This is a genomic window from Methylomonas subterranea, assembly GCF_024505185.1.
GTDB classification, from domain to species: Bacteria; Pseudomonadota; Gammaproteobacteria; order Methylococcales; family Methylomonadaceae; genus Methylomonas; species Methylomonas subterranea.
In genome coordinates this window covers 1-57303 of record NZ_JANIBJ010000021.1, presented here as the reverse complement: position 1 = coordinate 57303, position 57303 = coordinate 1, and the positions used below count along the sequence as shown (strand labels likewise).

At 53.9% G+C, this 57303-nt stretch carries 51 protein-coding genes, 1 tRNA gene, 1 CRISPR repeat array and 1 riboswitch (1 of these 54 only partly in view); of the genes, 24 read left to right on the top strand and 28 right to left on the bottom strand.

Going from position 1 to position 57303, the window contains the following annotated elements; genetic code table 11:
* The 9 genes from arsB to NP590_RS12290 all read left to right on the top strand — a co-directional run.
* Positions 1 to 146, top strand: partial view of an ACR3 family arsenite efflux transporter gene (gene arsB, locus NP590_RS12330; RefSeq protein ID WP_256602722.1) — the final stretch only. Its footprint begins 1027 nt before the window's first position; 146 of the gene's 1173 nt are visible here — the last part of the coding sequence; its start codon lies off the left edge, out of view; the stop codon is at positions 144 to 146.
* A 260-nt stretch (positions 147 to 406) separates the two neighbouring features.
* Positions 407 to 1963, top strand: a complete 1557-nt coding sequence (locus NP590_RS12325) for a type I restriction-modification system subunit M (RefSeq protein WP_256602721.1) — start codon at positions 407 to 409, stop codon at positions 1961 to 1963.
* A complete protein-coding gene (locus NP590_RS12320) occupies positions 1960 to 3489 on the top strand; it encodes a restriction endonuclease subunit S (protein ID WP_256602720.1) in 1530 nt (509 codons plus the stop codon). Before NP590_RS12325 ends, NP590_RS12320 begins: the two co-directional genes overlap by 4 nt.
* 10 nt (positions 3490 to 3499) lie before the next feature.
* Positions 3500 to 4066: an endonuclease domain-containing protein gene (locus NP590_RS12315; RefSeq protein WP_256602718.1), complete on the top strand. Its 567-nt coding sequence runs from the start codon at positions 3500 to 3502 to the stop codon at positions 4064 to 4066.
* Positions 4059 to 4412 (top strand): virulence RhuM family protein, encoded by a 354-nt coding sequence (locus tag NP590_RS12310; RefSeq protein ID WP_256602717.1) that lies wholly within the window; start codon positions 4059 to 4061, stop codon positions 4410 to 4412. The genes NP590_RS12315 and NP590_RS12310 overlap by 8 nt, the downstream gene beginning before the upstream one ends.
* 81 nt (positions 4413 to 4493) lie before the next feature.
* On the top strand, positions 4494 to 5531 hold the full coding sequence (locus NP590_RS12305; RefSeq protein WP_256602716.1) for a PDDEXK nuclease domain-containing protein: 1038 nt from the start codon (positions 4494 to 4496) through the stop codon (positions 5529 to 5531).
* On the top strand, positions 5528 to 8662 hold the full coding sequence (locus NP590_RS12300) for an HsdR family type I site-specific deoxyribonuclease (RefSeq protein WP_256602713.1): 3135 nt from the start codon (positions 5528 to 5530) through the stop codon (positions 8660 to 8662). Before NP590_RS12305 ends, NP590_RS12300 begins: the two co-directional genes overlap by 4 nt.
* Before the next feature lie 130 nt (positions 8663 to 8792).
* A complete protein-coding gene (nhaD, locus tag NP590_RS12295) occupies positions 8793 to 9434 on the top strand; it encodes a sodium:proton antiporter NhaD (RefSeq protein ID WP_256602711.1) in 642 nt (213 codons plus the stop codon).
* Complete coding sequence (locus NP590_RS12290) at positions 9413 to 9613, top strand: hypothetical protein (RefSeq protein WP_256602707.1); 201 nt, start codon at positions 9413 to 9415, stop codon at positions 9611 to 9613. Before nhaD ends, NP590_RS12290 begins: the two co-directional genes overlap by 22 nt.
* Before the next feature lie 115 nt (positions 9614 to 9728).
* Here the strand turns inward: NP590_RS12290 and NP590_RS12285 are convergent, their stop codons facing one another.
* Both NP590_RS12285 and NP590_RS12280 read right to left on the bottom strand, forming a co-directional pair.
* Positions 9729 to 11135, bottom strand: a complete 1407-nt coding sequence (locus tag NP590_RS12285; RefSeq protein WP_256602706.1) for a sensor histidine kinase — start codon at positions 11133 to 11135, stop codon at positions 9729 to 9731.
* Entirely contained in the window at positions 11128 to 11799 is a 672-nt protein-coding gene (locus NP590_RS12280; RefSeq protein ID WP_256602705.1) for a response regulator, read from the bottom strand. The genes NP590_RS12285 and NP590_RS12280 overlap by 8 nt, the downstream gene beginning before the upstream one ends.
* Positions 11800 to 11983: 184 nt before the next feature.
* Here NP590_RS12280 and NP590_RS12275 point away from each other — a divergent pair, with 184 nt between their 5' ends.
* The gene (locus NP590_RS12275) at positions 11984 to 12418 is read left to right on the top strand and encodes a hypothetical protein (RefSeq protein WP_256602704.1); all 435 of its coding nucleotides are present in this window, start codon (positions 11984 to 11986) and stop codon (positions 12416 to 12418) included.
* 116 nt (positions 12419 to 12534) lie between these two features.
* Here NP590_RS12275 and NP590_RS12270 read toward each other — a convergent pair whose 3' ends face one another.
* The 9 genes from NP590_RS12270 to NP590_RS12230 form a co-directional block, all read right to left on the bottom strand.
* Positions 12535 to 13224, bottom strand: a complete 690-nt coding sequence (locus NP590_RS12270) for a response regulator (protein WP_256602702.1) — start codon at positions 13222 to 13224, stop codon at positions 12535 to 12537.
* 431 nt (positions 13225 to 13655) lie between these two features.
* Positions 13656 to 14297: a carbonic anhydrase family protein gene (locus NP590_RS12265; RefSeq protein ID WP_256602701.1), complete on the bottom strand. Its 642-nt coding sequence runs from the start codon at positions 14295 to 14297 to the stop codon at positions 13656 to 13658.
* A gap of 124 nt (positions 14298 to 14421) precedes the next feature.
* Positions 14422 to 16800 (bottom strand): SulP family inorganic anion transporter, encoded by a 2379-nt coding sequence (locus NP590_RS12260; protein WP_256602700.1) that lies wholly within the window; start codon positions 16798 to 16800, stop codon positions 14422 to 14424.
* A 22-nt stretch (positions 16801 to 16822) separates the two neighbouring features.
* On the bottom strand, positions 16823 to 17269 hold the full coding sequence (locus NP590_RS12255) for a putative universal stress family protein (protein ID WP_256602699.1): 447 nt from the start codon (positions 17267 to 17269) through the stop codon (positions 16823 to 16825).
* A 568-nt stretch (positions 17270 to 17837) separates the two neighbouring features.
* Entirely contained in the window at positions 17838 to 18770 is a 933-nt protein-coding gene (locus tag NP590_RS12250) for an SDR family NAD(P)-dependent oxidoreductase (protein WP_256602698.1), read from the bottom strand.
* Positions 18771 to 19638: 868 nt separating this feature from the next.
* Positions 19639 to 19714 (bottom strand) — tRNA-Phe (locus NP590_RS12245).
* Between the two features lie 118 nt (positions 19715 to 19832).
* Entirely contained in the window at positions 19833 to 20240 is a 408-nt protein-coding gene (locus NP590_RS12240) for a VanZ family protein (RefSeq protein WP_256602697.1), read from the bottom strand.
* A 32-nt stretch (positions 20241 to 20272) separates the two neighbouring features.
* Complete coding sequence (locus tag NP590_RS12235) at positions 20273 to 20821, bottom strand: response regulator transcription factor (protein ID WP_256602696.1); 549 nt, start codon at positions 20819 to 20821, stop codon at positions 20273 to 20275.
* Positions 20799 to 22172, bottom strand: a complete 1374-nt coding sequence (locus NP590_RS12230; RefSeq protein ID WP_256602695.1) for an ATP-binding protein — start codon at positions 22170 to 22172, stop codon at positions 20799 to 20801. Before NP590_RS12230 ends, NP590_RS12235 begins: the two co-directional genes overlap by 23 nt.
* Before the next feature lie 120 nt (positions 22173 to 22292).
* Between NP590_RS12230 and NP590_RS12225 the strand changes: the two genes are divergently transcribed.
* Positions 22293 to 22781, top strand: coding sequence for a hypothetical protein (locus tag NP590_RS12225; protein WP_256602694.1), 489 nt, complete (start codon positions 22293 to 22295; stop codon positions 22779 to 22781).
* On the opposite strand, the gene NP590_RS12220 is transcribed toward NP590_RS12225, so the two are convergent.
* From NP590_RS12220 to pta, 5 genes are read right to left on the bottom strand one after another with little or no spacing between them, the layout of a single operon-like run.
* Positions 22778 to 23761, bottom strand: a complete 984-nt coding sequence (locus NP590_RS12220; protein ID WP_256602693.1) for a CobW family GTP-binding protein — start codon at positions 23759 to 23761, stop codon at positions 22778 to 22780. The genes NP590_RS12225 and NP590_RS12220 overlap by 4 nt on opposite strands.
* A 21-nt stretch (positions 23762 to 23782) precedes the next feature.
* Entirely contained in the window at positions 23783 to 24643 is an 861-nt protein-coding gene (locus NP590_RS12215; RefSeq protein WP_256602692.1) for an HDOD domain-containing protein, read from the bottom strand.
* A gap of 32 nt (positions 24644 to 24675) precedes the next feature.
* Entirely contained in the window at positions 24676 to 25869 is a 1194-nt protein-coding gene (locus NP590_RS12210; RefSeq protein WP_256602691.1) for an acetate/propionate family kinase, read from the bottom strand.
* A gap of 36 nt (positions 25870 to 25905) precedes the next feature.
* Entirely contained in the window at positions 25906 to 26433 is a 528-nt protein-coding gene (locus tag NP590_RS12205) for a DUF2380 domain-containing protein (protein WP_256602688.1), read from the bottom strand.
* Positions 26430 to 28559: a phosphate acetyltransferase gene (gene pta, locus NP590_RS12200; protein ID WP_256602686.1), complete on the bottom strand. Its 2130-nt coding sequence runs from the start codon at positions 28557 to 28559 to the stop codon at positions 26430 to 26432. The genes NP590_RS12205 and pta overlap by 4 nt, the downstream gene beginning before the upstream one ends.
* Positions 28560 to 28779: 220 nt before the next feature.
* Here pta and NP590_RS12195 point away from each other — a divergent pair, with 220 nt between their 5' ends.
* Together NP590_RS12195 and NP590_RS12190 are read left to right on the top strand one after the other, a co-directional pair.
* Entirely contained in the window at positions 28780 to 29427 is a 648-nt protein-coding gene (locus NP590_RS12195) for an FHA domain-containing protein (protein WP_256602685.1), read from the top strand.
* Between the two features lie 6 nt (positions 29428 to 29433).
* Positions 29434 to 29811 carry a PilZ domain-containing protein gene (locus NP590_RS12190; RefSeq protein ID WP_256602684.1) on the top strand — a complete coding sequence of 126 codons (378 nt, stop codon included), beginning with the start codon at positions 29434 to 29436 and terminating at the stop codon, positions 29809 to 29811.
* 33 nt (positions 29812 to 29844) lie between these two features.
* Here the strand turns inward: NP590_RS12190 and NP590_RS12185 are convergent, their stop codons facing one another.
* A complete protein-coding gene (locus tag NP590_RS12185) occupies positions 29845 to 30144 on the bottom strand; it encodes a hypothetical protein (RefSeq protein ID WP_256602683.1) in 300 nt (99 codons plus the stop codon).
* Positions 30145 to 30598: 454 nt separating this feature from the next.
* Positions 30599 to 30680: riboswitch (cyclic di-GMP riboswitch) on the top strand.
* A 104-nt stretch (positions 30681 to 30784) separates the two neighbouring features.
* Here NP590_RS12185 and NP590_RS12180 point away from each other — a divergent pair.
* Together NP590_RS12180 and NP590_RS12175 are read left to right on the top strand one after the other, a co-directional pair.
* Positions 30785 to 31561, top strand: a complete 777-nt coding sequence (locus NP590_RS12180) for a peptidase M10 (RefSeq protein ID WP_256602682.1) — start codon at positions 30785 to 30787, stop codon at positions 31559 to 31561.
* A 172-nt stretch (positions 31562 to 31733) separates the two neighbouring features.
* The gene (locus NP590_RS12175) at positions 31734 to 33281 is read left to right on the top strand and encodes a fused MFS/spermidine synthase (protein WP_256602681.1); all 1548 of its coding nucleotides are present in this window, start codon (positions 31734 to 31736) and stop codon (positions 33279 to 33281) included.
* Here NP590_RS12175 and radA read toward each other — a convergent pair.
* The 9 genes from radA to NP590_RS12130 form a co-directional block, all read right to left on the bottom strand.
* On the bottom strand, positions 33276 to 34646 hold the full coding sequence (gene radA, locus NP590_RS12170; RefSeq protein WP_256602760.1) for a DNA repair protein RadA: 1371 nt from the start codon (positions 34644 to 34646) through the stop codon (positions 33276 to 33278). The genes NP590_RS12175 and radA overlap by 6 nt on opposite strands.
* 17 nt (positions 34647 to 34663) lie before the next feature.
* Positions 34664 to 35014: a type II toxin-antitoxin system RelE/ParE family toxin gene (locus tag NP590_RS12165; protein ID WP_256602680.1), complete on the bottom strand. Its 351-nt coding sequence runs from the start codon at positions 35012 to 35014 to the stop codon at positions 34664 to 34666.
* 8 nt (positions 35015 to 35022) lie between these two features.
* Positions 35023 to 35322, bottom strand: coding sequence for a type II toxin-antitoxin system Phd/YefM family antitoxin (locus NP590_RS12160; RefSeq protein WP_256602677.1), 300 nt, complete (start codon positions 35320 to 35322; stop codon positions 35023 to 35025).
* A gap of 285 nt (positions 35323 to 35607) precedes the next feature.
* The gene (locus NP590_RS12155; protein WP_256602676.1) at positions 35608 to 35955 is read right to left on the bottom strand and encodes a hypothetical protein; all 348 of its coding nucleotides are present in this window, start codon (positions 35953 to 35955) and stop codon (positions 35608 to 35610) included.
* 99 nt (positions 35956 to 36054) lie between these two features.
* Positions 36055 to 36573, bottom strand: a complete 519-nt coding sequence (locus NP590_RS12150; RefSeq protein WP_256602675.1) for a DUF4145 domain-containing protein — start codon at positions 36571 to 36573, stop codon at positions 36055 to 36057.
* 280 nt (positions 36574 to 36853) lie between these two features.
* Positions 36854 to 37936, bottom strand: a complete 1083-nt coding sequence (alr, locus tag NP590_RS12145) for an alanine racemase (RefSeq protein ID WP_256602674.1) — start codon at positions 37934 to 37936, stop codon at positions 36854 to 36856.
* Entirely contained in the window at positions 37933 to 39327 is a 1395-nt protein-coding gene (dnaB, locus tag NP590_RS12140; protein ID WP_256602673.1) for a replicative DNA helicase, read from the bottom strand. The genes alr and dnaB overlap by 4 nt, the downstream gene beginning before the upstream one ends.
* A gap of 78 nt (positions 39328 to 39405) precedes the next feature.
* Positions 39406 to 40632 carry an HD-GYP domain-containing protein gene (locus NP590_RS12135; protein ID WP_256602672.1) on the bottom strand — a complete coding sequence of 409 codons (1227 nt, stop codon included), beginning with the start codon at positions 40630 to 40632 and terminating at the stop codon, positions 39406 to 39408.
* 86 nt (positions 40633 to 40718) lie between these two features.
* Positions 40719 to 42314, bottom strand: coding sequence for a tetratricopeptide repeat protein (locus tag NP590_RS12130; protein WP_256602671.1), 1596 nt, complete (start codon positions 42312 to 42314; stop codon positions 40719 to 40721).
* 160 nt (positions 42315 to 42474) lie between these two features.
* Here NP590_RS12130 and NP590_RS12125 point away from each other — a divergent pair, with 160 nt between their 5' ends.
* The 3 genes from NP590_RS12125 (at position 42475) to NP590_RS12115 (ending at position 47963) form a co-directional block, all read left to right on the top strand.
* Positions 42475 to 45579 (top strand): efflux RND transporter permease subunit, encoded by a 3105-nt coding sequence (locus tag NP590_RS12125; RefSeq protein ID WP_256602670.1) that lies wholly within the window; start codon positions 42475 to 42477, stop codon positions 45577 to 45579.
* 268 nt (positions 45580 to 45847) lie between these two features.
* Positions 45848 to 46303, top strand: coding sequence for a hypothetical protein (locus NP590_RS12120; protein ID WP_256602669.1), 456 nt, complete (start codon positions 45848 to 45850; stop codon positions 46301 to 46303).
* Positions 46304 to 46745: 442 nt separating this feature from the next.
* The gene (locus NP590_RS12115; RefSeq protein WP_256602668.1) at positions 46746 to 47963 is read left to right on the top strand and encodes an MFS transporter; all 1218 of its coding nucleotides are present in this window, start codon (positions 46746 to 46748) and stop codon (positions 47961 to 47963) included.
* Between the two features lie 90 nt (positions 47964 to 48053).
* Here NP590_RS12115 and cas3f read toward each other — a convergent pair whose 3' ends face one another.
* Positions 48054 to 51014 carry a type I-F CRISPR-associated helicase Cas3f gene (cas3f, locus tag NP590_RS12110; RefSeq protein ID WP_256602667.1) on the bottom strand — a complete coding sequence of 987 codons (2961 nt, stop codon included), beginning with the start codon at positions 51012 to 51014 and terminating at the stop codon, positions 48054 to 48056.
* Positions 51014 to 51823, bottom strand: coding sequence for a WYL domain-containing protein (locus tag NP590_RS12105; RefSeq protein WP_256602666.1), 810 nt, complete (start codon positions 51821 to 51823; stop codon positions 51014 to 51016). The genes cas3f and NP590_RS12105 overlap by 1 nt, the downstream gene beginning before the upstream one ends.
* A 113-nt stretch (positions 51824 to 51936) precedes the next feature.
* On the opposite strand from NP590_RS12105, the gene NP590_RS12100 reads away from it, so the two are divergent.
* From NP590_RS12100 to cas1f, 6 genes are read left to right on the top strand one after another with little or no spacing between them, the layout of a single operon-like run.
* Positions 51937 to 52236, top strand: a complete 300-nt coding sequence (locus tag NP590_RS12100) for a hypothetical protein (protein WP_256602665.1) — start codon at positions 51937 to 51939, stop codon at positions 52234 to 52236.
* On the top strand, positions 52199 to 53059 hold the full coding sequence (locus NP590_RS12095; RefSeq protein ID WP_256602664.1) for a hypothetical protein: 861 nt from the start codon (positions 52199 to 52201) through the stop codon (positions 53057 to 53059). The genes NP590_RS12100 and NP590_RS12095 overlap by 38 nt, the downstream gene beginning before the upstream one ends.
* Positions 53056 to 53871, top strand: a complete 816-nt coding sequence (locus NP590_RS12090; RefSeq protein ID WP_256602663.1) for a type I-F CRISPR-associated protein Csy2 — start codon at positions 53056 to 53058, stop codon at positions 53869 to 53871. The genes NP590_RS12095 and NP590_RS12090 overlap by 4 nt, the downstream gene beginning before the upstream one ends.
* Complete coding sequence (gene csy3, locus NP590_RS12085; RefSeq protein ID WP_256602662.1) at positions 53868 to 54962, top strand: type I-F CRISPR-associated protein Csy3; 1095 nt, start codon at positions 53868 to 53870, stop codon at positions 54960 to 54962. The genes NP590_RS12090 and csy3 overlap by 4 nt, the downstream gene beginning before the upstream one ends.
* The gene (locus tag NP590_RS12080; RefSeq protein WP_256602661.1) at positions 54959 to 55534 is read left to right on the top strand and encodes a type I-F CRISPR-associated endoribonuclease Cas6/Csy4; all 576 of its coding nucleotides are present in this window, start codon (positions 54959 to 54961) and stop codon (positions 55532 to 55534) included. Before csy3 ends, NP590_RS12080 begins: the two co-directional genes overlap by 4 nt.
* The gene (cas1f, locus tag NP590_RS12075) at positions 55531 to 56472 is read left to right on the top strand and encodes a type I-F CRISPR-associated endonuclease Cas1f (RefSeq protein WP_256602660.1); all 942 of its coding nucleotides are present in this window, start codon (positions 55531 to 55533) and stop codon (positions 56470 to 56472) included. The genes NP590_RS12080 and cas1f overlap by 4 nt, the downstream gene beginning before the upstream one ends.
* Positions 56473 to 56579: 107 nt before the next feature.
* Positions 56580 to 57267: direct repeats of the CRISPR family, unit length 28 nt; unit sequence GTTCGCCGCCGCGCAGGCGGCTTAGAAA.
* Between the last annotated feature and the right edge of the window lie 36 nt (positions 57268 to 57303).

The following is a 57303-nucleotide window of genomic DNA, read 5'->3' as shown; positions in this document are numbered from 1 at the left end:
CCATCGCCACCGCCGTGATGCTGTTCGGCCTGTCGTCCGGCGCCGCGCTGGCTACCGTGGTCGGCGTATTGATAGAGGTGCCGCTGATGTTGGCCCTGGTCGGGTTTTGCAAGCGCACTCAGCATTGGTTCGGCGAGGCGCGCTGATAGCGTTTCGCCAGTCTGTTGGATAAAGTTAGATAGTCCTGTCCTACACCCGAGCCGCCGTCAAAATCCCGCTCGGCATAGGTTTATTTTGCCCGCGGTTTTTCCTAAGGTCCATGAAGGCACTGCATCGCTCCCTCCATGAATTTCACTGGAACGCTGGTTTAACAAGGTATCGATTTGGCGTAACTTACCGCGTTCGTTAAAATGGCAAGTTGCTTAAAAGCCGCTGACGAATCAAAACGTATTTAAACAGGAAACACATGACCAGCACTCAACAACGCGCCGCCCTGCAACGCCAAATCTGGCAAATCGCCAACGATGTGCGCGGTGCGGTGGACGGCTGGGATTTCAAGCAATACGTACTCGGCACCCTGTTTTATCGCTTTATCAGCGAAAACTTTGCCGGCTATATCGAAGGCGGTGACGACAGCATCCACTATGCGGAGCTACCCGATAGCGTCATTACCCCGGAAATCAAAGACGATGCCATTAAAACCAAGGGCTTTTTTCTCTACCCCAGCCAGTTGTTTAGCAAGGTCGCTGCCAGCGCGAATACCAACGACAGCCTGAATACCGATCTGGCAGCCATCTTTGCCGCCATCGAAAGTTCCGCCAACGGCTACCCTTCGGAGCGCGATATCAAAGGCCTGTTCGCCGATTTCGATACCACCAGCAACCGCCTCGGCAACACCGTGGCCGACAAAAACAGCCGTTTGGCCGCCGTACTCAAAGGCGTGGCCGGTTTGGACTTTGGCGATTTTGATGACAGCCGCATCGACCTGTTCGGCGATGCTTACGAGTTCCTCATCTCCAACTACGCCGCCAATGCCGGCAAATCGGGCGGTGAGTTTTTTACCCCGCAGCATGTGTCCAGGCTGATCGCGCAGCTCGCCATGCACAAGCAAACCAGCGTCAACAAGATTTACGACCCGGCCTGTGGTTCCGGCTCCTTGCTGCTGCAAGCCAAAAAGCACTTTGACGCCCACATCATCGAAGACGGTTTTTTCGGGCAGGAGATCAACCACACCACCTACAACTTGGCGCGGATGAACATGTTCTTGCACAACGTCAATTACGACAAGTTCAACATTCAGCTGGGCAACACACTGGAAGAACCGCACTTCGCTGAAGACCGACCTTTTGACGCCATCGTCTCCAACCCGCCCTACTCGGTGAAATGGATAGGCAGCGACGATCCCACCCTGATCAACGACGAACGCTTTGCACCAGCGGGCGTGCTGGCGCCCAAATCCAAAGCCGACTTTGCCTTTGTTCTGCACGCGCTCAACTACCTCTCCAGCAAAGGCCGCGCCGCCATTGTCTGCTTCCCCGGTATTTTTTACCGGGGCGGTGCCGAGCAGAAAATCCGCCAATATCTGGTGGATAACAACTACGTCGAAACCGTAATTTCGCTCGCGCCCAATCTGTTTTACGGCACCACCATTGCCGTGAATATTCTGGTGCTGTCCAAGCGCAAAACCGACACCAACACCCAGTTTATTGATGCCAGCGGTCTGTTTAAAAAAGAAACCAATAACAACATCCTTACCGACGAGCACATCGAAAAAATTATGGCTGTGTTCGATAGCAAAGCGGACGTTGAACACTTTGCCAAATCGGTAAGCTTTGATGCCATCACCGGCAACGACTACAACCTGTCGGTGAGCAGCTATGTCGAAGCCAGGGACAACCGAGAAGTAGTGGACATTGCCCAGCTCAATGCCGAGCTGCTTATCACCGTGGCCAAAATCGATAAGCTGCGGTCGGAGATTGACGCCATTGTGAGGGAAATTGAAGGCGAGGAGCTGGAGGCATGAGCAGCCTGAACTTTTTGGGGAAGCTGGTGGATGGCGTTTCGGTAAAGTGGAAACCAATCGGGGATGCGCTTGTTAGAACTAAGGGCACAAAGATCACCGCTGGCCAGATGAAAGAAATTCATAAAGATGGTGCCCCGGTGAAAATTTTCGCTGGCGGTAAAACTGTTGCATTCGTTGATTTTGAAGATATACCCGCAAAAGACTTAAATAACGAGCCTTCAATTATCGTCAAATCTCGTGGTGTTATAGAATTCGAGTATTACGACAAACCGTTTTCTCATAAAAATGAAATGTGGTCATACCATTCAAAAAACGACGGAATCCATATCAAGTATGTTTACCATTTTCTGAAACTGAATGAACCCCACTTTCAGAACATTGGCAGTAAGATGCAAATGCCGCAAATTGCAACGCCAGATACTGATAAGTTCGAAATTCCCATCCCTTGCCCTGAAAATCCCAAAAAATCGCTTGAGATCCAAGCCGAAATCGTCCGCATTCTGGACGCCTTTACCGAGCTGACCGCCGAGCTGACCGCCGAGCTTAGCATGCGAAAAAAACAATACAACTACTATCGCGACCAGTTGTTGAGTTTTGAATTCCCCTCCTCTGGAGGGGTGCCCGAAGGGCGGGGTGGTCGGGATGTGGAGTGGAAGACGTTGGGCGAAATTGGGGAATTCATTCGCGGAAAACGCTTTACTAAAGCCGATTATGTTGAAGACGGCATCAGCGTTATCCATTACGGTGAGATATACACTCGGTATGGCGTTTTTACGACTCGTGCGCTTTCTCAGGTCAGAAGCGATATGGCTGGGTCTCTACGCTATGCAAAACCGGGAGACGTAGTGCTAACCGACGTTGGAGAGACGGTCGACGATGTTGGTAAGGCCGTGGCATGGCTCGGAGATGAAAAAGTTGCCATTCACGACCACTGCTACGCTTTCCGGCATTCATTGAATCCGAAATTTGTGTCCTATTGCATGCAAACGGCATCATTCATTGCAGAGAAAGCAAAGTATGTGGCAAGAACCAAAGTCAATACATTGCTGATTAACGGCTTTTCAAAAATAGCCATCCCGATTCCCTATCCAAACGATCCTGAAAAGTCACTCGCCGAACAAGCCCGCATCGTCGCCATCCTCGATAAATTCGACGCCCTGACCAATTCCATCAGCGAAGGCTTGCCCCGCGAAATTGCCTTGCGCCAAAAGCAGTATGAGTATTACCGCGATTTGCTGTTGAGCTTCCACCACCCCGCCCTGACGGGCACCCCTCCAGAGGAGGGGAATAACCCCGCCCCGGCACCTTCAGAGGTGGGGAATAACCCCGCTCCGCCACCTTCAGAGGAGGGGAATAACTTCGCCCCGGCACCTTCAGAGGTGGGGAATAACCTAACCCTGATGGGTATACATCCAGAGGCGGAGAATGACTTCGCCGCACCCCATGGATCAAAGGTACAGCGCACCCAATTCCCCTCCTTTGGAGGGGTGCCCGAAGGGCGGGGTGGTACCGAAGGCTTAGCCTAACGAGGCCACCATGCGCAAAACCAAAGCTTACCAATCCCTCCCTTATAACCCTGCTTTGCGCGATAAGGCCAAAGCTTTGCGCAAAGCGGGAATACTGCACGAAGCGTTACTTTGGCTTGAATTAAAATCAGACAAACTGAATGGCTTGGATTTCGATCGCCAAAAAATTATTGGCAACTACATCGTCGATTTTTACTGTGCGGAAAAGGCGGTTGTGATTGAAGTGGATGGCAGTTCTCACGACAGCAAGCAGCTTGAAGATGCCCAGAGAGATGAATGGCTGTGTAGTTTGGGGTTAACGGTGATTCGCCTGTTGGCGAAAGATGTTTTGCAGAATTTGGACGGGGTTGTGGCGTTTTTGAAGAACCACCCCGCCCTGACGGGCACCCCTCCGGAGGAGGGGAATACCCCCGCCTGTCTTCCAGATGAAATGAATAACCCAGCACTAACCGGGAGACCTCCGGAGGAAGGGAATAAACTCCCGGCGTTTGCAGAGTGCGTAACCGAGCAACTGAAGCTCGCCCCTTCAGAGGAAGAGAATAATTTCCAGCGCATCAGGAAGGAACCCTATGCCTAACCTAAGCCTGCAAGACCAAACCACGGAATTCTTGCTCTACACCGCGCCCAATGGCGCAATCAAAGTAGAGGTGCTGCTCAGTAATGAAACTATCTGGCTGACGCAGGAGCGCATGGCTGAGTTGTTTGGCGTGCAGCGCCCAGCTATTACCAAGCACCTGAAAAACATTTTCGAAAGCCATGAGCTGCAAGAAGATGTGGTGTGTTCCATTTTGGAACATACCACTGCCCATGGGGCGATTGAGGGCAAAACCCAAACCAGCAAGACCAAGTATTACAATCTGGATGCGGTGATTTCGGTCGGTTACAGTGTCAATTCGACACAGGCAAGCTATTGCGGAATATGAAAAGTTTAACAAGCAACAACGCGTCGAATTCGATTTCGACCGTGAAGTGAAAGAGCTGCTGCAAAACAGGGACACATAGGAATGAGCGAGATTACTCACCACACCGATTACCGTCAGGCGCTGGCAGTCATTAAGCAGCGTATTCAAACATCGCAAACCCGTGCGGTGTTGGCGGTGAATGCTGAGTTGTTGAATCTGTATTGGGACATTGGCAGCCAGTTGGATGCGTGGCAACGCGAGCGTGCTTGGGGCTCGGCGGTGGTGGAGCAAATGGCGCTGGATTTGCAGGCCACTTACCCCGGCATGAAGGGGTTCTCTCGTACCAGCCTGTTTGCCATGCGGCAGTTTTATGCCTTTTTCAGCCCGCAATTTGAATTTGTCCCGCAGCCTGTGGGACAAATGCCATGGGGACACGTGCGCACCTTGTTGGCTAAGGTCAAATCGGTGGAGCTGGTTTTGCTGTACGCGCAGGCCTGCATCGAGCATGGCTGGAGCCGCACGGTGCTAGCGTGGCAAATTGAGCAGCGTTTTCATGAGCGTGTGGGCAAGGCGGTCGGTAATTTTGCTCAAACTTTACCGGCGCCCCAATCGGAGCTGGTGCAACAGAGCCTGAAAGATCCTTATGTGTTCGATTTTTTGACCCTCGCACCGCAGGCGGTTGAACGCGATATCGAAAACCAGCTGGTGGCACAGATCACCCGTTTTTTGCTGGAGCTAGGCAAGGGCTTTGCGTTCCTTGGGCGCCAATACCCCTTGGTCGTGAATGGCAAGGATTACTTTCTGGATTTGTTGTTTTATCACGCCCGATTGAAGTGCTACGTGGCGATCGAATTAAAGGCGGGCGAATTCAAGCCCGAGTACATTGGCAAACTCAATTTTTACTTGTCGGCAGTAGACGACCAACTACGTGCTGAGGATGACCAGCCCACGATTGGCCTGATCTTGTGTAAGGACAAAGACAAGCTGGATGTGGAATACGCCCTGCGCGACATCAACAAACCCATGGGGGTGAGTTCGTTCATCACCAAAGATATTCCCTTGTCGGTGCAGTCACAGTTGCCAACAGTGCAAGAGATTGAAAACGAGCTAGCACAGGGATATGGAGAATCAAACCAGTGACAGAGTATAAAACGATTGCCGAATCCACTAATTTTATCGTTCTGGATAAATACACCAAGGACTATAAAGTTAGCGAAAGCTACCAAAGCGAATACGATTTGGAGCGGGAATTTATTCAGGATTTGCAAAATCAGGGCTATGAATATGCGCCCGAGTTAAACACGCCCGATAAGCTGCTGGCCAATGTGCGCGTGGCTTTACAGGCGCTGAACAACATGCAGTTTTCCGATGGTGAATGGCTGCGTTTTGTGGAGACTTGGCTGGATAGGCCCAACGATAGCATCGTCGATAAAACTCGCAAGATTCATGATGACTTTATCCACGACTTTGTGTTTGACGATGGCCGTATCCAGAACATCTACCTGTTGGATAAAAAGAACATTGCCCGCAATAAGCTGCAAGTCATCAATCAGTTTGAAACCACCCCGGCGCTTTGCGCCACCCCTGCAAAGGAGGGGAGTAAACAGTACGCCAATCGCTACGATGTGACGATTTTGGTGAATGGTTTGCCGCTGGTGCAGGTGGAGCTGAAAAAACGGGGCGTGGCGATACGCGAGGCGTTTAATCAGGTGCATCGCTACAGCAAAGAGAGCTTTAACAGCGAGCATTCCTTGTTTAAGTATTTGCAGCTGTTTGTGATTACCAACGGCACCGATAGCCGTTATTTTGCCAACACCACCCAGCGCAACAAAAACAGCTTCGATTTCACCATGAACTGGGCGAAATCCGATAATGGGCTGATTAAGGACTTAAAAGACTTTACCGCAACCTTCTTCCAGAAAAACACCCTGCTCAATGTGCTGTTGCATTATTCGGTGTTTGATGTCAGCGATACCTTGCTGGTAATGCGCCCTTACCAGATTGCCGCCACCGAACGGATTCTGTGGAAAATCAACAGCGCCTATCAAGCCAAAAACTGGAGCAACACCGAAAGCGGCGGTTATATCTGGCACACCACCGGCTCGGGCAAGACCTTAACCAGTTTTAAAGCGGCGCGTTTGGCGACGGGGCTGGACTTTATCGATAAGGTGTTTTTTGTGGTGGATAGGAAAGACCTCGATTACCAGACCATGAAGGAATACCAGCGCTTTTCACCGGATAGCGTCAATGGCTCGGACAGCACTGCCGGGCTGAAACGCAACTTGGATAAGGACGACAACAAGATCATTGTCACCACCATCCAGAAGCTTAACAACCTGATGAAAAGTGAAAATGACTTGGCCATCTACAGCAAGCAAGTGGTGTTTATTTTTGACGAGTGCCACCGCAGCCAGTTTGGCGAAGCGCAGAAAAACCTGAAGAAGAAATTCAAGAAGTTCTATCAGTTCGGTTTTACCGGCACGCCGATCTTCCCGCAAAACGCCTTGGGTGCCGACACCACCGCCAGCGTGTTTGGCCGTGAATTGCATGCTTACGTCATCACCGATGCCATCCGCGATGAAAAAGTACTGAAGTTCAAAGTGGACTACAACGATGTGCGCCCGCAGTTCAAAGCCATCGAAACCGAGCAGGATGAGCTTAAGCTCAGCGCGGCAGAAAACAAGCAAGCCTTGTTGCACCCCGAGCGTATTCGGGAAATTTCACAGTACATCTTGAATAACTTCCGGCAAAAAACTCATCGCTTACAGGCTGGGGCCAAAGGCTTTAATGCGATGTTTGCCGTGAGTGGTGTGGATGCCGCCAAGCTGTATTACGAGTCGTTGAAGGATTTGCAAAAAGCCAGCGACAAGCCGCTGAAAGTGGCCACCATCTTCTCGTTTGCGGCCAATGAAGAACAGGATGCGGTGGGCGAAATTCAGGATGAGAGTTTTGATGTTTCAGCCATGAACAGCAGTGCCAAGGAGTTTTTAAGCGCGGCCATTGCGGACTACAACGCGCTGTTCAAAACCAATTTTGGCGTGGATGGCAACGGATTCCAGAACTATTACCGCGATCTTGCCAAGCAAGTGAAAGCCAAAGAAATCGACTTGCTGATTGTGGTAGGTATGTTCTTGACCGGCTTTGACGCCCCCACGCTGAATACCTTGTTCGTCGATAAGAACTTGCGCTACCACGGTTTGATGCAGGCTTATTCGCGAACCAACCGTATTTATGACGCCACCAAAACCTTCGGCAATATCGTCACCTTCCGCGACCTGGAGCAGGCGACCATAGCCGCTATCACCTTGTTCGGTGATAAGAACACCAAGAACGTGGTGCTGGAAAAGAGCTACAAGGAATACATGGAAGGCTTTACCGATGTGGCGACCGGCGAGGCGCGGCGCGGCTTTGTGGATGTGGTCGCTGAGTTGGGGCAGCGCTTTCCTGATCCAACTGCCATTGAAAAAGAGTCCGACAAAAAAGCTTTTGCGAAACTGTTTGGCGAATATTTGCGCGTTGAGAACGTGCTGCAAAACTACGATGAATTTGCCAGTCTGAAAGCCTTGCAGAGCGTCGACATGAACGACCAGGAGGCGGTTGAGACATTCAAAGCCCAACATTATCTGAGCGATGACGACCTGATTGCGCTGCAAGCCATCAAAGTCCCCGCCGAGCGGAAAATTCAGGATTACCGCTCCACCTATAACGACATCCGCGACTGGCTGCGGCGGGAAAAATCCGCCGTCGAAAAGGAAAATTCCACCATCGATTGGGATGACGTGGTATTTGAGGTGGACCTGCTGAAATCTCAAGAAATCAATCTGGATTACATTCTGGAATTGATTTTTGAGAACAATAAAAAAGTCAAAGACAAAGCAGCGCTGGTTGAAGACGTGCGTCGGGTGATTCGCGCCAGCTTGGGCAACCGTGCCAAGGAGAGCTTGCTGGTTGATTTTATTAACCAAACCGACCTGGATCAGATTGGCGATAAGGCCAGTGTGATTGATGCCTTCTTTATTTTTGCGCAAGCGGAGCAACAGCGCGAAGCGCATGAGCTGATTAGTGCCGAGAACCTGAATGCCGAGGCCGCGAGGCGCTATATCGCTACTTCGCTGAAGCGGGAGTTTGCCAGTGACAACGGCACCGAGCTGAATGCCATTCTGCCCAAGATGAGCCCGTTAAACCCGCAATACCTCAGTAAAAAGCACAGCGTTTTCCAAAAAATTGCCGCTTTTGTCGAGAAGTTTAAAGGCGTGGGTGGGGATGTTTAATCCCGGTGTTTTTGTAGAGTTCATGGTTGGACGTTCCGCCGCCGGCGCCGCTGGGCTTGGCGGATAGGGTTAAACTCGACGCGGCAAACCGCTGCCGTTGTTGTTCTTGGATACTATTTTTTCAATCGAGATGTTAAACATTCCCGTCATTTTATGCGCAATCGCCTGTCTTTTGCCCCTCCCAGTATTGGCCGCGGCCGGCGAGCACGCTTATCTCAATCTAACCCAGCAAACCGTCGGCTATCTGGCATTGTTGGTTTTTTTGGCCGCTTACGTTTTGGTGATCCTCGAGGAAAAATTAGCCTTGCGTAAATCCAAACCGGTATTGCTGGCCGCCGGCATCATTTGGGCGATGATAGGCTTTGCCTATGCCGCGCGGGGCGTCACCGACACCACTGCGGCGATCTTGAAGGACAATTTTCTGGAATATAGCGAACTGTTTTTCTTTTTGTTGGTGGCGATGACTTACATCAACGCCATGATAGAGCGAGATGTTTTTCAATCACTGCATTATTGGTTGGTTTCCAAGGGCTTGAGCTATCGGCGGATGTTTTGGCTGATCGGTATTCTGACGTTTTTTATTTCGTCGGTGGCCGACAACCTGACTTCCGCCTTGGTCATGTGCACCGTGGCGATGACGCTGGGCGACCAACAGCCGAGATTCGTAACCCCGGCCTGCGTTGCTATAGTGGTTGCGGCCAATGCCGGAGGGGCCTTCAGCCCTTTCGGCGACATCAGCACGTTGATGGTTTGGCAAAAGGGCGTTATCTGAATATCGTTTTCGAATTCATTTACGGCGAGTTGGGCGCGACGGCCGCCAATATCATCGTCGGCCTGATGTCGGCGCTGGTCGACAACATTCCTATTATGTTTGCGGTGTTGACGATGAACCCCGACATGCCGGAACCCTCTTCCACAAGGAGAGGGGGCTTTTACGACAGCCTCCGGTGAGAGAGCAAATGGAATGCGGAAGGTATTGTGGGAGTCATCCTAAGCCGCAATTTTGTCGGTTTCAATCCGACTCGTTCCTCGAATCGGGGGTGGCGCGGTGTCCATTCTGGAGGCCTCATACCACCGGCGAAAAACCGCTCCCGCTCACGGCCGTTGCGGGCGGGAACGTTAGAATGACCCGGGTGCCGGAAGTTTGGCTTACGTGGCTCAATTCCAGCTTGATACCGTGCAGGTTGGCGATTTCCTTCACAATTGCCAGACCCAATCCGCAACCGTTGCCGACACTGCCCGGCACCCGATGGAAGCGCTCGAATACTTTTTCAATCTCCTGCTCCGGAATGCCGGGACCATCATCTTCGATTATCACGGTGGGGTAGGGATGCGGCTTCACTTCGACCGCGATACGTCCCATCGGCCCGCCGTAGGCAATGGCGTTGTCGAGCAAATTATTCAGCATTTCGCCCAGCAGGGTTTCGTCTCCTTCAATCGATATGTTTTCCCGAGCGCTTTCGAATCCCAGCTCCATTTGCCGGGCCGCGGCCTTGGAGGCCCATTCCATGCAATTGTTGCGGACCAGCTCGCATAAGTTCAGGGTTTGAAAATGGTTTATACCGTCAACGGGTTCCGCCCGCGCCAATACCAATAACTGGTTGACGGTATGGGACAGGCGTTCGGCGCTTTTTCGCATCTGGATCAGGGCCGGTTTGATGTCTGCCATATGCTCTTCCCGTAATGCCCGCTCGACCTGCAGGGAGAATCCGGCCAGCGGCGTTCGCAGTTGATGGGCGGCATTGGCGACAAACCTTTGCTGGCCCTCTATGGCTGCGGATAGTTGAGTCAGCAGACCGTTGATGGTGTCGGTCAAGGCCTTGACCTCGATCACAACGTTGGTATCGGCGATCAGGCTCAAATCGTGGGGGGAGCGTTTCGAGATTTCGTCGGCCAGTACCTTTAATGGCTTCAAGCCCCGGCTTAAGCCGCTTAACAGGAAGCCGCTGGCAAACAGCACCATGGCCAATTGAGGAATCAAATCCGCCAACAATATATCCATCATCATGGTGTGACGTTTTTTCAGGGTTTCGGCGACGTGCACATAAAATGTGTCCTGTATGTCCGCCCGCTGCACGCGCAACACAACGACTCTGACCGGCTCCCGGTCGATATCGGCCGAAAAAAACACCGGCCCGGCAAAATCCAGGTCGGCCTTGGGTTCCGGCACGAAGCTGTCGCCGGCCAGCAAACCCTTGCTCTCGGAAAAAATTTTGAAGAAGGTTTTGTCGCGTTCGTCCCAGCGGACGATCTCCAGCGCGGACTCGGATAATTCGACCAGCACCTTGGCGTCCCTGATCTTGATCTCCTGGGCCAGCGAACTGGCGGAGTCCAACAGCCAGCGGTCGTAGGTTTCGTTGACGTAATGCAAGGTCACATAGTAGGACAGCACGGTTTCGCAGCTGATAAACAAGATCAGCGGCACCAGTAGACGTTGCAGAATGGCTTTTCTGAGGCTTTTGCTTTTAGGCATCGATGGTTTCCAACAAATAACCCAGGCCGCGTATCGTTTTGATGGTAATGCCGTAACTTTCCACGCGCTTTCTGACCCGGTGAATATAAACTTCTATGGCGTTGTCGGGCAGGGCGCCCGCTTTCGGCGATAGCCGTTGACCCAGGCGACTCTTGCTCACGACTTTACCGGCTTCCAGCAGTAAAAGTTCCATGACGGCGTACTCGCGCGGCAATAGCGGCAAGGGCAAGCCGTCCAGCAGCACTTGGTTGTCGCGGGTATTTAAGGCTAATCGGCCGACGACGATATCGCATTGAAAGCCGCCGTAGCAGCGTCGAATCAAGGCGTGAATGCGTGCTTCCAATTCCGTCAGCTCGAAGGGTTTGGTTAGGTAGTCGTCGGCACCTTTTTCCATGCCCCGGGCTTTATCGTTCGGACTGTCCCGAGCGGTCAGGATCAAGACGGGAAGAGGCTGTTTACGTTGCCTGATGCCTTGCAAAAGTTCCAAGCCATCCGCATCCGGCAGGCCCAAGTCCAGTACCACCAGTTCGAAGTCTTGCGTGGTCAATAGATGTTCGGCGCGGGCGCCGGTCATGGCGCAGTTCACCTCGTAACCGGCTTTGCCCAACGTGTGAATCAAACCGTCCACCAAGACGGCGTCATCTTCGACCAGCAAAATTTTCATGAATTGGCGTCTGTTGTCAGGTAAATGTAAGGTTTAAATTTTAAATTAAAAACCGAAAATCTCTCGGAGCCAGTTCGGCAACCGGATTCAGCCTGCAATTTCGTTTTCCGGAGGAGGATGGTGAGATTGTATGCGGACGCTGCTGAATAAATACCATTTACCTCAATAAACCCATAATTAAACCATGTTATCAATCGAAAAATATAAATCGCTCATAGTATTGACGCTGGCCTTAATTATATTGACCAGCTACGACCTGATATTCGACCTGCTGTTGTCCATGCTTCACCTGTTGTTTGTGATTGCGCATTATCTGTTCGAATTATGCGAAAGCAGTTTGGATATTGTTATTGAACATCTATTCCATACCAGCCCCAGAACAACCGAAATCATTGTTTTTTACATCATGGTCGGTATTTTAAGCGCGATGGGGCTATGGATATTACGCGCGCTGCCGGGTTGGTATCGGCGTGTTTGCAAACAATTGAAAAGTTATTTTATCCGTAAAAAAATGCAGGCAATGGATTTTTGGCGCGAACAAACATTGTTGTTAAAAATTAAATTATGCAGCCAGTTTACGCTGGGCACCTTTACCATGCTGTATTTTGTGTTGGGTTAATAATCCGCCGCCATTGGTTTTTTACCGTTTCCAGGCTAATTCAGCTGGTCCTCGAACAACAGGGAAGTTGTTTGTGACGAAACCTTGGATAGTTTCGATTGAAAGATGATGGGCGATTATTCGTTGCCCGTTGCATCGAAAATCGATTTGTCTTCTATCATATAACCCAAGCCTCTCAATGTGATGATATTGACGCCATAAGGGCTCAGGCGTCGCCTTAATCTATGAACGCTCACCTCGATGGTATTGTCGCTAATCACATCGTCGCTGAAAAGGCGTTGGGCGATTTTATCCTTGCTCAGCACTTTGCCGCGGTTCAATAAAAAGAATTCCAGCAAGGCGTATTCCTTGGGAAACAATATCAAGGGATTGCCGTCCAGGGATACCCTATGTTCGCGGGTGTCCAGGGTTAACCTGCCGCAGACGATATCCTTGCTGAAATTGCCGTAACAGCGGCGGATCAGGGCATGGATGCGATTTTCCAGTTCATGCAAATCGAAAGGTTTGACCATGTAATCGTCGGCGCCTTTTTTCAGACATTCCACCTTGTCGTTGACGGCATCCTTGGCGGTGAGTATCAATACCGGAATAGGATTCTTGCGTAATCGCAATTTCGACAGAAAATGCGAACCGTCCATATCCGGCAAGCCCAAGTCCAGAATAATCAAATCGAAGTCCTTGGCATACAGCAGCGCTTCGGCATAGCGGCCGGTAGTGGCCGGGGTTACCTCAAAACCCGACTTACTCAGGGAGTAATACAATCCATCCGTCAAAACCGGATCGTCTTCTATCAGCAGGATATTCATGGGCTTGTTTGGCTATTGGCGGGCATCGGCTTTAAGGGTTGCGGTTTGGCCGATTATTCCGGTTATTTTTTTAAAAACAATCATGGCTATTAAAGTCATGGTGGGGCGACGCGCCGTCGCGATGTGAAAGGCTATTATCGCGACTGGGCGTCGCTCCTACAGGCCTGACCTTTTGCGCCGGTATGACTGTATGTAGTTGTCGCGCATCAAATTTCGGTTTTTGATGTCCTCACCCCAACACTCTCCCGGAGGAGGGCGTCGTAAAAGCCGATCACCCCCCCTTCTCCCGCTGGGAGAAGGTTAGGATGAGGGTATATAAAACAATGATTTATTGGTTTTCATCCCCCTCACCCCAACCATCTCCCGCAAGGAGAGGGGGCTTTTGCAACACGCTCCGGAGGGAGAGGGAACAGAATTGCGAAATAATTACGTTAATTGATAATCAAAGTATCATCGAAAAAGACCACTTCGCCGGTCGCTATATCATGGATCCCGCCGATTATGCCGATTTCGCCGCGCTCTATCATTTCTCTTAAAATAGGGCTGAGTTCCATAATCGCGTTGACCGTTCTTTTTACATTAATCACAGCGACTTTTTCCACAAATTCGCTATTGCTCGAATTGCGGTTTTCGGTTTCGCTGGTTTCATCGCCGACCGCCGGCTGTATCTTATTAAGCAGAGTCGTCAGATTTCCCATTTCCACATGGTCGCAAGCACCTTTTATGGCGCCGCATTTGCTATGCCCTAAAACCACAATAAATTTCGATCCGGCCACTTTACAGGCAAATTCCATACTGCCCAGAATATCTTCGTTAATAATATTGCCGGCAATTCTGATGCTGAATACGTCGCCCAAACCTTGGTCGAAAATCAGTTCGACCGAGGTGCGGGAATCGATGCAGCTCAAAATAACCGCAAAAGGGTGTTGGCCGTCGGAGGTTTCATTGGCCTGTTGCAGCAAATTGCGGTTTATTTTCAGGTTATTGATGAAGCGCTTGTTGCCTTCGTCCAGTAAGTTTAAAGCCATTGTCGGGGTGATGGCTGCCTGCATTTCCTTGGTTAAGGTTTTCATACTTTCCTCGTGTTGAATTGAGCCGGGTGAGTCATAAACTCACCCGGAATATGGCTGGTTGTTTCATGCTTAATAATTCTGTGGCATCGAGCGGCAAGGCCGTATTTTCAAGGTCGTTATCGCGTCAATTGGTTTTCGCTTCCGGCCTGCTCAAGGGATGGTTGGCCAACAGTGTCTGCCATAAGGACAAATGCGCGCCGTAATGTTTAACGGCCAATACCGGAATTTGCGCTGCAGACATGACGGAAGAGGTCACGCTTCCGAGCAAAATACTGGCCGCCTTGCTATGGCCGCGGGTACTGATCACAATCAGGTCGGCTTGATGGCTTGCGGCTTCCCTGAGTATTTCATCGGCGGTCTTGATACTTTCCAGGAACAAGGGCTTAATCAGCACGCCATGCGTATCGACACTAGCCATGAGTTTGGCGAATCGAGCTTCTTCTTCCCCGCGCTTGATCAGCGCGTGTTCGTCATAACGGATGACGGATTCGTCGGCGTAGACATGGATTGCCACTATTTCGGGTACGGCCTGTTTCGCGGCAATGGCACAGGCTTGGGTCAAACTATCCGCCGATACCGGCGAAAAATCGATTGGAGCGATTATGCGCTGGATGCGGTTTGCGAAATTTTCCGGCACCATCCAGACCGAACAACCGCAAAGCATGGCAAGGCGTTGAGCCAGGGAATGGTGGGCGTTGCCGTGATCCCCATGGCCCAAAAGTACCAAGTCTATGGAGTTTTTTAACACATAATCGACCAAGGTATCGAGCCGGCTCTGCGCCTTGAGGTGTTGGTAAGTGGCTGCTTCGAGCGTGCCGAAGGCCTGCTCCACCGCTTGCTTCATCAGCTTGTCCGCATCGCGTCCGCCATGCGCGCGGTTCCCGGCCGGCGCTGTTTCTATGAAGATAAAGTGCGCATGGCCCACCATGCCGGAGTTGACCAATTGCGCTGCGTAGCTTAACAGATAGCCGTCGTGTTCATTCAAGGCCAGCGGTATGATTACCCGGTTGAAATAACCCGGTTTGGACGCAATGGCGGCCGCGGCGAAAGTTTTGCCGCTAGAGGCTTTTGCCGGACGGTGGCCCGCGAAGGGCTTATCGAGGAACCTTCGCGCCACAAAGAAAATTACCAGGGCGGACAATACGCCGGTCAGAAAATCCGTCAGCGGCACCATGATTGCGGTAAAGGTCATCAACAGGGCATGAAAGCGGTTGTGATTGAGCACTTCCTTAATTTCAGACACCTTGATCATGTTGGAAGCCACCCACAGCAGGATGCCGCCGATACAAGCCATCGGCACCATCTCCAGGTAGGCGGCAATGTAATACGCCAACGACAATTTGAAAATGGCCTTGAAATAGCCCGCCAGCGGGGTCACCGCGCCGGCCTTGATGCTGGTGGCTGTTCTGGCCAGGGCGCCGGTGCAAGGGAAGCCGTTCAGCATGGGCGTAAAGACTTGCACCAAACCTTGTCCCCAGAATTCCTTATCCGGATTGAAGGGCGTGCCCCGGTTATTGGCCATGCGGTCTGCCATCGAAGAGCACAGTACGCTTTCCACGGCGGAAACGAAAACGATACCAAACACAAAGTAAGCAATGTCAAACGCCACGCCGGAGGTCATTGCGGGTAGCACCGGCGGGGTAAATACGAAAAAATTGTTGGGAATGGAGCCGTAGATGTCTCTGACCAAAATGACGCCTTTGTCTGCCAGCAAGGTGGCGGCCAATAAGGTGCTGGTTGCAATTGCCAGCAAGGGTGCCGGGATAAAAATCGATATGCGCAGCAACAGTTTGGTTATAAAAAAGGTTCCAAGGCCCAAAGCGACCGACCACAGGTTGATCTTATCTATATTGCCGTAAGCCAACGCCAGGTTATGCAACAGGCCGCCCTTGATATCCTCGTCCTCCCCGAGCAGGTCCTGGTAGCTTTCAATGCCCAAAATCGATTCGAAGTTACTTAAGGCGATAGCCACCGCAATGCCGACGGTAAAGCCGACGATGATGGAATTGGGCACCGCCTTGGCATGTTTACCCAAGCCGAACACGCCCATCAACATCAGGATAATGCCGGCGATGATGGATACAAACACCAAAAAGCCATGGGCTTCGGCCAAGCTTCCGCCGCCCGCTTCGCCGTATTTGGCGATCAAACCGCCGATGATGGGTATAAAGGCCGCTGTCGGCCCGTAGACTTGGTATTTGGAGCCGCCCCAGGTGCGGCCGATGATACAGCCCAGCGCGCCGGCGATTATTCCTTGTTCCGGCCTTAAGCCCATGGCCATCGAAAACCCCATCGCCATCGGAATCGCCGTCAAGGCTACGATCAGGCCGGCGCTCATGTCCCTGTAGGTGGTCTTGATCCAGCTTTCCTTCTTTATGTCTTCAAACCGGCTATCGATCAGGGTATTGAACAAAATCAAGCGCTGCCATATTGGCGAGCGTTCCGGCTGCCGCGGCTCCCGGGGTTCGGTGCCAAAGGAGTCTAAATGTGTCAGGGTGGTCACAATAAATTACCTATTGTCTGAGTTAAGCGATTAGCGTGGCGTAGTGCGCAACTACGGTGACCGGAAGTCGACTGCGGCGCACATAAGGAGTGGGGTCGAAATTTCCCGTTGTGTCGGTCAAGGGGAAGTAGGGCTGCGGCATCACCGCTTCGGTGATCCGATTGCCCGAAACGAAATTTTTAAAGGCGGCCAGATTAAATCCGGTGAAAATTTCCCATCTGAACTTCACCTTGGCCCGAGAATGCTTGTTGCGTAGCGTCCTGAAAGCGTTATCGAATTGAGCGCTTTTCAACGATTTAAATAACTCCTCCTTATCGAAAAAAAGCAATTCGACTATCGAATCGCTTAAGAAAAAGCAGTGGGTCAACACGATTTCAATTTCGTCGTCACCCGCCAGTAGTAGGGTATGCGCCACCAAACCTAGCGATGCCTCCGAAAAATCGGTGGGTATGAAGATGGTGCGTTTCATCGGGGAAGTCTCCTGCCTTTGTTTTGCCAGCAGTGTAATGAGCCGACCTTTCAGGAACCTTGCGTGGACATTACCCGAAACTTACAGATACCTTACCTGTAGTGTGAGGAACGCTCTGTCAAGCGGTCGAATGTGGGGTGCGGAAATTGTGAGGGATTGACGCAGAGGTGGGCAGCGAAGGTGTGTTGCGATGAACAGCCGAAGCCGTTCTGGGATTTGTATAATGCTATTCGGGTGCGAAAACGACAGCCGCCGTCTACTGCAATTTATCAGGATTGGGTGAAGGTTGTACTAGGTCACCCGCGTATTGAAGCGCGAGCAACAACTGCGAAAGATTTTAAATATACTGATATGCTCTCAATCGGCGTGGGTGCCGGCCGGTTTTGGGTCCGGGTATTTTCTTTGAAAAATGCAGGGGGATTTTTCAAAAGAAACGCCTTTGGGCGGCAGAGGGGCATATAGTGATTTGTGCCACTTTATAGATGCTAAAATTAGTTCTTTGCAAGAACTTTCAACTTTTATAAACAGGCACACTTGTCGTAGGCAGGTTGTGAAAACTCAAAGCTACTTAGCAGTGTTCCCAAAATTTTTCCTGATTTGGTCGGGTGTCCATCTCACTGGTCCAGGAGTCTGGAGATTGTTCATGCAAAAACAATACCGAATTTGCAATATTATTCGGATTTGCCTTTGGTCGGTTGACGTTTCTTTCCACTCCCTCGTCTATTTCGGCATCGATTATCAAATGAGTTACATGGACGCCAAAAGGCCATGCTTCACGAGCTAAAACTTGTGCCAGGGCTCTTAAGCCGAATTTGCCAACAGCAAGATTTAAATGGTCTTCACGTGCAAATAAAGACGAGGTTGAGCCAACTAATAAAATAGTGCCTCGCTTTTCAGCTTGCATCGCTCGACAGGCCTCCCTCGCCACTAAGAATCCGCCGAGACAGTTATTGCGCCATCCTTCCTCGAATGCAGGCAATTCTACTTCAGTTACGCGGCCAGGAGAAAAATACTGTACAGAGTAAACAACTAAATGTGGCACTCCAAAATTTTTACTAACGTAAGAAAACAATTCTTTTACAGCCGATTCATCAGTTGCGTCACAACTGTAAGCTAAAATATTCGAATTAAGCAGAATAAGTCTATTCACCAGCTTCTCCAGGCGGCCGGCATCACGCGATACAGCAACTACATGATAGCCAGCTATCGCAAGCTTTTCAACGAGGCTGTACCCAAAGCCTGGACCAACGCCAACGATTACGGCTATTTGACGAGAAGTCGATTCTTTTTTATAAAAGTCCTGGTGCTCTTGCTTTAGAGTATTTATGGCTTCATTTATGTTTTCAAGAAAAAAATGGTGGAATAATTTCCGCTTGAGAGAAAGCAAAAGGTTATTAGTTATTTTAGGTTTTCTTCGGAAATGGAATATTAGTGAAACGGGGCCTATATATAAATGGCGTGTAACTTTTGCGCTACGCCATATATCCTGAAATGTTTTCATGCTAAATCCGGCATTTAATTGAGTGTAAAAATTCTAATAATAGATAAAATAGTAAAACTCATAAAATAGATCGCAATGAGCCGGTTAATTGCCGCGCAAAGCCCCTGGTTATGGCTTACGTCGTTTCAGTGCCCATTTGGGTAGTCTAATTTTTTTTTTAGTTACAATCTTTACTGGGATTTACTTATTGACAATAATGCGGTGGCCATGTTATCGAAAAATAGTTTTATCAAGAACGAATTAGGTGTTTTCGGTTGCTGAGTATCGCTGACGGGGGATGATAGAATACGCGACTGCGCCCATATATTTCCGCCCAGGTGCTAAACAATTTCGTGCCGTTGGCGGAAGAAAGGCCGATGTTGTTGGTTTAGCCGGCGCAAGGCTAACGGCAGCGATTACTGTTGTCGGATTTAGGAGGACTTACGGCTGTGGTTGTCATCGTAACTTTGCGGGCCTTGTCGCCAAGGGGGATATATCCAAGGTATCCGCAACCTAGACGTCGATCCTTGCCAGATTCCTTGGTTCGTAGACTGGATGGTGTTTTATAAATTCGGTGACCACTGGATGCTTAGGATTGCAGCGGTCTGGTTGCTTATTCAAATATGGCAATTAATTATAGGTGGAGATAGCAACTACTGGTAACGCGTAAACTAACAGGATGGACTATAAAAACAAGGCAATCTACATTGCTGTGTTTTTACGCCATTGACCGAATGATGCATTTAGCTTAATGGCTATAAGTTTTTCACTCCTGTTTTTTACGTAGAACGCGGTTTTACGATTATTTTACCCGTTCTTTTATGTCTGATATGGAGTCTTGCCAGACCGGTTAGCGTAAAGATAGTACGCGCAGGCGAAATCAAGGTGGTGGTGCCCAGGGACAGAATCGAACTGTCGACACGAGGATTTTCAGTCCTCTGCTCTACCGACTGAGCTACCTGGGCCCGTCAAGAGCCGCGCATTAAACAGGGTTATCGCGCCCAAGTCAACCTTAAAAACCGTTTAGCCGGCTTTGGTCGGAAAATTCCAGGCTCTACGCGGCAACGCGGGCCGGGGCGAGCTTCAGGTTTTTTGCGATCCGATAATAAAATTCAGCCAGCTTGGCCTGGCTACTTTCGGCTTTAGACTGCATAGAGCTAACGCCAGCACGGCGACCGCCGCGCCCAGGCTGTCGGCCAGCCAATCCCAGCCGCTGCTGCTGCGGCCGGGTACGAACGATTGATGCCATTCGTCGGATATGCCGTAAGCGCTGCAAAACAAAAAACCGACCAGCGCCAGTCGGCGGCCGCTCAGGCCCAGATGGCGAAAACAGCGCCAGCTGAAAATGCCCATCACGAAATAGGCGCCGAAGTGCATGACTTTGTCCTGAAATTCAAACAACGGCGGCACGGGTAGCGATTGCTGGTTCGATAACCAGTAAATCAAGCCGCAGTAAGCCGGCAATGCCAGCCAGTCGAAAAATTTAACCATGAGGAAGACCGAAAAAAAAAGTGAATGAGCCGTTATTCCCGCACAGGACGCTTTTCCAGCTTCCGTTGCAAGGTGCGCCGGTGCATGTTCAGCGCCCGGGCGGCGGCCGAGATGTTGCCGTCGTGCTGCATCAATACTTTTTGCAGATGCTCCCATTCCAGGCGTTTCACAGATAGCGGGTTGTCGCTGATGGCCACGCTGGCGTCGCCTTCGTTTTTGTGCAGGGCGTTGACGATTTCATCCGGGCTGGCCGGTTTGGTCAGATAGTGTATGGCACCCAGTTTAATGGCTTCCACCGCCGTGGCAATACTGGCGAAACCCGTCAGCATGACGATTTGGGTGTTGCTGTCCAGCTCTATCAGTTTCTTAACCATTTCCAGGCCGGAGTCGTAACCGATGCGCAGATCGATGACCGCGTACTCGGGTTCGGTCTGTTCGGCTAACTGCATGGCTGTGTTGACATCGTTCGCCACCGTAACCTGGAAATTGCGTTTTTCCAGGGCCGGCTTCAATACCGAGCAAAAAGTGACGTCGTCGTCGACCAGCAGTAAGTTGGGTTTATCCGTGGATGTTTCTGTCATGCGCACTCTCCTTAGTTAATATGGGCAGGCTGATTTCCACACAGGCGCCACCTGAATCGAGATTGTTGAAATATATTGTACCGCCCAAGCGTTTGATGGTGGTATAGGTCAAAAACAATCCGACGCCCATGCCCTGTTTATTGCTTTTAACCGGCTTTTGGCCGGCGAAATCCAGGAACTCCGGCGGTAGGCCGGGGCCGAAGTCGCGGATTTTCAGGGTCAAGGTGTAGGCGTCCCAGCGAGCGTGAAATTCGATGCCGGCCTGGTTGTCGGTGGCTTCGGCGGCGTTATTCAGAATATTGATCAGCGAGTGGGTCAGGGTGCGTTCGGCAATGATGTTGGCGGACATTTCCACCTCGCCGGAAACGAATAAATTCAACTTGGTGCTGGGCTTGTGGGTGCGCCATTGGTTCAATACTTGATCGATATAATCGCCGACCGGCATCATCTTGCCCGATTCGGCGCGCATTTCGCCAGCGGATGCCGACATCACCGATAGGGCCTGTTTGCAGCGGTCCAGCTGTTGTTGCAGAATCACCAACTTTTGATTCAGTTCGGGGAAACGGTGCTCGGGTAATTCCTCGGCCATGTCGTGGGCGATAATGGCAATGGTGCCCAACGGCGTGCCCATGTCGTGCGCGGCGCTGGCCGCCAGGGTGCCCAGCGAAACCACCCGTTCGTCGCGCAGGGCGCTTTCGCGGGCGTCGGCCAGACTGCGTTCGCGCTCCTTGAGGGTTTTTGCCAGCGCGATGATAAAAAAAGCCACCAAGCCGGCGCTGAATACAAAGCCGAACCACATGCCGAAAACATGCAGGTTGAAATAACGCCGGTCTTCCAATAACTGCATGCGCAGACTCATCTCCGGCGTCAGGTTGGTCATGTTGTGGTGGTCGGCGTGCGGGGCCAGCGCGGGCAGGGGAACGTTGTAGGCAATCAATACCGTGTAGATGCACGAGGTGATGATGACCATGTTCCAGGCATAGGATTGCGGCAGCATGATGGCGGTGACGATCAGCGGCAATAAAAATACCCAGATAATCGGATTGGAGGCCCCGCCGGTCAGATACAGCAAGTAGGCCAAAGCCAGCACATCCATGCAGATCTGCGAAAAAATCTCGTGTTCGGTGACCGGTTCCGGTGTGCGCAGACGCAGCCAGGTGTAAAGGTTAAGGATGGAGATTGCGAAAATGGCCAGCCAGAGCTGATTCATCGGCAGTTCGATATCCAGGCCGTGAACGGCGATAAACACTCCTATCACCACGGCAAACAGCATCAGATTTCTGAGAATGTACAGCCAGTTGAGGTTTTCGCGGATGGAGATTTCGGCTTTGGGCAGGATATGAGACAGCATGACGAACCAGGGTTGAATTTTCCCGGTTATGGTAACGCTGTTTGCGGTTCAGGCATAAAATTTCCACATCGAACGCCGATTAACTGTTACCTTCGGTCTGTCGAAATTTGGAGGTGCGTCATGCCTGCTTTATTCAATGCCAATAAAACCAGTGCCCAATTGTTGGCGGACTTTGCCGCAGATGCCTGGGGGAAAAGTCCGTCGGAGCCATTGAAATTGCGCTATTTGATGGTGTTCGATTTATTCATCAAGGCCCGTAGTTATGCGCTGTTGAACAAGTTTTTCTTCGGTTTGGCCTTGCTGGCGGGTAGCGCGCTGTTGGTCTGGCCCGTCATCGCATTCAAACTGGATAGTATCGGCGTCGGATACAGCGCCATGGTGCAAACCTCGGTCACCGGTCTGGCGGCCCTGTTGTTTGCGCTGTACAGCCATTACAAAAAACGCCAGACCTACGCCGAAAATCTGATGAGGCATGTGATTTTCAGCAACGAGGCCCTGGAACTGGTGTTCGAGAAAGTGCAAAAAGAAATGGAGCGCATGGACCAGGGGTTTGTGTTTTCCGAAACCCTGGCGAAAAAAAATGGGAGCGATGCCAAACCAGCGGATTAGGGCGCTTGACTGTCGATATGCACGCGCAGGGCATTTTTGTCGATGCTGTCGCCGAAAAGCCGTTGTATATGCTCCGCCAGCGGCGCGGGGTCGGCGCTGGCGATAAACACCAATCGGCCCCCGACATCATCCGCCACCTTGCCGGCCAGGGCCGTCGGCGGGTACAAGTGCCGACCCGCCGCTTGGATGACCATGGGGCATGCTTCGTCCGTCAGTCTCACCACGCCCTTGATGCGGAGCAAATCGCTTGGCCAGCCGGTCAGTAATTCCCGCAACAGGCTTAGCAGTTGCGGTTGGCTCATGGGCTTGGATAGTTGCAGGGACAGGCTGGAAAAGCCGTGTCTCGGCGGACCGGCCGGACCGGGCAGGCGGCGTAGAGCGGGCGGATTTTTGCTTGCATTAAGGTACGCGGCGAGGTTTTCAAAGCGCGGCGTGGCCGGCGCCAAGGCATCCAACCGGGCAGTCAGCGCGGTTCTTTGCGCCGTATCGGCAAGATCCGCGTGCGTCAGCAGCAGGGTATCGGCCCAAGCCACTTGAGCCTTGGCTTCGGCAAACCGATCCAGCTGTGCAAGGGCGGAAGGGATGGCCAAGGTGGTAACGATTTCCGCCAAGTTATAGCGGCTGGATAGCCATTTGTCGCGCAGCAGGGTATCCAGAATCGGTTCCGGGCTGGCAACACCGCTGGTTTCGATCAGCATGCGCCGGAAGGGCGGTTTTGGGGCTTGCCGCCAAGCCATCCATAAATTGCGCAAGGTGGGGGCCAAGGCCCCCTTGATTTGGCAGCATAGGCAGCCGCCGGCCAGGGTAGTCAGCGGCAATTCCTGGCGCCCCAGCAGGGCGGGGTCGACCGGAATGTCGCCGAATTCATTGATGATCACCGCCGTCTCGATGGGGTCGGCCAGCAAGCGGTTCAGCAAAGTGGTTTTACCGCTGCCGAGGAAGCCGGTGATCACAATGACCGGAATTTTATCGGATGTCATGCCGCTGATGTTTTCAAGTCGTCAATGCTGGCCCATTTCAATCACTTCGGCCCGCAAATCCTCGAAGTCGTATTCGCTTAAACCGATGTAGTTCAACAGATCGTTTTTGATGCGGCCGAATTCGTGGTCGACGGCGGCATAGCCCAGCATTCCGTGGGTTTTACAGGTGGTTTCCGCCAGTTTCAATATGGCCAACAGGTTTTTTTCGCTTTGTTCGCAGGCGATTTTGTCGGCAAAAATCGGCTCGACTTTATGGTGGTCGGCGATGGTTTGGGCGATATAAGCGGGCAACTTCCAGGCCTTGGCGACGTAATAGCCCACCACCGAATGGTTACAGTCTATCGTTTCGTTCTCCACGTCGGTAATCGATTTGGAAGTCTCGGCGTAGGCGCGCTTGAGGATGGACGGGTAGTGCTCGAATTTATGCATCAGCAAGGGAATGCCGCTGTTGTGAAATAAACCCAGGCTGTAAGCCTCGTCCGGCGCGGCCACGCCGGTCAGTTTCGAGATGGCGGCCGCCGCCATGGCCACGTCCTGGGCATTGTCCCAAAAGCGGGTCAACTCGGTCAGCGTGGTATCGGTCAGCGAATTGCGAATGGACAGGGAATTGACGATGTTGATGACGTTATTCAATCCCAACAAATTCAAGGCCTGTCCAATCGAAGTCACCTGATTGCGCAATTGGAAAAACGGGCTGTTGATCACTTTTAAAATGGACCCGGACACACCGACATCCTTGCCGATGATTTTGGCAATGTTGACGAAACTGGGTTCCGGGACGGCCATTTCCATATGCAGGTCCACCATGATTTGCGGCTGTGGCGGGATCGTGATGCCTTTCAGCAATTTTTGGGCGGTTTCTTCCGGGATGATGGGTTTCATGAACGGGCAATGGTTATGGAGTGAATGGGCCGTTAATTCAGGTTTTTCAAACAGGTCTCGGCCTGAATGGCAATTTCGAGCTCTTCCTGGGTATGTATGACCAGCAGTTTAACCCTTGATGAGTCGGCATGGATAGCCGCGCAAGGCAGGATAGAGGCTTGATTCCTGGCGGGATCCAGCTCGATGCCCAAGGCGGATAGCCCGTCGCAACTTTGTTGCCTTAGCCAGGCGTCGTTTTCGCCGATGCCGCCGGTAAACACCAGGGCATCCACCCGACCCAATACGGCAAAGTAAGCGCCGATATATTTCTTGATGCGGTAGGCGTACATGGCCAAGCTGAGTTTGGCCGCCGGATCGCCGGCATCCGCCATGGCATGTATGCCGCGCATATCGTTTTCACCGCAAATACCCCGGCAACCGCTGTCGTTGTTCAACAGCTTTTCAATGGCTTCCAGGGACAGACCGAGGCTGCGTCCCAAATAAAAATGCAGGGCCGGATCGATATCGCCGCAACGGGTGCCCATCATCAAGCCTTCCAGCGGTGTCATACCCATGGAGGTATCGACGCAGAGGCCATTTTCGATGGCGCTGGCGCTGGCGCCGTTGCCCAAGTGCAGGGTGATCAGATTCAATTCTTGCAAGGGTTTGCCCAGGGTTTCGGCGGCCTGTTTGGCGACATAGCCGTGCGAGGTGCCGTGAAAGCCGTAACGGCGCACGCCATGCCGGCTGTATAGTTCGGCGGGTATCGGATAGCGGTAGGCATAATCGGGCAGGCTTTGATGAAATGCGGTGTCGAAAACGGCGACTTGCGGCAGTTTACCCATCAGTCTGAGCGATTCTTCAATGCCCAGCAGATTGGCCGGATTATGCAGAGGGGCCAAAGGTATCATGCCAGCGATCTGCTTTATGACTTCCGGCGTGATCAAGGCCGGCTGGCGAAACATTTCGCCGCCGTGCACCACGCGGTGACCGATGCAGGCCAATTCGCCGTCACGCACGGCGCCGCTGGCGGCCAAGCTGGAGAACAGGGTTTGCAGGGCTTGCTGGTGGTTGACCAGCGGCAGTTCCAGGTACACCGGCTCGGCGTCGCTTAAACGATAGCGGTGCGTCGCCATGGCCTCGCCGATGCGTTCGAGGATGCCGCTGAGCAAGACCCGCCTGTCGCTCATGGCAAACAGGCTGTATTTGATGGATGAACTGCCGGCGTTGAGAACTAGTATTTTCATGCGGATGGGTTGGGTTCGATTGTATGCTTTGGGGCGTCAGCGGATTTTCGAGCTGCCGGGCGGCGGCGGACTGTAACGGTTTTCCAGCGCGCCGTCTATTTTGTCGGCCAAGGTCTCCACGGCCTTGACAACCAGCTGCTTGCCGGGACCCTTGGACTCGGTGATGAAGTTGCCTATCAAGCGGCGGTCGGCAACCCTCACCAAATGTCCCATCAGGTAAGCGAACAGAAAACTGGGTTTATGCAGGCGTCCCACCAAAACGAAATCGGCCTCGAATTGTCGGCCCAGGTCGGCCGCCGCGTCGGCATGGTCGAACAAATAGCCCGCGCCGGCGTTGGCGGCCTGTTGGACGCTAGGCGGTATGGAAACGATGCTGTAGCCGGCGGACGCCAGTTCCTCGGTCAATAAGGGTCGTATGGCGGCGGTGCGTTCGAGTTCGGCCGGAATGCCGGGGGCCAGCGTCAGATCCTTGAGTTCGAAATCCAGGATGGCGATGCGGGTCTCGGCGGGCAAACTCGGGCAGATCAAGCCGCACAGCAGAGCAGCGCATAAGCGTTTCATCATGGGGCGTCGCTTTCCTGGGCCTGTATGGCGGTAATGATAACGGTGTTGACGATATCGGCTACCGTGCAACCCCGGCTCAAATCGTTGACGGGTTTGTTGAGGCCTTGCAATATCGGTCCCACCGCGATGGCGCCGGACGAACGTTGCACTGCCTTGTAAGTGTTATTGCCGGTATTCAGGTCCGGAAAGATAAACACGGTAGCCCGGCCGGCCACTTCGCTGCCCGGCAACTTGGTTTTGGCAACACCGGAGTCTACCGCCGCGTCGTATTGCATGGGGCCTTCCAGTTTCAAATCCGGCCGCAGCTCGCGGGCGATTCTGACCGCCTCGCGGACCTTGTCGACCGCTTCGCCCTTGCCGGAGTCGCCGGTGGAATAGGACAGCATCGCGACCAACGGCTCGATGTTGAATTCTCTGGCGGTATCGGCGGCGCTGATGGCAATGGCGGCCAGTTCTTCGGCATTGGGATTGGGGTTGACCGCGCAATCGCCGTAGACCAGCACCCGGTCTTCCAGGCACATGAAAAATATGCTGGAGACGATGGATGCGCCGGGTTTGGTTTTGATGATTTCGAAAGCCGGCCTAATGGTGTGCTGAGTCGAGTGAACCGCGCCGGACACCATGCCGTTGGCGAAGCCCAGGTGTATCATCAGCGTGCCGAAATAACTGACGTCGCCCATCAGATCGAATGCGGTGGCGTAAATGACGTTTTTATGCTTGCGGGCTTCGTAATAGGCTTGGGCGAATAGCGGTCGCAGTTCGGAGGTCATGGGGTCTATGACGTCTACATCCGGCAACTTCAGCGCCAGGGCCTGAATTTTTTGGCGGATTTCCGCTTCATTGCCCAGCAAGGTGATTCTGACCACGTCGCGCAGCAGCAAAATTTCCGCCGCCCTTAAAATGCGTTCCTCCGTGCCTTCCGGCAACACGATGTGCTGCTTGCGGGCCTTGGCCCGTTGCAGCATGTCGTATTCGAACATCAGCGGCGTCATTTTATGGCTGGCCTTGGCCAACAGTCGCTGGCGCAGTTCGCTCATGTCGATGTTGTTTTCCACCAAACCCAGGGCCTTGGCGATTTTTCTGTCGTCTTGCGAATGCAGGCGGGCCGGTATTTGGCTGACTTGCATAGCGGTGGTGAAGGTGTCGGTGTCCACACCCAGCACGGCGAAGGGCAGATCACCCAGGCCGTCGATCAAGGCCTGTACCTGCGGCGCGGGTTCCTGGTGGCCGGTCAGCAACAATCCGGAAATTTGCGGATAATTGGTGGAGTGATAGGTCAGCAGGCTGGCCAGAATGATGTCGGCGCGATCGCCGGGCGTGATGATCAAATCCCCGGCCTGCACATAGTCCAGAAAATCCGGCACCAGCATGGCCGCGACTTTGTAATGGTGGATCTCGCGGCCGAGCGCATTGTTGTCGGAGGAAAACAGTTTGGCGCCGAGGGCCTGGGCGATATTGCCCAAGGTGGGTTTTTCCAGCGACGGTTCCGCCGGCACCACGTAGATCGGGAAATCGCCGGCCTGATTCAAACCGGCCCGCAAGGTTTCCACTTGGGTGGATGCCACGCCATTGATCGCCACCGCCAGTACCGCGTTATCGTGCTCGTGCAATTCTAGTTTCAGGCTGGCCAGATTGTTTAACAACTGCAAATTGTCCAGTCCGCCGCCGGGTATAACCGGCAGCATCAGACAATCCAGGTTATTGGCAACCTGGGCGTTAAAATCGAATTCAAACATCGAGTCGCCGTGCCGGTAATCGGAGCCTATGCACAACACGTGTTCCCGGCTGGCTTTCAATGCCCGATATTTGGCCAGAATGATTTTATGCAGTTCGTCGTATTGCTCGGTGGCCAGTAATTCGCTGGCCTCCTGGCTCTTGCAGCCGTACATGGCTTCGTAGGGCAGGTCCAATTGATAACGGAACTGGATAAACTGAATCAACTCGTCCAGTTTGTCGCCGGATTGAATGATGGGACGAAAAAAGCCGACCTTGCCGGCATGGCCGGTCAGCATCTCCATAATCGCCAACATAATGATGGATTTGCCGCTATTTCTGTCGGTGCCGGTAATATAGATATTCTGGGAAATCAACGATTGCTGTTCGATCATTGGGCTGGATGTGTTCATCATCGTTACCGGGCCGTTGTGGTGGCTTGATTCTACTGTAAATGCGGGAGGTTTAAATACCCTTGCCGGGCAAACCGTCAGCGGATTGGAGTCAAAAGGGCTGGAGCAGCTACACTATGGCTTTGAATATGTGACGTTGAAAATAATTTTCAAGAAATCGGCAAGTGACGTTTCAACGTCTATACTACAATCCGGTCGCAGGGAATCCTAGATAACAGTAATGGCAAAATTCACCCTCTATTTCAAAGATAAACCCATTCATTCAGGCATATACGATGCCGGGGTGATTCATATCGGTCGCGACGAAACCAATGAAATCGTGGTTGACAGCTTGGCGGTGGCGCCCGCGCATGCCGTGGTCATCATCAAGGATGGTGCTTGCATCGTCAAGCAACTGAATGAAAAATTCCCCTTGCTGATCAATAATCAAGCCACCAAGGAATGGAGCCTGCAAAACAACGACGTCATCAATGTCGGCAAGCATTACATCGTATACACCCTGACCGAATCCTTCCTGGATGCAGAGCCCGCCGCGGCACCGGCAAGCTTTTCGCGCGACGCCGATGTGCATGCGCTTAACCAAAAACTGGAAGCGGCCGCCAAACAGCAGGACGCCAATTTGCAGATCATGGACGGCCCGCATATCGGCCGCATCTTGCCGCTGAAAAAGGCCATGACCCGCCTTGGACATGAAGGCGCGGGCGTCATAGTGATTGCCAGGCGCAAGGATGGTTATTACGTTTCGGCGCTGCAGGGTCACCACGGTTTGGCTGTCAACAAACAGCCCTTGGGAGAAAATACTGTATTGTTGCAGCATAACGACATCATCGAGGTCGACAAAACCCCGATGCAATTCTTTTTGGAGTAAGGCTCGATGGCGGAAAGCGAGCGGGAAAAAAGACAATATCAGCGGGTTTTATATAACGCCGAAGCGGTGTTGGCGGACGGCGACGCTCAAATACCCTGCAGAGTGGTCGACATCTCGCTTAAAGGTTGTCTGCTGGAATTTGAAAAACCCTGGCCCGCGAATGAAAGCCAGTCCTACCAATTGCTGTTGAAATTGTCCGATACCGTGCTGATCGGCATGGCGCTAAAAATCAGTCACGGAGTCGGCAGTCAAATCGGCTTCAAATGCGAGCATATCGATATCGACAGCATTACCAATTTACGCCGGCTGGTTGAGCTGAATTCGGGGGATAGCGAGTTGCTCGGCCGGGAATTGGATGCGTTGTGCGGCATATCGCCCAAATGACCCGTCCGCGACCGGTCGCGGACGGGTAGCGAATCATTCGGTGCGGCGAATTTTAACGTTTTCCACCATCGCCACATTCCAGCCGCGATTTTTATCCACCCATTTCATGCTCAGCCAATACCAAAGCGTCATAGGCACCATCATCGCAAACCATTCCCAATCGTCGATTAAAAACAGTCTGGCTACCCAGGGGTTTTCGTAATAAATAACCCACGGAATGCAGTAAACCGTAAACAATAAACTGCTCCAGATTAACAGCAAGGCGGCGCGGCGGGTTTCTATACTTGAAAATGCCAAAAAAACCCAAAGTGGCATGTTGCTATCTTTTTGCATTTTTCTCCTTAAATTTTATTGCGCTTCCTGATTATTCCGGGTTGCAGCTTCAGCCGTAAGCCGGATATCCGTACCCGCCCACCATGGTTGCCGCTTTACAAGCGGTGACTGTTGCGTCTTTCATTTTTCATACGGTAGGTCAAACGCACATAATCTACCTGGGATTTTTCTTACCCGCAATAACGAAAATTCCAGGTAATGGATGCGAGTCGGAACCATGAAATTGAACATCGGGCCGCAAGCGAAAACACCTAAAACAGATGTGGCAAATAACATAGCTTAATTAAGATGTTATTGATTCGGTATATTAGTGAAATATTTAATAATATGAAAGAGTTATGGTTTTAGATAAGTGGTCCGGATATTGTATTCAGACTTTCGTTGTTTCAGGTCTCGGTAGGGACGGCTTTAAAAGCCGTAAATCAAACCTGCTTTTGAAGTGGGATTTAACCTGATTCAATGTTGCCACTCCCGTTGCGAGGCGGGTTCGGAAAGCTACGGTTCTTGACAAAAAACAAGAAGGCCGGGCTGCCTCCTATAGTGATGGGGAGGATCGAAGCGACTACACTATTTTCAAGGGAAGCGCTGAGAGCATTGCTGTTAAATATCAATAATTAAACAGTAAAAGAGGATTGAATTTATGAAAAATATTATCGCGGCGGCTGTCGTATTGTTTGGGATGGCATTCGCTACCCAAGCCAATGCGCACGTAGGTTACAGAAGTTTAGATGTTATGAATCCGTTTGTTGCTTCGGTGACTAGTGATTTTGGTTGGTTTCAAGGTACAGAACCTACCTTGGGCAACAGCCATGATATCCGTTGGTTTAATTTCACTTTAGCGGAAGATTCTTTTGTTGATATTTTTGTAGCGGCCACCGGTGCGGGCACTTTTCCCAACTTTAATGGCGCTGGGGTACAAAGCGCTTCCGCACCTACGTTCACTTCAGTTGGCTCGCTAAATGTCGGGTTTAGCTTGTACAGTGGTTTAGTGCCTGCAAGTTCATACGAAAATGCGCCAGTCAACAACTTTGATTCCGTTAATTTCAATGGCCTTTTCAACGCATTGGGTGATACCACCATGGGTAACAACGGCGGCCAAGTTAATACCATCAAATACATCACCAGCAAAAACGATTCAAATTCTGCGTATTTGCCAGAATATTTGACCAACTACTTCTTGAAAGCGGGCGAATATACCTTGGCGGTTGGCGGTGCATCTGCGCCTATTTATGACACCGATGGCATAACACTGTTGAACGACGGTACTTATGGCATCGTTGCCTATTTGGGTGTGCAGTCCCTTGCCGCGGCGGCAGCCGCAGTGCAACCGGTGCCGGTGCCCGGCGCGGTTTGGCTGTTCGGTAGCGCCATGGCCGGTCTGATCGGTTTCGGCCGCCGTAAACAATTGGCGGCTTGAACGCTTGGGTTAAGGTATTTGCCCATATTGGAATAATTCCCGCATCAGCCAGGATGGCGAAGGCGGGAAGCGGATCAGGAAGCCCGTAAGGCTGGGACGCCTTTATCACCCCCGGAACGCAAATTGGAAGCGGGCCGGGGGTGTTTTCATTTTTACAGTGTTGAAAACAACCATGTCCAAAAAATCTTTTCCTGAAACGGTGGCCATAGGCAAGGCCGGGTTGCTGGCAACCGTAACCTGCGGCGGCGGCGCGGTGATGATACTGGAACTGCTCGGCACCCGCATCATCGCTCCGTATTACGGCGTCAGTCTGCACGTATGGTCTTCGCTGATAGCAGTCACCATGATCGCCTTGGCCACCGGTTACTATCTGGGCGGATTTCTGGCCGACCGTTACCCGCGCATTCGGCTGGCGCACATCTTTGCCCTGGCGTCCCTGACCACGGTGGTGATTCCCTTCGTCAGCGCGCCGGTCATGCAGTTGACCAACCTTATGGGAATACGGGCCGGCGCGTTCGCCAGCGCCTTGCTGTTATTCAGCGCACCGTTGACGGCCCTGGCCATGGTGGGGCCGTTTGCGATCAAGCTGGCCACGCGGGATTTGCGCGGCGTGGGCAGGGCGGTGGGTTCGGTATATGCCGTCAGTACCCTGGGCAGCGTGGTGGCAACGTTAGTGCTGGGCTTTTATCTGCTGCCGCTGTTTGGTACCCGCGCCATCATATTCTCCTTGAGTTTGCTGCTGTTTGCGTGGGCCTTGCCATTGATGTGGCGGGACAGGGCCGGTTTCAACAAGGCATCGGCTGCTTTGCCCTTATGGCTGATCGGTATTGCGGTCGGTCTGCTGAGTGCGAATGGCTATGCCACCCCGCATGCGGCGGGCAAGGGTTTTAAGGTGGTACACGCGGAGGAAAGCGTTTACGGCTGGGTGCGGGTGGTCGACGATTTGCATCACGGCTATCGCTTGCTGCTGTCCGACTCGTCGGTACTCAGCGCGGTCGAGCTAGAACACGGCCGCAGCCTGTTGAGCTATCAAGCGGTTTTGAGCGGGCTGCCGCTGTTTCGTCCGCAAGCCACTGATGCCTTGCTGATCGGCTTGGGCGGCGGCCATGTGGCCAGGGATCTTAAATCGCGCGGGTTGACCACCGACACCATGGAAATCGATCCGGCCGTGGCTTCCGCCGCGCTGGACTATTTTCATTTCAAGCCAACCGGCGATTTCATCGTCGGCGATGCCCGCTACGAAGTCACCAAGCTAAAAAAGCAGTACGACTTTGTTATCCACGATTGTTTTACCGGCGGCTCCGAGCCCACCCATTTGCTGACGGTGGAAATGCTGCGGGAACTCAAGGGCCTATTGAAAAACCAGGGCGTGCTGGCCTTGAATTACGTCGGCTATACCCATGGAGAGGGTGCCGAGGCGGTGGCGTCCGTCTACAAAACCCTCAAAAGCGTCTTGCCGGAAGTCAGTGTCTACATCACTGAAAAAGCCGAATTTACCGATTTCATCTTTTTGGCCTCCAATGGGCCGATAGTGCTGGACAGCGGCAATCCGGACAAATACGCCCAATGGCTGCTGGATCATGCCCATGTCATGGACGACAGTGCCGGCATCCTGATTACCGACGATTACAATCCGCTGGAAAGCATGCAGGTGCGCAAGGCTGAGGAATACCGCAAGGTATTCATGCAACGCATCGCGCCGGAGTTGCTGTTTTTATAAATCGTTCAATACCGCCAGCGCTTCCTGAATATTGCTGACCGCATGAATCTGCAGATTCTTCACGCCGTCCTTGGGTTTGTTGCTTTTCGGGATGACGGCTTTTTTGAAACCGTGCTTGGCGGCTTCGTTGAGGCGGGCGTGGCCGTTGGCGACCGGGCGGATTTCGCCGTTTAAACCCACTTCGCCGAAAAATACCGTGTCGTAGGGAATGATGCGGTCGCGCAGGCTGGATACCACGCCGACCATAATCGCCAGATCGGTGCTGGTTTCCGATACCTTGATGCCGCCCACCACGTTGGCGTAAATCTCGTCGTTGCCGGTGAAAATGCCGCCGTGGCGCGACAATACAGCCAACAGCATGGCCAGCCGGTTCTGGTCCAAACCTACCGCCAGCCGGCGCGGATTGCCGTACTGGCTTTCGGTGACCAGGGCCTGGATTTCCACCAGCAAGGGCCGGGTGCCTTCCCACAACACCGTCACCACGCTGCCGGGCGAGGGTTTTTCGGCGCGGGATAAAAACATCGCCGACGGATTTTTCACTTCCTTCAAACCGCTGCTTTCCATCGCAAAAAAGCCCAGTTCGCCGACGCTGCCGAAACGGTTTTTATCGGCCCGCAATACCCGGAAGCGCGAGTCGTCGGTGGACGACAGCACCACTTGGGCGTCGACGATGTGGCTCAGTGTCATCGGCCCGGCCAGCGACTGGTCCTTGGTGACGTGGCCGACCATAAAAAACGACACCCCACTGCGTTTGGCGTACTGGGTCAAATAGCTGGCCGATTCCCGCACCTGCGACACCGAGCCGGGCGCCGAATCCGAATCGGCCGTGTACATGACCTGAATCGAGTCGATGATGACCACCTTGGGTTGTTCCTCGTCCAATACCTGGCAAATCTGCTGTACCGAGGTTTCCGCCAGCATTTTGATGCCGGCGGTTTTCAATCCCAGCCGTTGGGCGCGTTCGGCAATTTGCTGCAACGATTCCTCGCCGGACACATACAGCACTGGCAGCCGCTCGGCGATATGGGCGATGGCTTGCAACAGGATAGTGCTTTTGCCGGCGCCCGGCGCGCCGCCGATCAACACCACGCTGCCGGTAACGATGCCGCCGCCCAACACCCGGTCGAATTCGGCCAAACCGGTAGATATGCGCTCGGCCTGGGCTAGATTGACCTCGGACAGCAAACGCACTTCACTACGGGCACCGGCGTAACCGCTATTATCCCGCGCCGCCGCTTTGCCTGAGCCGAGTTTGACTTCCTTGATGGTATTCCACTCGCCGCATTGATTGCATTGCCCGGACCAGCCGGGGTAGTCGGCGCCGCACTCGGTGCAGACGAAAGCGGATTTTTGCTTTTTAGCCATGGTGCGTTCGAATGAGGTTATTGATTCAGCCATAAACGCTGAAAATCGTAGGACAGCTGCTTATGATGTTTGACCGCCAGCATGTAGATAGCGTCGGTCAATAAATACAGCAGCAAATAATCTTCCAAAAGATATTCGCGAATCTCAGTGTAGAACGTGCCCAGCTTGTCGATGCGGATTTTGGCCTCGGCGGATTCTGCCCCATATCGGGCAAACGGCCGTCCCATCTCGGGATATGACTCGAGATTGGGAATGACCTCAGTGCTGAGGGTTTCAAGTAACCGGTCGTAGCCGGCCGGGAAGCCGGCTTCACGCCAATAGTTTTCGATGCTGTCCAAGTTGCCGAGGAAATTATCGGTGAACCTCACCTGCATCGCTATCGGTCCGAAGGCGCGCGGTTTTGTTTGATTTTAGCTAGCGCTTGCCGCGCATCTTGATGACGGCCCGCCGCTACATCCGCCAAGCCGGCCTCAATTTCCCGCAGACACAACAAATGAATATGGGCGCGTTCCAGACGGTGGTAATGATCCAGTCTGTCGGCCGCGATCAAGGCGGCCACCCCTTCGCCATTTTTGGTGATGATTTTTTCCTTGCCGGCTTGAACCTCGCTGACCAAGCTGGATAAATGGGTCCGGGCTTCGGAAAAAGGCACGATGTCGCTGCTGGCAATGCTCATGGATGTCCCTCGGTTTGTACAAGATTTTGCTCTATATTAAGCTTGATAACGCCTCTTGCCTAGCGGCAAATAGCGTGTGTAGCTCCGATTAGCGTAGCGTTATTGGAGGAAGGAATATCATAAACATGCGTCCGATTACGCTATCGCTAATCGAACCTAGGGCTCTGGACGATGTTGCCTTCGCGGCGCAGGGCGTAGGGCGGATTCGCGATAGCAATCCGCCATGTAGAGGACAGAGTCATGGCCAATACCATGGCGGATTGTCGCTACCGCTCCGAATCCGCCTTACGCGGGTTCTGGTTGATGGTTTACTTTTTCATACACAGCGTAAGTGGGGTCAACTTCTATTCCCGCAATCTGAAAGAACGCGAGGTATGCAATTGCCATTCGATATTCATATTTCGGTGCATTTTTCTTAACCGAGTTAACCAAGAATTGGAAAACATTCAGATCGACGCATGCTGTGTATGAGCTTCCATCAAACTCAGCATTGTAAAGATAACCTACCAAATTCAGCGCTTCGGAATGTACGCCAACTTTGAAGTTGTGGACAAACCAATTCCCATCGCCGATAACCTCCATTACCTCGGCAACGTAGGTGGGAAACTGGTATATGACGGTCATGTTTTCCATTGAGAGTTGATGCACACTAAAAAGAAACCTAACGCCAGCCGTAACCGGGCCAAAAAAGCGCAGCTTTTTTTGGGTCCGAGTTTATGGCATTGTTATGCATTAGTTGTCCCGTTCATGAATGCTCTTGAGCTTATCCGCCGGCAAACTGCTGTAAATCTCGTCGATTTCTCGAGGCTCAGTCAACATCTTCTGTGCAATGAAATTTACCAATCGGAAAAGTTGGTTAGCTGTATCTCGATCATCCTTGAGATCAATTGTTCCGGGATGGACCGACTCGTTTCCGATCACTCGAACACTATCAAGAGCTTCCTGAACCTTCGGAGGCAAGCCAGCGGCTACTAATCCTTTTATGTCAGAGTTAATATTTTTCCCAGGCTGTCCAAGGTGAGCGCAGAGCTTTTGTATTGCCAATCTCAAAAGCGCAGCGGCACCTCTGGGAGAGAGGTTAACTATTGCTCTTGCCTCATCATAATCCTCTGTTATCTCCTCTGGTAAATCTTGATTAGGCGGCTCAGCGGTCATATTGAGAGGAAATATAATTGATTCGCCGAGCCAAATGGTAGGGAAATCGCAATGTTCGCAGTACGAGACCATAAAGCGATCATCTCGCCTATTCATTCCGTATCCATTTGGTTGCGCTGATCCCTGCATGTAATACCAGTGTTGCTTTGTATACACGTGGCAATTTGGGCAATTAAAGGCCCCGGCGTTTAGACTTGGTGCAATGTACTTTCCTTTCAATTTTCGCTCGCTCCGACTGAATTTTCTGCATAACAAGGAATTAGATAGTTAACTGTATATCTACCGGAGTTTGCCCATTGATAAGCTAACTTGTTGATGAGCAGATAATTTTTGCTTCCGTATATCATTTTTTCTTACCCCACTATTTTCCTTGTGGTCATGCATGCTCGACGATCTGCACCCGCTGCGTAATCCCGCACAACAGGGTATACGGTATGGTGTCGGCGTGGCGGGCGATTTCTTCAACCGGCAGGCCGTCGCCCCATAGCGTGACCGGGTCGCCGGGCTGGGCGGCGGGTTGGCTGTTCAAATCCACTGTAATCATGTCCATGGAGACCCGGCCGATCAGCGGTACCCGCCGGCCATTCACCAACACCGGCGCGCCGGCGCGGGTGTGGCGGTGGTAGCCGTCGCCGTAGCCTATTGAAATCACGCCCAGCCGGGTGTCGGTAGGGCACTGCCAGGTGCCGCTGTACCCGACGGTTTCACCGGCGGCAACGTTTTTGACCGCTATCAAGCGCGAATGCAGGCTCATGACCGGCCGCAAGCCGAAATCGGCGCCGGTTTTACCAGCAAACGGCGAGCAGCCGTACAGCATCAGACCCGGCCGCGCCCAGTCGCTGACGATGCCGGGCCAGCCGAGTATCCCGGCCGAATTGGCGATGCTACGCTGGCCGGGGTAGCCCGACACGACCTCGTTAAAGCGGTCGATCTGGCGCCGGGTCTTGTCGTCCAGCAAATCGTCGGCGTTGGCGAAATGGGTGATCAGATTGATCGGCTGCTTGAGCAACGGGCAATCCAATAGCTGTTGGTAGGCGGCGTTGAAATCGGCACCCTTGAAGCCCAACCGGTTCATGCCGGTGTCCATTTTCAGCCAGATCGATAAACCCGCATCCGCGGCGCTTTGCTGCTGTAGCAGGCTGATTTGCTGCGGCGTGTGAACCACCGCATCCAACTGGTGCTGCAGCATCAGCAGCAATTCGTCGACGCAGACAAAGCCTTGCAATACGGTAATGGGCTGGGAAAAACCGGCCTTGCGCAAACGCACGCCTTCGTCGACTCGGGCCACCGCCAAGCCGTCGGCTTGCTCCAGGGCCTTGGCCACCCGGGTGATGCCGTGGCCGTAGGCATTGGCCTTGATCACAGCCATGACTTTATTGTTCGGCGCGTAGCGTTTGACCTGGGCCAGATTATGCCGCACCGCATCCAGATCCAGATGTACGTAAGCGGCCGGCGTCATTCGTAATCCTCGCTGCCGGAATAAACCCCGGCGAAGTTCTCGAAGCGGGTGTATTGGCCTAAAAAGGTCAGCCTCACGGTGCCGAGCGGACCGTTACGCTGCTTGCCTATGATGACTTCGGCGATGCCCTTGTCCGGGCTGTCCTCGTTGTAGACCTCGTCGCGGTAGACGAAGATGATCAAGTCGGCGTCCTGCTCGATAGCGCCGGATTCGCGCAAATCCGACATGACCGGCCGTTTGTTGGGGCGTTGCTCCAGGTTGCGGTTCAACTGCGACAGGGCGATCACCGGCACATTCATTTCCTTGGCCAGCGCCTTCAAACCGCGCGAAATATCGGAAATCTGCTGCACCCGGTTGTCGCCGCTGCTGGGCGATTGCATCAGCTGCAAATAGTCCAGCACGATCAAACCCAACTGGCCGTGTTCGCGGGTCAGACGGCGGGCGCGGGAACGCACCTCGGTCGGGGTGAGGGCAGGGGTGTCGTCGATGAACAGCTTGGTTTCGGCCAATAAATTGATGGCCGAGGTCAGACGCGGCCAATCGTCGTCGTCCAGCTTGCCGGTCCTCACCTTGTGCTGGTCGATGCGCCCCAGCGACGACATCATCCGCATCGCCAAAGCCTCGCCCGGCATCTCCATGCTGAACACCGCCACCGGCATGCCGCTTTTCAATGCCACGTTTTCGGCCATGTTCATGGCTATTGTTGTTTTACCCATGGAAGGCCTGCCGGCCACGATGATCAAATCGGCGGGTTGCAGGCCGGAGGTTTTTTCGTCCAGGTCGGTAAAGCCGGTACTGGCGCCGGTGATGTCGCCGTCCTGTTCGTAGAGCATTTCGATCTTATCGACGGCCTTGGCCAACAAGGATTTGATCGGCGCGAAACCGCCCTGGCCTCGTTGGCGCTGTTCGGCGATTTCGAACACCTTGCGTTCGGCGTTTTCCAGCAGATCGGCGGTTTCCCGGCCCTCGGTGCTGAAGGCGGAGTCTGAAATTTCGGTGCCGACGTGAATCAGCTGTCGCAATACAGAGCGGTCGCGGACGATGTTGGCATAGGCGACGATATTGGCGGCGCTGGGGGTGTCCTTGGCCAGCATGCCCAAATAGGCCAGACCGCCGACGTCCTTGAGTTCGCCGGTGCTTTCCAGCACCTCGGACAGGGTCACTACGTCGAAGGGGTCCTGTTTTTCCGCCAGCTGGGCGATGGCGCGGAAAATCAGTTGATGGTCGCGGCGGTAAAAATCGCTTTCGACGACTTTATCGGCCACCGAATCCCAGGTCTGGTTGTCCAGCATCAGGCCGCCCAGTACCGATTGCTCGGCTTGCAGGGAATGCGGCGGTACTTTCAGGGATTCGAAGGCGTGGTCGGGGGCGAAATAATAGTCTTCGGACATCGGCGGCTTAAACGAAAGCTGAGGTTATTGGCGGGGCCGCGATTATAACGCATCGGGCCGGCGAATTTTGGCCCGCGCTCAGTCGCCGCGCGCCAGCCGGTAATACGCCTCGCCTTGCCGGGTCAACATGCCGACCACGCTTTCATCCAGTTCGCCCGCGCCGACCCGCTGGCGCAGGTTGTCCAAGACGGCCTCCAGGGCCATGCTTGCGCGGTAGGGCCGGGTTTGCGCCAGGGCTTGAAAAATATCCGCCACGCTGATGATGCGGCACTCCAGATCCTGCGCGGCGCCGGCGGATTTGAACGGGTAGCCTTCGCCGCGCAGATTTTCGTGATGAAAGCCGGCCCAGACCGGAATTTTGCTGTCGGCGAACACCCTGCTCAGAATGCGGTAGGTATCGTAACTGTGCCGTTGCATGCTGGCGCGTTCGGCGGCGGTCAATTTGCCGGGTTTATCGATGATGTCTTCCGATACCCGCAGTTTGCCAATGTCGTGCAACAGGCCGGCGATTTCAACCTGTTCCAGTTCCTGGTCGCCGATGCCGAAATCCGCCGCCAATTGACGGGCGATCAAGGCCACGCGTTCCGAATGTTGTTCAGTGTACGGGCTTTTGGCATCCACCACCCGGGAAAACAAGTGGGCCAGTTCGCGTTGCGCCGAGTAACCCAGCGCCACATGAGCTACATTCTTGCCCAGGGCGCGCAAATCCTCGTCCAGATAATCGGGGTCCATGGACAGCCAGAAGGCCTGGCTGGCGGCGACACGGGCGAAGGCGTCCAGCAGTTCCGGTGCGAACAGGCTGCCGGACAAGCCTTGCAGACGGGCCACGATGTCGGGAGCGGCGGTCAGAATCTGTTCGCTGTTCAAGTAAGGTACTTGCAATACATCGATACGGTCGGCCAGAAACAGCAAATTGGCGCGCAGGCGGGTGCGTTGATCCAGCGGTAACAGCAGCAGCTGCTCCCAGCGGGTATGGTGATAGCGAATCTCCAGCGCCAGATGCGCCAGTAGCGGGCAGGCGGCCAAGTAGTCGGCGCCGCGTTGCGCATGGGCATCGGCGCCGGACCATTCCAAGGTCTCGGTCAATTGCCGATGCTCGCGGATTTGCGCCACCCCGCAATCGTGCAGCATGCCCGCGTGCAACAGGCTGATTTGTTCGGCGTCAGGCCAGTTTAAAGCGCCGGCAATATGGTAAGCCATCATCGCCACCCGCTTGCCGTGCCTGATTTCGTCTATGCCCACCAAGTCCAGCGAGCAGCTCAAGGCCGTGATGGCGCTATGTAAGTCTATGTCTTGTTGGGGCATGAGGATTTTTCCTCCGGGTTGAAAAATCTGTCGCCGAGGCCGGTTTAAGGCAATACGGAGTAGTCATTTCGTTAGAGTTTAGCCTATTAAGCCACCCCGGGTTTAATGTCGAAAGCCACGCAGACCCGCTCCTGGTCGGACTGAAACGGAATGGTGCGGTGGAATAGCGAGGAGGGGAACAGCACCAAGTCGCCGACTGCCTGATCGACGATACGGCTGGGAAACTCGTCGTGCAGACGCGGGTAATCGTCGCCGTCGGTGCCGTATTCGAAGCTGCCTTCGTGGCCGCCGCATTTATCGGGTAATTGCAGATACACGCAGCCGCTGATCCAGCCTTCTTCGTGGATATGCGATGTCAAATACCCGCCTTGCCGCATGCGCAGATACCAGGAGCTGGCAAATTCCAGCTGCTTGGGAAACAGCCGGATCAGACTGTCCTGACTGCCGGCAAACTGTTTTTGGTAGGCTTTGACCTTGGCGCGGATCAAGCCGGCCAATTTTTGAAACGACGGCTCGGCCCGTTGCAACAGGTTGCCGGCGGATTGCTTGCCGTAATACAAACGGCCTTGTTTACGTTCGGCGATGGCCAGATGGGTGATGTCGTGCAGCAGCTGATTCAGCAGCGGGCTGTCGGGAATTGCCAGTTCTTCTATGCGGGTATGCAGGACGAAATCCATCGGGTTTCGGCAAAAGCGGTAGCTGTTGGGCTGGCGGAAATTGATGGCGTAGTGGGTGGACAAGGTGCCCAGCAGAATGGAGTGGTGCGGCGTGCTGTCGGCCAATTGGTCCAGGCTTTGCTTGAAGGCTTCGAATTGACCGGTTTTATATAGGCATTGCAAGACCCGTTCCCGGGCGTCGGCGAAATCGGAGGCGGCAAAGTAGGGCACGGCTTGTTCGAGTTGGCCGCCCAGGCAATAGCATTCACCCAGGTTGTAGTTGGCGCGGGCATGGCTGGGCTGTGTCTGCAAGGCTTGCCGGTAGCTGCGCACGGCGGCTTCCATGTCGCCCTGGTCGCGGTAAATCTCGCCGATATCGTTCCAGGCGTCGGCCATTTGCGGGTCCAGGCGCAGGGCTTCCCGGAATTCGGTCATGGCCGCCGCATGTTCGCCCTGCCCATATAACGTGGTACCCAGATTGAAATGGCCCTTGGCGTCGTCATGCAGGGCCAGGGCCTTGCGGTAACACTGCTCGGCGGCTTGCAGATCGCCGCGCAGTTGCATGACCGCGCCCCAGTTGACCCAGGCTTCGAAAAAGTCCGCTTGCGCGCGCGCGGCCTGTTGATAATGCTTGGCGGCCTCGGCCAATTGGTCTTGCTGTTGCAGCAAGGCGCCCAGATTGAAATGCGCCACGCTGAAGTCCGGTTTCAGTTGCAAGGCTTTGCGGTAACTGGCCATGGCGGCCTTGACGTCGTGCAACTGGGTATAAATTGCCGCCAGATTGAAATGCAATTCGGCGATGGCCGGATCCAATGTCAGAACTTTACGAAAGGTGGCGGCGGCTTCGCGCAGCTTGCCCTGGCCTTGCTGACACATGCCCAGCAAATTCAACAGCGCCGCCGATTTGGGGTAGTGCGTCGACAGGGCCAGGGCCCTGTGTTCGGCCAGCGCCAATTGGCCGCTTTGATATAGCTGATGCAGGGCCTGCAATTCGCCGGCTTGGGGGTTTTTGGGTAATGGCTTCATGGTGTATCGGTGGGCAACTGGCGGACGATGGAGTTTCAGCATAACGTAAGCGGTTTTAAACGCCAAGCGGCCATTGCCGGAAGCGGTTTAAGGCTGGGCATAGACCCGCACCGGCTCGGCAGGGCACAATAGGCGCTATTTGTCATCGGCCGGTCCATTCATGCTCGCTACCCTGATCCGTTTTTCCATCCGTTATTCCGGCGTCGTGGTCGCCTTGGCTTTGTTGCTGATGGCCTACGGCGCATACCGTTTTAGCAGCGCGGGCCTGGATATTTTTCCGGAATTCGCTCCCAAGCGGGTCATCATACAAACCGAAGCGCCGGGCTTGGCCGCCGAGCAGGTGGAAGTGCTGGTGACCTTGCCGATAGAAACCGCCGTCCGCCCCTTGATCGGCCTGGAAAGCTTGCGCTCCGAATCGATACAGGGCCTTTCCATCATCACCGCCACCTTCGCTGAAGACAGCGATATTTACCGCAATCGCCAGCTGGTGGCCGAACGCATGTCCAGCCTGGGGCAGAAACTGCCGGCCGGCATCGGCATCCCGGTGGCGGTACCGCTGTCGTCGTCCTCGTCGACGGTGCTGACCATAGGCTTGAGTTCGGGCAGCAAATCCTTGATGGAATTGCGTGGTCTGGTGGACTGGACCTTGGCGCCGCGCCTGCTGGCCGTGCCCGGCGTGGCCGATGTGAATGTATTCGGCGGAGAGGTGCGGCAATTGCAGGTGCAGGTCAGGCCGGAGGCCTTGTTGCGCTTTAATCTGACCCTGGACGAGGTGGTGGCCGCCGCGGCCGGCGCCAACCAGACCAGCGGCGCCGGTTTCATCGAAAACGACAATCAGCGCTTTACCTTGCAAGTCAGCGGCCAGCCGGCCGATCCCGAACAATTCAAACGCTTGGTGGTAAAACGCCAGGACGGCGTCGGCATTACCTTGAACGACGTGGCCGACATCCGCTATGCCGCCGAGCCGCCGATCAGTGCCGCCCAGATCATGGGCAAACCGGGCGTGGTGCTGATGGTGATAGGCCAGTTCGACGCCAACACCTTGTCGGTTTCTCGGCGGGTGGAAAGCGTGCTGGCCGGCTTGGAACCCCTGTTCAAGCAGCAAGGCGTGGATTTCTATTCGCACCTGTTCCGCCCCGCCGATTACATCGAAACCTCGGTGCATAATCTGGCCGGCCATCTGTTGTTCGGCGGTCTGTTCGTGGTGCTGGTGCTGTACCTGTTTCTCTTCAATTTACGCAGCGCCTTGATTGCGGCGCTGGCGATACCCTTGTCCTTGATGTCGGCGGTGCTTGTGTTGCTGCAGATGGGGGTCAATCTGAATATCATGGTATTGGGCGGTCTGGCGATAGCCTTGGGCGAGGTGGTGGACGACGCCATCATAGACACTGAAAACATCTTTCGCCGCCTGCGGGAAAATCGGCATAAGGCCCGCCCGGACAGCGTGGCCGCCGTGATTCAAAGGGCTTCGTTGGAAGTACGCGGTTCAGTGGTCTACGCCAGCTTTATTGTCGCGCTGGTGTTCGTGCCGCTGTTGACTTTGGATGGCGTGGCCGGACGTTTGTTTGCGCCCCTGGGTCATGCCTATATCCTGGCGATCATGATGTCTTTGGCCGTGGCATTGACCTTGACCCCGGCCCTATGCCATTTACTGCTGAAACGCCGGTTGGCCGACGACAGCGAGCCGCCGCTGATCAAACGACTGAAGCCGCTGTATGCCAGTCTATTGCAATGGGTGATGCGGCATTTCAATGCGGTGGCCCTGGGCTGTCTGGCGCTGTTTCTGCTGGGGGTATTAGCCTTTTTACGCCTGGAACACAAATTCCTGCCGGAATTGCGCGAAGGCCATTTCATCGTGCATACCGCCAGCGTGCCCGGTACTTCCCTGATCGAATCCATCCGGGTCGGCAGCCTGCTGACGGAACGCTTTCTGGCGGTCGACGGCGTGGAATCTGTATCGCAGTGGGCGGGCAGGGCGGAGCGCGGCGCGGACACTTACGGCAGCCATTACAGCGAATACGAGGTTAGGCTCAAGCCCTTGCCCGGCGCCGAACAACAACGGGTTTTGGACGGCTTGCGGCGCATTTTGGACGCTTTCCCCGGCATACATTACGAGGCCAACACCTTTCTGACAGAGCGGGTGGATGAAACCATTTCCGGCTACACGGCGGCCGTGGTGCTGAATATTTACGGCAACGATTTAGCGGCGCTGGACGACAAAGCCAGGGCCGCCGCGCAAATCGTCGAAGCCATCCCCGGCGCGGTGGATGTGCAAATGCGCTCGCCGCCGGCCACCGCCATGCTGGACGTGCGTCTGGACCTGGATAGGCTGCAATTTCGCGGCATCAGCCCGGCCCAGGTCATGGCGGCGCTGGAAACCGCATACGAAGGCCGTATCGTCGGCAAGCATATTCAAGGCAACCGGATTGTTAACGTGGCCGTGACCTTGCCGGCCGATATGAAAAAACACGCCGAATCGCTGCGGCAAATTGCCCTGAAAAATGCCGACGGCGAACGGGTGTCGCTGGAACAAGTCGCCGATATCCGCCACGGCGAGGGCCGTTACAACATCCTGCATCAAGGCGGATTGCGGGCGCAGACCGTGACCTGCAATGTCGAAGACCGCGACATGGACGATTTTATGCGGGAATTGAAACAGCGCTTATCGAAACAGCTGGAATGGTCCGACGAAAGTTATCCGGAATTTATCGGCGCGGCGCTGGAGCAAGCCAAGGCCCGCCGGGATCTGATCATGCATTCGTTGTTGGCCGGCGCCGGGGTGCTGGTGTTGATTTACATTGCGCTGGGCAGCCTGCGGCATACGGTGTTGACCCTGCTTAACCTGCCGTTTGCCCTGCTGGGCGGCGTGCTGGCGGTGGTATTGACCGATGCCGCGCTGTCGGTGGGCTCTTTCGTCGGCTTTGTGACCCTGTTCGGCATCACCGTGCGCAACTGCATCATGCTGATTTCGCATTACCGGCATCTGGTCGAAATCGAAGGCCAAGCCTGGTTGGCGGCGACGGCGCTGCGCGGCGCTCAGGAACGGCTGCCGTCCATCCTGATGACAGCGCTGGTGACGGCCTTGGCCATGCTGCCGGTGGCCTTCGACAGCGACAATCCGGGCCGGGAAATCATGGGGCCGATGGCGGCCATCATCATCGGCGGACTGGTGTCGTCGACGGTGTTGAATCTGCTGTTGCTGCCGACGATATTGTTGAGGTTCGGGCGATTTGCCGTGCCGCTTGCTTCGCTTACCGACGATTAAAAAACCGCCGTCAAAAACCCTGATTTCCCTACTGCTTTTGTCGGGAATTCGCTAAATTGTCGGACACTGTCCGATAGTCGCGCTGCAGCGGTTTTTCACCCGGTTCGCCCTGCATATTCGGTGTTTAAATATGCAGTCCTTTAAAAAACAAAGCGTTAGCTGTTTTTGCCGTGTTGCGGTTTGCCGACTTGGCGGCCGGCGGAAATTGGTCATGATTTTGCTTGGTCTGTTGATGTCTTTTCACATTAATTTGACCAAGGGGATTGAAATGTTTGAACACAAAAATCTTGACGGCGTTTGGAACCGCGTCCTATCCGCAACCGATGCATTTCTGAACGGCGATATTCTGGAATGCCGGGAAACCTTGGGCGCGGAACCCGAGAAAATCAGCCGCATGCAATATGCCGTGGTCGGCCAAAGGTTGGTTGAACGCTGTCTGCCGCCGGAAGCCCTGGGCGAAACCTGGACGCACGATGCCGGCAAGCTGCCGTGGTGGGATTCGGTAAAGAATCCGCCGCACGCCGGGATTATTGCCGACTTCAACAGCCACGGCGGCGGTCTGCACCGGATCCCCCTGGACGCCAGTCATAACGTGGTCGGCTTTGCCGGCGATGGCGAGGAAATCCTGCTCGTCAACGGCATGTACACGGTCAACCGCAAAAGCGACGGTCAAACCTTGAGCGCCAAGTCCATGCTCGAATTGCGCGGGCTATATTTTGCCTAACACTCATGAAGGCAGGCCTCCTGCTCATGAAAAGCAGTCTCGTCGGAGCGATGCACAGTCGCGATGACGGCCTTGCCGATCGAGACTAGGCCTCACTTCCAACGTGACCTTCAGAGTAAGGCCCGGGGCCGGCTGGGTTGAGCGAACCCCGGCCGTTTCTGTTTGGTCATTATCCGCTCCGGCAGCTGTCGTAAAAGCTCCTTGCGGCAGGGGGTTGGGGCGAGGAGGATATAATTAATAAGCCATTGATTTATGTACCCTCATCCAAACCTTCTCCCGGCGGGAGAAGGGAGTTATCGGCATTTAAGCTGCCTCCCGAGTAAGAAGGAATTGTTTCGATTTTTTACCACGCCCAGCATCCGGATGGCGGCAAGCCCGGTAAACTGAAGCTTTTTCGCAATCCACCGCTCGGCCTGTCGGGCGGTGCGTTATCAGGACATACATGGCGACTCCCGGCATTATCAACAGTGCATTTTTCAAACTCCTGACTTTTCGCGGCTTGGCCGTACTGGCTTACCAGGTGATGGCCACCGTGGTGGGCTGGCATGTCTACGAATTGACCCGCGACACCCTGGCCCTGGGCTTGGTGGGCTTGGCGGAAGTGGTTCCCTACTTTTGCTGCGCACTGTTTGCCGGTTACGCAGTGGATCATTATTCGCGGCGCTGGTTCGGGATCGTCGCCTGCGGGCTACTGGCGTTGAATGCCGTAACATTGCTGCTGGCGGCCGACGCGCGCCTGCCTGGCGATCCCTTGCGGTGGATTTACGGCACGATTGCCTGTACCGGCGTGGCCCGAGCCTTTCTGGGGCCCAGCTACAGCGCGTTGTTCGCGCTGGTGTTACCTCGGGAAGCGTTTGCCAAGGCGTCCGGCATAGGCAGCTCGGTGATCAATTTCGGTCTGGTGGGCGGGCCGGCCCTGGGCGGCGCGCTGGTGGCCTGGGTCGGCAAGAGCGCCGCTTATGGCGTGGCGGCTGGATTATGCGCGGTGGCGGCAACGGCATTGTTGACGCTACGGATCAAGCAGCCGCCGCCGGCGGAATCGGTGCCGATTTTCGCCAGCATAGGCGAGGGATTGCGCTTTGTATTCAACAACCAGGTGGTGCTGGCCGCGCAGTCGCTGGATATGTTCGCGGTATTGTTCGGCGGGGCGGTGGCGCTGCTGCCGGCCTTTATTCATGAAGTGTTTCAATACGGCGCCGAGGGTCTGGGTATTTTGCGGGCCGCGCCGGCGGCCGGGGCGGTAATGACCGGCCTGTTCCTGGCCCGCCATCCGATAAACCGCCATGCCGGCAGTTGGTTGTTGGCGGCCGTGGCCGGCTTCGGTTTGTGCATGATAGCGTTTGCGCTGGCGGCCAATTTTTGGCTAGGCGCCCTGTGCCTGATGCTGTCCGGCATTTGCGACGGCGTATCGGTGGTGATGCGCTCGACCATTCTGCAGCTGTCCACGCCCGACGCCTTGCGCGGCCGGGTGTCCGCCATCAACGGCATTTTTATCGGTTCGTCCAATGAACTGGGCGCCTTCGAGTCCGGCGTCGCCGCGCGCTGGCTGGGCTTGGTACCGTCGGTAGTGTTCGGCGGGGCGATGACCCTGATCGTGGTCGCGGCAACGGCAAAATTGGCGCCCAAACTGCGCAAGCTCAGCCTGAGCGATTTGTATTGAGGGGGGAGTAATACGCTCCCGCGAAAACTATTAAATTTTCCCGTATCGATGCAGCGCCGGTGGTCTGGAGTTGCGGCGAATTGGTGCCGGCTATTCGTTGTCGACAAAGAACCCAAAAGAACTATCGTAAATTAAAACGCTGTTATCTTTCAGCGCAGGAACGGTTACCTTCATTCCCATTTTCGTAGCTATGCCATGGCTATGGCAATGTTCGAACAAGCTATCGGTATCGCATGTCAGCCAAGTATTTTTACTTGGTTCCTGGTGCACTAAATCACGTCTCTCTACAGAACCGGAAAAGTCGATCAAACGAAATTTTCCGTCTTCATCCAAATAAAACTCATCCTGACGCTCTTTGTCCCTGAGGGGATAAGCCTCGTACAGCGCTTGGCCGATCCACCATGGGGTTGCCTGATTCAAATCGAATTGTCTATCAAGCGGTTTATTAAGCATTCGATCGATAGCATCGTTATCAAACTGTGCAAACCGATGACCATCGAACATCAGCCCGGCATCGATGGCCCTTAAATTTTGCCAGTCCAATAGAACAGAAAGATCCTTGGTGTTATAGGGTGAATCCCCACTTTCGTAACCCGGTTTACAGAACACGACCTTCTCGTTACGCGCCCATCGGTGGTTGTACTGCATGATGGCGATATTCGGTTCCGTGACTTTGTCATGTCGATGACGATTGACTCGGCCGGCAGTCTGTACGATAGAACGTGTACTGGAGGGTTCTATCACCGCCCAATCGAAATCATGGTCGCGTCCGATTTCCTCGACCGGGGTAGCAACTACGATGAATATTGTTTCGTCATAAGGTGAGGCGGCTAGTAGATCGCGGATTTCAAGATCGGCTTCAATGGCGGTATTACCATTATGACGCCTCAGCAAACGATCCAAGGTTTGTTCTTTCAAAAATCGCTGAATCAGAAAATCCTGGGAGTGATAGCATGCAATCCTGGAATTGGGTAGTCGTTCCGCCAAAAATCGAGCGGTGGCGATGGCGGGAATAATATTTGCCATTCGGACCAAACCGAACGACACCCGTTTACCGCTGGCTTTGTGAGTCCAGCCGTGCGCCGCGTGCAGGCGTTCCGCCGCAGTCGCTACGGATTCTTGCCAACAACTGGGCGAACGTTCGGTGACCGTTTGCAAAAACGCTAACCGCTCTGCCATGGTTGGTGTCTTTTGTCTCTGCCGTTCGATACGTTTCCGGTAGAGATCGGCAAAAGCGAAGCTAGCGTTGAAGCGAACAATGTCCGGTATTAGTCGAGTATCATCGAACAAAGCGCAGGCGAACGCCGGTTCACTGCCTTCCAACGCAGCGCGCATCCGTGCGCCGCTATAATAGGCTTCGTAAAGTGCATTGGCCACCGGCTCTGCCAAGGTCGCGGTTGAACAAATCACGTTGCGCCCAAACAGCGCTGCCATCTGTACCAAACGCAACACCGCAACCAAAGGCTTCGGGTCGTAACCGTCCACTTCGTCCAGCACCAGATCGCTATCGAGCAAACGCAGTAGCGCTGCGACATGATGGCCTTGTTTATGTGGCATGCCGGCGGCGATCAAAAAATCGATGGTGGAAATCAAGATTGGCGCGCCGAGTATGGTGTTGAAATTCGGTTTACCAGCGGCGAATTCTTCTAGCCAAGCCGGAACGTCGAACTCGCCCGGCGTTACGTCGAACTCGGTTTCGGCCTCGTTTTCGTCGGCATCGTCCGGTGTCGCCAGCCGGCTTTGTTGATGAAGTTTGGTGGTGATCCGATCGCCAATGATGCAAGCCAATTCGTCCGGGCCAATTGCCAATTGTTCGCGATAGGCATCGCCGGTTTGCAGCGTCAGGGCGCGTAGATTCAATGCCACGGCAAAACGGACTCGGCCTTGGCTTAGGACGCAAGCGGCGCGAGCGTTCATTCGAGTTTTTCCGCTACCGGTGCCGGCCATATTCAACGCCAATACCGGTAAATCGGAGTCCCGCCGAAAAGCCGCCAAGGCATCGGCGGCGCGGTCTTGCCATTGGTACGCAGCTTTGGTCACCGGTTGGCAAATCGCCTCCAAGCTTTGTTCGCTTAAGCTTGGTAAACGCAAATTACCGATGCGATAGGCGAAATCGCCGGCGGCGTGCGCCACTTCATTCAAATGCCAGTTCAACGGTTGGTCAAGGTTGCCAGCTTTGGTGTTGGCGAACATGCCGTCTTCGGGAGGCTTTCCGTAAGGTCTAGCGGAAATGACATGATCGGCCATGATTAGCGCGGCACGGGTGTAAACGCTAATTCCTCGCCAATAAGCCGCCGATTTATCGGCAGTTTTTTGCTCTATACGTGCCAACAGTGCTGGTATTGTTTCAAAAGGTTTTTCGGATAATGCGCCTTGCGGTGCCAAGTCGATAATTTCGCCGGAAAAGTGATTGCTTTCGTCCGGTTCGGTCATGGCCTTGATAGGACCCAATAAGCGGTGGTGAGTGACCAACAAATAATCCAGTGTGTCGGCCGCTGAATGCAGGCCATTCTCTAGTCGATTGTCTTGTAATATTTTCGTCCCACGCAAGCTTTGCCAAGCATCGTCCCAATTTTTGCCTGCGCGCATCAATTGCAATACCCGCATCGATACCCATTCATGGCGTACGGCGTCTTTGCTCGGCGTTGCCGCTCGCAACTTGGCTTGAAAAAGTGTGGAAGCCTTACCGATGTCATGCCCCCAACCGGCGGCTTGCGCCAGCAGCGAAGCGACTCGTAACCATTCCGCTATAGGTGTCGTGTTTTTCGCCAGTCGATAGCCGGCCGGAAAATGTCCATCCGGCCCGAATGCGTTACGGGAACCGACGATCCACAATAGTTTCATCCGTTGCCGGCCTTCATTGCGGTAACAGGCTACCGCGGTTTGTCGGGTAGCAACCCGTTTCAGTGCCAAACGTACTTCGTGCAAGCCTTCGGTGGTAATCGGTGTGGCCCACGCCTTTTCGCCAGTGCGGAGTGCGAAACTGTCCAGCACTGCGCGGGTTTTCTTTATCGCCCGTTTCTCGCAGGCCGAGACGAATAAAACGTGCATCAATCCTCCTTGAGCAAAGGTGGCCAGATCGCATTGGCGTTGGCGGGCTGGTCGGAAAAACGGCGTAAAAATTCGAATATGCCGCGCTTGGGAAGCCTGACTTTGCCATCAACGACGTTCAATTCGTGCCGCAATACCGCTTGCTGGGCCTCGCTCAAGGCTTCGTTCAAGCGAACCGGTACATCGGTTAAATAATCGTCGGCGGCTAATCGGATCAACTCCTTCGGCAATTTCCGCCCGGCCAATTCGGCGTCGGTAATACGGGGCAGGACGAAGACTTTTAGTGGATGACCGGCATCTTCCAAATCTTGAGCGATCAATCGCCATTGATCGCCCATGCGCTCCAAACCGGCCGGCAACAACCAACGCCAGCGCGGCGCTTCATCGCGGCGTAAGCCAACATAAAAAATTCGCAAATCGCCGTGATGTGCCAACGCGCGGCTGATCGTCAACAATACGCCGGGTGTTTGCGGCGCATTCCGGGTCCATTGCACGATGTTGACTGGCAGTTCGTCGGCGCGCAATCCGGTATCTCGCAACGCAAACAAGCCTTGATCCAGGCAATTCATCAGCTGTTCCTCCGAGGCTTGCGCCGGAATGGGTGCGTTTGAGCGCAGCTTTACCGCTTTGCCGGTACGTTCCAAGGTATCCGGCCAATGCGTCGCCGCCCCATCCATTGCCAAACTGGCCTTGGTCGTGCCGATTTTGCCGAACGCATCGATCACGTCTCGGCGAGTTACCGAGCCATAGCGCACGGCGCGGCGCAGAATAAAGTAATCGACTTCGTTGGGAGGACGGTAATGGCTCATGGCAAGGCTAAATGTTCGGTTTTTGTATATTGAAAGGATAGGTTTTTTGTTGACAAAATGCAAAAGCACATTTAATCTGAATAAACGAAATTCGTACTTTTTGAGGAGATTAAATGGCAAAGCCCCCTAAAAGAGAAAAAGAGCAACCGCCTTGGCAGAAAATTCCTTTGCAGGTTTATCGCGCCGAAGCCGGCGAGTTGGTGCATTTCTCGGCCAAAATTGTCAACTCCAATGCCGAAGCGTTCGGCGTGCGGCTTGGGCATCAAAGCAGCTTACCTATGCCGTATGTTTCGGCCCGCTGTTTGATGGAACATGGTTTGGCGCTAGGCTTGGATTACGTCCAATTTTCAGCGGGTCAAATCAGTTCTGCCGATAATGCAACCAAAAAAAAACAACGCCATAAAGCAAATTAAACGATTAGAGACTGAGTCTATCGAGACAATCGAAAGCGACGGTGAAGATCTAAAGCATCTAAAAATGTCGTTGCTCGAATTTATTTCTAAGTCGTATGCCACTCCGAACGGATTACTTCAAGTAGAACCACGTCTCAGACAATTGTTATTGCCAAAGGGAAGCGATTACATGGCCATTACACCACTTCCCTGTGGCAGCTTAAGTAAAGAAATCAATAGACGCACACAAGCTCACAATGAATTAGCCAAAGATAGGAATCAGAAATTTATCGATACAGGCATTTTGGGCATTGGCGGCTCAAAGCCCCAAAACGTTAGTCTGTATGCAAAAGACCTAAGCAGTCCACTTTACTTTGCAACCCCCGCCGAAAACCGCGTCATTCGTGCCGCGTGGGCAATACACCATCAAGGTATTGCCATTCGCCTTCCCTATCGGGCGATGCTGGCCTGGAAAACCTGGCGCGAACAAGTCGCGGCCCAACATGGCGGCCAGATTCCGACCGATATGCGCCATCGCGACCGGGAGCGCCAATTAGTGCTCGATGTAGCTCAAGGCGTGTTGATGCAAGGGCGTAAAGCCTTGCGCTTGCTGGAAAAGCAACGTGACTTGCTCGGCGAACACTTTTTGTCGGACGAATTAACCGATACCGTGATTCGCGGCCTGATAGACCCGAGTCAACGCGATAAAGCCTGGCCCAGAACCTTTGCTGAGCGTATTGCCACCGCCATTGGCCGTTACAAAACCGGCGACGATTTGTTTTTACCTTTGGATGGCGGCTCGTTGCAACGGATAGCCCGCTGGCTTGAGGAGGCGGTTCGATGAACGACGAGTATTTGTTGTTACCACGGCTGGAAATTCAGAATGCCAATGCTCAATCGGCATGGTGGCTGATCAATGCCGCGCCAGTGGTGGCGGCCAACCTGTTTGCCCACAATCTGGGCCGACATTGCCGGCGCTTTCCTCGGGCGGTCGGCATTTTTCATCATCACGGCCAATTGCTGGGCGAACGTTTTTACAAGTTTCATCCGCAACAACGGCGCGGCGCGGTGTTCATCGACGGCGCCGATTACGCGTCCACCAATAAGCACGCCTTGTCATTGCAACCCACGGCCTCTTGCCATTTGACCTGGTCGCTGTTACTGGCGTTTTCCGCCGATGACGGCCTGCCCTCATTGTCAAAAATTCATGATTTTCTACACGGTGCCAGGCTGGCCGGCGGTCAAATCATCCGCCATGAACCGGCTGAAGCTTTAAACGATGTCGATGCCGTCAAGCGCAGGCTGCGCGGCGGTTTCTGGTTGGTCGAACGGCGGGATTTGCTGGAAAACGGTGATCCGCTGGACGGTTTGATCGCCGCTTGCGGTCGGTCGAAGCCAAAAACCGATGAAACCAAACCTAACCAACTACCCGAATCTTGGCTAGTGCCAACCACCTTGGGCTATGCCGCGATCACCGATTTTGCCCAACGCGGCGGTGTGCGGGAAGCTTACCCGCATGCTTACGCTGAACCGCTGGTCGGCTTGGCGCAATACGTTTCACCCCGCCACTGGGGCGAACGCCCATTGCCGTTGTGGCGCGGCCATTGGCCGCAAGATGATGTATTTCTAGTGACTCAACAGGAGCTAAACCCATGAGCGATGCAGTATTTAAAAAACTTCCCGGCGTATTGTCGTTTCAACGCGGCATCGTGATCTCCGATGCCTTGTTTTATAACGAGATAGACGGCCAATATCTACCCTACCCGGTACACGTGTTGCGTCACGGTATACGCGGCACTCAGAACATCAACAAAACCGGCGACGCTGAAACCGCTATGACCGCCGAAGCCAAACGTCAGGAAGTATCAAATATCCAAACCACCGACACCTCGAAATTGGAGCCCAACGCCGAAGCCCTGATTGTCACCTTTGCTTTGCGCTTTCTGGATTTCAAGCAAGCCTTGTTCGCTTGCGCGCCCGGCCCTAAGGACAGCGAGCCGGAAATCACTGCGGTGCGCACCAGTATCGATAACTTCATCGAACGGGCCAAAACCAGCGAAGGCGCCGCCGAAATCGCCCGCCGCTACGCCCGCAATATCGCCAATGCCCGCTGGTTATGGCGTAATCGCTTGTTGGCGGAAAACATTTTGGTCGAGGTTTTTCATGCCGAAAGTAAAGTGGCCGAATTTAACGCGCTGACGATTCCGTTACACCACTTCGATGATTATTCCGCAGACGAACGCCAAGTGGCTGAGCTGGTTTTGCAAGGCTTGCGCGGCGATAGTCTGGCCACATTGAACATCGTGGCTCGGGTTTCATTCGGCGTTAAAGGCGCGATCGAAGTTTTTCCGTCGCAGAATTACATCGACTGGGGACCAAATAATCGAGATAAGCCATCGGGATTTTCTAAGTCGTTGTACGCAGTGGGTAAACCTGAAACTGAGGATAAAACAACTGGAAAACGCTTTATGGGTCATGCCGCCTTGCGCGACCAGAAAATATCCAACGCATTACGCACCATTGACACTTGGTACCCGGAAGCCAGCCTTTACCAAGGGCGTCCGATAGCGATAGAACCTAATGGGGCAAGCTTGGAGGCGCAGCGGTTCTTTAGAGATGAAAAAACAAAATCCAGAGCCTTTGACTTAGTCAAACGCTTAAATCAACTCGACCCCGCCAGCCCGGACGGTATGTTCGTGACCGCCAGCCTGATTCGCGGCGGCGTCTATTCGGAAGCCGGCAAATGATCCCGCGCCACTACGTCGATTTAAACCTCCAAAACGGCGGACGCGGCGCCGGCTTGCCGCCGCCGGTGCTGGCAGGTGCCGCACTACGGGTTTTACACGGTGTGTTCAAACAACAGCCGAGCCGTTACGCGTTGGCATTGCCGGGTTTTACCGAAGCTCCATTCGCCAAATTGCGGGTATTCGCCGGGGATCGGGACGATCTGGACGTGCTACAGGAAGCCGTGTCCGGCCACCACGTATTTCAGAACCAAGTACAACTCGGTTACCCGCGCAAGGTCGGGCAGAACTACGAGGGACCTTGGTTGCGTTACGCCCGCTATCGGATTCCGTCACGCAAGGCCGGCCGCCACCCGGAAGACGGCTTGCGGCAACGACGCATGCTGCAAGCCGACGAACGGCGCCTGCCGTATTTCATCATCAATAGCCAAAGCACCGGCCAGCAATTCGGCTTGTATATCGCAATTGATTCAGTCGAGCCGCCGGCGGAATGGCAAAACCGCGATATAGAGCCGGACAGCTACGGCTTATCGGTCGCCAGCCGCGCGTTTTCGTTGCCGGATTTGCCGATATGAGCAAACCGCAAGTCAAACCGCGCAGTATTCTGCTATCGAAGCGCGCTAACGTGTTTTATCTGGAACACGTGCGGGTGATGCAGAAAGACGAACGGGTGGTTTACCTGACTGAAACCGGCGAAGCCATCGAACGCTTTTTCAATATTCCGGAACGCAACACCGCCTTCTTATTACTTGGCAAGGGCACCTCGATCACCGATGCCGCCGCCCGCCGCCTAGCCGATGCCAATGTGCTGGTCGGCTTTTGCGGTTCCGGCGGTTCTCCGTTGTTTTCGGTGGCCGATGCTGTGTTTCTCGCCCCGCAAAGCGAATACCGTCCTACCGAATACATGCAGGCTTGGGTTAAGGCTTGGTTCGATGAAAACACTCGTGTTGAAATGGGTCGGCGCTTGTTGCGCCAACGGATGGCATGGACTTTAGAGGCCTGGTCGGATAACGCCGAGTTGTTGAAACGCAAAGTCGCGATACCCGACGCACTGCTAAAACGTTTCGAAAACGACATTGTCGCTGCCGACAGCAGTCAGCGCTTGTTGTTGGCGGAGGCTCAGTGGGCCAAAGCCTTGTATGCCAAGTTGGCGGAAGCCTCGAAAGTGAATGAATTCAAGCGCGAAGAAGGAAAAGGAGCATCGGAAACTACTGCCGACCGCATCAACGGCTTTCTCGATCACGGCAATTACATTGCCTACGGCTATGCGGCGACGGTTTTGAACGGCTTGGGGATCAGTTTTTCGCTACCCTTGCTGCACGGTAAAACGCGGCGAGGTGCGTTGGTGTTCGATATCGCGGATTTGGTCAAGGATGCCTTTGTCATGCCTGCCGCATTTCTGGCTGGTGCGGAAAAATCCAGTCAACGCGACTTTAGAAATTCCTTAATAGAAACCTGTCAGCAAGAAGAAATCCTGGACCGTCTTTTTACCTTCGTTGCCAAGCTTTCTTAAAAGCTTTTGTTTTTCAATTGCTTATAATTTCTCTTCGAAACATTCCTTTTCCTGCATAAAATACGCTAGCTTTTTGAAATTGCTGGTTAAATTCGAAAAGCCTTTCAGTTCGCCGCCGCGCAGGCGGCTTAGAAATCAAACCAAACAAGGACCCGATCTGTGATAAGGTTCGCCGCCGCGCAGGCGGCTTAGAAATTCAGATAGCGCGGCATTTTGAGCGCAATAGAGTTCGCCGCCGCGCAGGCGGCTTAGAAATCGCGTTGCAACCGTTTGCATTGCTCTATCCGGTTCGCCGCCGCGCAGGCGGCTTAGAAACACAAAACCTTGCTGGTTGCGGTATCGACAAAGTTCGCCGCCGCGCAGGCGGCTTAGAAAACTGGACAGCGGGCGGTGATTGAAGACACTGCGTTCGCCGCCGCGCAGGCGGCTTAGAAAAACCGCAGCCAGCGAAGGCGCGGACTGGAAGAGTTCGCCGCCGCGCAGGCGGCTTAGAAAGTGGTCAATGTGGCCTCGAACGCATCCAGGGTGTTCGCCGCCGCGCAGGCGGCTTAGAAATGATCGACGGCAGCAACGATCCGCAGGATTTTGTTCGCCGCCGCGCAGGCGGCTTAGAAAGTACCCCAGTCCGCCGTTGCCGCCGGAAATGTGTTCGCCGCCGCGCAGGCGGCTTAGAAAACGGTGGTCGGCGCCACTCAATATCAGGTGGTGTTCGCCGCCGCGCAGGCGGCTTAGAAAAAATCCGCCGCCGCAACGGCCTGTACAAAACTGTTCGCCGCCGCGCAGGCGGCTTAGAAACTTGACAAGCCGCCCAGATGCGCACCAAGAAGCGTT

What these genes read in the sequence shown, in the direction of transcription:
- cas1f (WP_256602660.1), top strand. Translation starts at nt 55,531, where the DNA reads ATGAGCAAACCGCAAGTCAAACCGCGCAGTATTCTGCTATCGAAGCGC.
- NP590_RS12115 (WP_256602668.1), top strand. Translation starts at nt 46,746, where the DNA reads ATGGCGACTCCCGGCATTATCAACAGTGCATTTTTCAAACTCCTGACT.
- NP590_RS12105 (WP_256602666.1), bottom strand. Translation starts at nt 51,823, where the DNA reads ATGAGCCATTACCGTCCTCCCAACGAAGTCGATTACTTTATTCTGCGC.
- NP590_RS12285 (WP_256602706.1), bottom strand. Translation starts at nt 11,135, where the DNA reads ATGCCTAAAAGCAAAAGCCTCAGAAAAGCCATTCTGCAACGTCTACTG.
- NP590_RS12250 (WP_256602698.1), bottom strand. Translation starts at nt 18,770, where the DNA reads ATGAAAACATTTCAGGATATATGGCGTAGCGCAAAAGTTACACGCCAT.
- NP590_RS12220 (WP_256602693.1), bottom strand. Translation starts at nt 23,761, where the DNA reads ATGACATCCGATAAAATTCCGGTCATTGTGATCACCGGCTTCCTCGGC.
- NP590_RS12160 (WP_256602677.1), bottom strand. Translation starts at nt 35,322, where the DNA reads ATGAGCATTGCCAGCAGCGACATCGTGCCTTTTTCCGAAGCCCGGACC.
- NP590_RS12230 (WP_256602695.1), bottom strand. Translation starts at nt 22,172, where the DNA reads ATGCTGTCTCATATCCTGCCCAAAGCCGAAATCTCCATCCGCGAAAAC.
- NP590_RS12205 (WP_256602688.1), bottom strand. Translation starts at nt 26,433, where the DNA reads ATGATGAAACGCTTATGCGCTGCTCTGCTGTGCGGCTTGATCTGCCCG.
- NP590_RS12120 (WP_256602669.1), top strand. Translation starts at nt 45,848, where the DNA reads ATGTTTGAACACAAAAATCTTGACGGCGTTTGGAACCGCGTCCTATCC.
- pta (WP_256602686.1), bottom strand. Translation starts at nt 28,559, where the DNA reads ATGAACACATCCAGCCCAATGATCGAACAGCAATCGTTGATTTCCCAG.
- NP590_RS12325 (WP_256602721.1), top strand. Translation starts at nt 407, where the DNA reads ATGACCAGCACTCAACAACGCGCCGCCCTGCAACGCCAAATCTGGCAA.
- NP590_RS12270 (WP_256602702.1), bottom strand. Translation starts at nt 13,224, where the DNA reads ATGAATATCCTGCTGATAGAAGACGATCCGGTTTTGACGGATGGATTG.
- NP590_RS12265 (WP_256602701.1), bottom strand. Translation starts at nt 14,297, where the DNA reads ATGAAAACCTTAACCAAGGAAATGCAGGCAGCCATCACCCCGACAATG.
- NP590_RS12150 (WP_256602675.1), bottom strand. Translation starts at nt 36,573, where the DNA reads ATGAATAGGCGAGATGATCGCTTTATGGTCTCGTACTGCGAACATTGC.
- NP590_RS12315 (WP_256602718.1), top strand. Translation starts at nt 3,500, where the DNA reads ATGCGCAAAACCAAAGCTTACCAATCCCTCCCTTATAACCCTGCTTTG.
- NP590_RS12090 (WP_256602663.1), top strand. Translation starts at nt 53,056, where the DNA reads ATGAACGACGAGTATTTGTTGTTACCACGGCTGGAAATTCAGAATGCC.
- NP590_RS12240 (WP_256602697.1), bottom strand. Translation starts at nt 20,240, where the DNA reads ATGGTTAAATTTTTCGACTGGCTGGCATTGCCGGCTTACTGCGGCTTG.
- NP590_RS12320 (WP_256602720.1), top strand. Translation starts at nt 1,960, where the DNA reads ATGAGCAGCCTGAACTTTTTGGGGAAGCTGGTGGATGGCGTTTCGGTA.
- NP590_RS12135 (WP_256602672.1), bottom strand. Translation starts at nt 40,632, where the DNA reads ATGCCCCAACAAGACATAGACTTACATAGCGCCATCACGGCCTTGAGC.
- NP590_RS12080 (WP_256602661.1), top strand. Translation starts at nt 54,959, where the DNA reads ATGATCCCGCGCCACTACGTCGATTTAAACCTCCAAAACGGCGGACGC.
- NP590_RS12280 (WP_256602705.1), bottom strand. Translation starts at nt 11,799, where the DNA reads ATGAAAATTTTGCTGGTCGAAGATGACGCCGTCTTGGTGGACGGTTTG.
- radA (WP_256602760.1), bottom strand. Translation starts at nt 34,646, where the DNA reads ATGGCTAAAAAGCAAAAATCCGCTTTCGTCTGCACCGAGTGCGGCGCC.
- NP590_RS12100 (WP_256602665.1), top strand. Translation starts at nt 51,937, where the DNA reads ATGGCAAAGCCCCCTAAAAGAGAAAAAGAGCAACCGCCTTGGCAGAAA.
- NP590_RS12305 (WP_256602716.1), top strand. Translation starts at nt 4,494, where the DNA reads ATGAGCGAGATTACTCACCACACCGATTACCGTCAGGCGCTGGCAGTC.
- NP590_RS12210 (WP_256602691.1), bottom strand. Translation starts at nt 25,869, where the DNA reads ATGAAAATACTAGTTCTCAACGCCGGCAGTTCATCCATCAAATACAGC.
- NP590_RS12310 (WP_256602717.1), top strand. Translation starts at nt 4,059, where the DNA reads ATGCCTAACCTAAGCCTGCAAGACCAAACCACGGAATTCTTGCTCTAC.
- NP590_RS12155 (WP_256602676.1), bottom strand. Translation starts at nt 35,955, where the DNA reads ATGGAAAACATGACCGTCATATACCAGTTTCCCACCTACGTTGCCGAG.
- NP590_RS12275 (WP_256602704.1), top strand. Translation starts at nt 11,984, where the DNA reads ATGTTATCAATCGAAAAATATAAATCGCTCATAGTATTGACGCTGGCC.
- cas3f (WP_256602667.1), bottom strand. Translation starts at nt 51,014, where the DNA reads ATGCACGTTTTATTCGTCTCGGCCTGCGAGAAACGGGCGATAAAGAAA.
- NP590_RS12095 (WP_256602664.1), top strand. Translation starts at nt 52,199, where the DNA reads ATGCAACCAAAAAAAAACAACGCCATAAAGCAAATTAAACGATTAGAG.
- nhaD (WP_256602711.1), top strand. Translation starts at nt 8,793, where the DNA reads ATGTTAAACATTCCCGTCATTTTATGCGCAATCGCCTGTCTTTTGCCC.
- NP590_RS12255 (WP_256602699.1), bottom strand. Translation starts at nt 17,269, where the DNA reads ATGAAACGCACCATCTTCATACCCACCGATTTTTCGGAGGCATCGCTA.
- NP590_RS12190 (WP_256602684.1), top strand. Translation starts at nt 29,434, where the DNA reads ATGGCGGAAAGCGAGCGGGAAAAAAGACAATATCAGCGGGTTTTATAT.
- dnaB (WP_256602673.1), bottom strand. Translation starts at nt 39,327, where the DNA reads ATGTCCGAAGACTATTATTTCGCCCCCGACCACGCCTTCGAATCCCTG.
- NP590_RS12185 (WP_256602683.1), bottom strand. Translation starts at nt 30,144, where the DNA reads ATGCAAAAAGATAGCAACATGCCACTTTGGGTTTTTTTGGCATTTTCA.
- alr (WP_256602674.1), bottom strand. Translation starts at nt 37,936, where the DNA reads ATGACGCCGGCCGCTTACGTACATCTGGATCTGGATGCGGTGCGGCAT.
- NP590_RS12180 (WP_256602682.1), top strand. Translation starts at nt 30,785, where the DNA reads ATGAAAAATATTATCGCGGCGGCTGTCGTATTGTTTGGGATGGCATTC.
- NP590_RS12125 (WP_256602670.1), top strand. Translation starts at nt 42,475, where the DNA reads ATGCTCGCTACCCTGATCCGTTTTTCCATCCGTTATTCCGGCGTCGTG.
- NP590_RS12235 (WP_256602696.1), bottom strand. Translation starts at nt 20,821, where the DNA reads ATGACAGAAACATCCACGGATAAACCCAACTTACTGCTGGTCGACGAC.
- NP590_RS12215 (WP_256602692.1), bottom strand. Translation starts at nt 24,643, where the DNA reads ATGAAACCCATCATCCCGGAAGAAACCGCCCAAAAATTGCTGAAAGGC.
- NP590_RS12130 (WP_256602671.1), bottom strand. Translation starts at nt 42,314, where the DNA reads ATGAAGCCATTACCCAAAAACCCCCAAGCCGGCGAATTGCAGGCCCTG.
- csy3 (WP_256602662.1), top strand. Translation starts at nt 53,868, where the DNA reads ATGAGCGATGCAGTATTTAAAAAACTTCCCGGCGTATTGTCGTTTCAA.
- NP590_RS12225 (WP_256602694.1), top strand. Translation starts at nt 22,293, where the DNA reads ATGCCTGCTTTATTCAATGCCAATAAAACCAGTGCCCAATTGTTGGCG.
- NP590_RS12175 (WP_256602681.1), top strand. Translation starts at nt 31,734, where the DNA reads ATGTCCAAAAAATCTTTTCCTGAAACGGTGGCCATAGGCAAGGCCGGG.
- NP590_RS12195 (WP_256602685.1), top strand. Translation starts at nt 28,780, where the DNA reads ATGGCAAAATTCACCCTCTATTTCAAAGATAAACCCATTCATTCAGGC.